The sequence below is a fragment of the Cellulosimicrobium sp. So1_17 genome, from assembly GCF_055181235.1.
The window spans coordinates 4,461,643-4,519,313 of record NZ_CM143702.1; the positions used below are offsets into that span (position 1 = coordinate 4,461,643).

Genomic DNA, 57,671 nt, shown 5'->3' on the forward strand with positions numbered 1-57,671 from the left:
TACCGAGACCCGACGGTGACCTGACGAGTCTTGCACTGGGCCGGGGCAGCCCGTACTCTCCGTTGAAGCGCTTCGACATCACCGAGCATGTCGAGGCTGCCCGGGGGCCCGGGCACCGGAGGGCGGCAGAGCGGCAGCCCTCCCGAGGTCACGAAGGAGTGCGACGTCGATGAGGGCATTCAGGCACGGAAACGGCCGGCGCTGGAGCGCCGTCCTCGCGGCTGTGGGAGCGGTCTCACTCACGGCGGCGTGCAGCGGCGGGGGCGGCGGCAACGTCGCCGACCCGGACCAGCAGGTGGGCAACGACGCCGTGCTCCCGAACCACGTCCCGGTCGAGTACGTCGAGCCGGACTTCCCGAGCGTCGAGGGCTCGACGGCCGGCTTCGAGACGGTGCCCGAGGAGTTCGTGCAGGTCTTCGACGCCCCGCCCGGCTCCGGTGGCTCGTACACCGTCATGACGCCGCTGTGGGGGACCATCCCGCCGACCGAGGGCAACCAGTACTTCGACGCGGTGAACGAGGCGATCGGCACCGACCTCACGTTCCAGATCTCCGACGGCAACACCTACGGGGACAAGCTCGCCGCCGTGCTGGCCTCGCCGAAGGACGTCGCGGACTGGGTCACCATCCCGTCCTGGAACGTCCCGCCGCGCTTCGGCCAGGCCGTCGACACGATCTTCACCGACCTCACCCCGTACCTCGAGGGCGACAAGGTCGAGGACTACCCCAACCTCGCGAACATCCCGACGGACGCGTGGCGCGCGTGCATGTGGAACGGCAAGCTCTACGGGCTGCCTCTCCCCGGCGAGCTGGTCAACGACGCGACGTTCTACCGCGCGGACCTCCTGCCCGAGGGCACGGAGCTGCCGACGGACGCGGACGAGGCGCTCGAGTTCGTCTCGTCGCTCAGCGACGCCGACGCTCGCCAGTGGGGGAGCAACGACCTGTGGATCCTCGCGACGCAGATGTTCTCCGTCGTGCCGAAGTGGACGCAGGACGAGGAGGGCAACCTCGTCCACCGCGTCGAGACGCAGGAGTACCGCGACGCGCTCGAGTGGATCGCGGCGCTCTACGCGTCCGGCGCCGTGCACCCCGACGCGGTCGCCGAGTCCGGTGACGGCAAGGAGCGGTTCGAGTCCGGCCAGGTCCTCGTGACCTCGGACGGCGTCGGGGCGTGGCACGAGGCGCTCGGCCGCAACCTGCCGTCGAACCCCGAGTTCTCGCAGCAGCCCCTCCCGCTCATCGCGGACGACGGCGGCGAGCCGAAGATCTTCAAGGGCGGCGCCGCGAGCATGTGCTCGTACCTCAAGAAGACCGACACCGAGGGCGCGATCGAGGAGCTCCTCTCCGCGGCCGACTTCCTCGCCTCGCCGTTCGGCACCGCCGAGTACCAGCTCGTCAACTACGGCGTCGAGGACGTGCACTACACGCTCGACGACAACCGCCTCCCCGTGGCCACCGAGCTCGCCGCGACCGAGGTGCAGCCGTCGTACATCTTCCTCGTCGGCCCGCCCATGGTGAACGCCAAGGTCCAGTACCCGGGCTTCGTCGAGGACTTCACGACGTGGATGGCCGACGCCGCGCCCTACGTCGAGGAGCCGCTCTTCTACGGTCTGCAGATCACCGAGCCGGCGCAGTACGCGTCGCTCGGCCAGCCGTTCGAGGACCTGGAGAAGGACATCGCCCGCGGGCGCAAGTCCCTCGACGACCTCGACGCGGCGGTCGAGACCTGGCGGACGTCGGGCGGTGAGGAGCTGCGCGCGTACTACCAGGAGATCCTCGACGGCGGGTCGGCAGAGACCGACGGCGAGTGAGCTCGTCGTGAGCACCGAGATCTCCGACGTCACGGACGCGCCGAGCGCGGACGCGGCGACGAAGGACCCCTCCGGCCCGGCGGGCACGCCGGGCCGGAGGGCCCGCACGGCGCGGCCGGACGCGGCTGGGCAGCGCCGTCTGTCGTGGCGGGCGCGGTTGCGCCGCGACCGGTCGCTGCTCCTCATGACGCTGCCGGGCGTGCTGCTGCTCGTCGTGTTCGCCTACGTCCCGATGCTCGGGAACGTCATCGCGTGGCAGGACTACTCGCCCTACGTCGGCATCCTCGACTCGCCGTTCGTCGGCTGGTGGAACTTCGAGCGGGTTTTCACGAACCCGCTGTTCCTCGAGGCGGTGGGCAACACGCTCGCCATCACGGCGTTCCAGCTCGTCTTCTACTTCCCGATCCCCATCGCGCTCGCGCTCCTGCTGAACAGCGTCATCACGCCCGCGATCCGGACGACGATCCAGTCGATCGTCTACCTGCCCCACTTCTTCTCGTGGGTGCTCGTCGTGACGATCTTCCAGCAGCTCTTCGGCGGCGCCGGGCTCGTGAACCGGGTCCTCGCCGAGCACGGGTACGCCGGGTTCGACCTCATGACGAACCCCGACACGTTCCTCGTCCTCATCACCATGCAGTCGGTGTGGAAGGACGCGGGCTGGGGGATCATCATCTTCCTCGCCGCCCTGAGCACGGTCGACCCGGCGCTTCACGAGGCGGCGGCGATGGACGGGGCGGGCCGGATGCGCCGCACGTGGCACATCACGCTGCCCGCGCTGCGGCCCACGATCGTCCTGCTCCTCATCCTGCGCCTGGGTGACGCGCTCACGGTCGGGTTCGAGCAGCTCATCCTGCAGCGCGCCGCAGTGGGTTCCGAGGTGTCGGAGGTCATCGACACCTTCGTCTACTACCAGGGCGTCGTCAACGGCGACTGGGCATTCGCCGCGGCGGCCGGGCTCGTCAAGGGTCTCGTCTCGCTCGCGCTCGTCCTCGGCGCGAACAAGCTCGCGCACGTCTTCGGTGAGGCAGGGGTGTACAAGAAATCATGAGCATCACCAACGACACGGGGCAGGGGCCCCTGAGCCACCCCGACGCGGTGCCGTTCCCGGCTCCGCCGACGGCGGCTCGTCGCCGGCGGCGGCGCTCGCCGCACCGCGCCGCGTGGGAGGGCACGCCGAGCCCGTTCGGCCAGGCCGGGAAGGGGCTGGCGCTCCTCCTCATCGTGCTGGTCGTCCTCTTCCCGCTCTACACGGTCGTCCTCACGTCGTTCTCGACGCAGGCCGACATCAACCGCTCGGGCGGGATGGTCGTCGTCCCCGGCGACTTCACGACCGCGGCCTACCAGCAGATCCTCTCCGGCGGCATCGTCACGCGGGCCGCGATGGTCTCGATCGTCGTCACGACGATCGGCACCGTGCTCTCGACGGTGGTCTCGGTCCTCGCGGCCTACGGGCTCTCGCGGCCGTCGAGCCTGGGGCACCGGACGATCCTGTTCGTCTTCCTCATCACGATGTTCTTCGGCGCCGGCATGATCCCGACGTACCTGCTCGTGAGCAACCTCGGCCTCATCGACAGCCTGTGGGCGCTCATCCTCCCCGGGGCGGTCTCGGCGTTCAACGTCCTCATCCTGCGCAACTTCTTCATGAACATCGACGCGTCCATCACGGACGCGGCCCGGATCGACGGGGCAGGGGACTGGCGGATCATGGGGCAGATCGTCGCCCCGATGTCGAAGGCGGCGATCGCCGTCGTCGCGCTGTTCTACGGCGTCGGCTACTTCAACGCCTTCTTCAACGCGATGCTCTACATCAACGACAACGCGAAGTGGCCCCTGCAGCTCGTGCTGCGCTCGTACGTCCTGCAGGGCGTCACGCTCCCGGGCAGCGGCACGGGCCAGGTCGACGTCGCGACGGGTGCGGTCACGGGCCTGCCGGTGAAGATGGCGATCATGGTGCTCGCCGTCGTGCCGATCCTTCTCGTCTACCCGTTCGTGCAGCGCCACTTCACGAAGGGCGTGATCTTCGGGGCCATCAAGGGCTGAGCACGGCCCGGCAGCCCGACGGACCGGCCGACCGGACGACGCACGCCCGTGCGCCGGCCGGTCGGCCGCTCGCCGTGGTGCGGAGCTACGGTCGTGGCGCGTGGCCGCGTCAGCGGGCAGCCGCGCGCGTCGACCCGCGCTCGGTGAGGACCGGGGTGAGCAGCCGGGTCTCGGCGGGCTCGTCGTCCTCGATGCGGGCCATGACCATGTCCACCGCGACGTGGCCGATGCGCTCCGCGGGGATGTCGATGCCCGTGACGGGGACCACCTGGGCCGCCGCGACGTCCGCCGGGCTGATCGTCACGACCGAGAGGTCGTCGGGCACGCGGCGGCCCCGCTCCGCGAGGCGTGCCAGGACGTGGGGCAGCGCGGCCTCGTTGTGCACGAGGAGGGCCGTCAGGTGCGGTTCCTGCTCGAGCAGCGCGTCGACGGACGCGACGACCCCGTCGCGGGCCGTCGGGGTCTCGACGGTGCGGGCGTGCACGTCCTCGTCGCGCGCGGCGACCGTGAAGCCGCGCAGCACGCGGTCGGCGTACGAGGTGTGGCGCGCGACGACCTCGGGCGGCGGCCCGAGGAACGCGACCCGGCGGTGGCCGAGGCGGGCGAGGTGCTCGAGTCCGAGCCGTCCTGCGGCCTCGAAGTCGAGGTCGACGCAGCTGAGCGTCCCGGGGTCGGCGGGCAGCCCGATGAGGACCGCGGGCTGGCGCAGGCGCGCGAGGCTCGGCAGCCGCTCGTCGTGTGCCTCGACGTCCATGACGACGATCCCGTCGACCATCGACCCGGAGCCGACGCGCTCGGCGCCGGACACGTCGTCCTGGGTCAGCAGGAGGACGTCGTGCGAGTGCTCGCGAGCGCGCAGGAGCACGCCCGAGACGAACTGCATGATGACGTTGACGTCGACGCCGGCGCGCAGCGGCGCCATGAGGGCGAGGACGTTGGTCCGGGACGAGGCGAGGGCGCGCGCCCCGGCGTGGGGGCGGTACCCGAGCTGCTGGATCGCCTTCTCGACGCGGCGGCGCGTGGGGGCGGAGATGCTGCGCTTGCCCGACAGCACGTAGGAGACGGTCGACGCGGAGACCCCGGCCGTCCGTGCGACGTCCTCGATGGTGGCCACTGCTTCTCCTCAGCTGACGGGATCGCGGCGGTCGAGACCGGCTCGACCGCGCGATCGCTCGGGGGACACGGTAGCGCCTGGCGCGGCGCTCGGGGCGTCGGACCTCGGTCGACGGCGCTCGCGGACGGTGCACCGTCCGGTGCCCGGACCGCCGGGGCCGTCGACGACCGAGGGAAGCGCTTCGATCCTCCGGACGTCGGAGCCTGCCTGTGCGGGCTCGCGGTCCGGGCCCGACGGCGCGTCGCCCGGGCTCGGCGGGAGGTGGTCGGCGACGGCGCCGGTCATGGGGCAGATCCTCTGCTCGTCGGGACGATCGCACTGTTCCGAGGGTGGGTCGGGACGACGACGTCGCGGCCTGCGGGTGATCCTCGGGGATCGCCCGGCGGTGTCCTGGACAAGGGCGTAGGTCACAGGCTAGCGTGTTGAAACGCTTCGACGATGGCATCCCTGCCGCGTCGTCGTGAGACACGACGGAGGTAGGCGACGGTGCCGACGAACGCGATCGACGCGTCCCCGCGCGGCCGGGGGCTCGCGGCCCTCACGCCGGACGGGATCCGCTTCGGGGGCGACTACAACCCGGAGCAGTGGCCCGCGCACGTCTGGCGCGAGGACGCGCGCCTCATGCGCGAGGCGCACGTGAACCTCGTGACCGTGGGCGTCTTCTCCTGGGCGCGCTACGAGCCGTCGCCGGGGGCCCGTGACTTCGCGTGGCTCGACGAGGTCCTCGACGTGCTCGGCGAGCACGGTGTCGGCGTGGACCTCGCGACGCCCACGGCCTCGCCGCCGCCGTGGCTCGGCGTCCTGCACCCCGACACGCTGCCGGTCGACCCGGACGGCGTGCGGCTCGTGGCGGGCTCGCGCAACCAGTTCAGCCCCGCGTCACGCGTGTACCGCGAGCACGCGCTCGCGATCACCGACGCGCTCGTCGCGCGGTACGCCGCGCACCCCGCGGTGCGCATGTGGCACGTCGGGAACGAGTTCGGCCAGGTCTGCTACGGCGACGAGTCGGCCGCCGCGTTCCGCGCCTGGCTCGAGCGTCGCTACGGGACCGTCGAGGCGCTGAACGCGGCGTGGGGCACGACGGTGTGGTCGCAGCACTACGCCGACTGGTCCGAGATCGTGCCCCCGCGCCGCACGGTCTACCACGTCAACCCGTCGCAGGCGCTGGACTGGCGCCGGTACTGCTCCGACCAGCTCCTCGCCCTCTATCGCGAGCAGCGGGACCTGATCCGCACCTACGACGCCGAGCGTCCGGTCACGACCAACTTCATGGGCTTCTTCCCGGGCATCGACCCGTGGACGTGGGCCGAGGACGTCGACGTGGTCGCGGACGACGCCTACCCCGACCCCGGCGACCCGCGCGCACCGGCCGACGCCGCGCTCACGCAGGACCTGATGCGCTCGCTGGGCGACGGCGCGCCCTGGCTGCTCATGGAGTCCGCGACGAGCGCGGTGAGCTGGCGCCCCCACAACCTCCCGAAGTCCCCCGAGCGCTCGCGGCTCGAGTCGCTCCAGGCGGTCGCTCGCGGCGCGGACGGCGTGTGCTTCTTCCAGTGGCGCGCGTCGCGCAGCGGCGCGGAGCGCTTCCACTCGGCGATGCTCCCGCACGCCGGACCCGAGACCCGTGTGCACCGTGGCGTGCGACGCCTCGGCGCGGACCTCGCCCGCCTCGCCCCGGTCGTCGGGGGACGGGTCGCGGCGGACGTCGCCGTCGTCGTCGACTGGCCGTCGTGGTGGGCGAGCGGCGAGGTCGCCCGCCCCACGGACCGCCTCGACGCGCTCGAGCAGCTGCGCGCCTGGTACCGCGTGCTGTGGGCGCGCGGCGTCGCGTGCGACCTCGTCCCGGCCGGGCGCGACGTCTCCGGCTACCGGGCCGTGCTCGTCCCGCAGCTCTACCTCCTCGACGAGGCCGCGGCGGACGCGCTGCGTACGGCGACGCACGCGGGGATGACGCTCGTCGTCGGGCCGTTCACCGGCGTCGCGGACGAGAACGCGCACGTCCGCACCGGGCGTTTCCCGGCGCTCCTGCGCGACGTCCTCGGCGTCAGCGGCGAGGAGTGGGTCCCGCTCCCGGACGACGGCGTGGGTCTCGACGTCGCGGCAGACCTCTCCGCGGGCCCCGCCCCGCGGGCCGGCGTGCTGGGCGAGCTCCTGGAGGCCGAGGGTGCCGCGGTCCTCGCGACCTTCGCCGACGGTCATCTCGCCGGCGGGCCCGCCGTGACCCGGCACGCGTACGGGGCCGGCGACGCCTGGTACGTCGCGACCGTCCCCGACGAGGACCTCCTCGGCGACGTCCTCGGTGCCGCGCTCGACCGCGCCGGCGTCGCACCCGTCCTCCCCGGGGCGGGCGACGCCCCCGGTGTCGAGCTCGTGCGCCGCGGCGACGTGCTCTTCGTGCTCAACCACACCGCCGGGCCGGTCACCGTGCCCGTCGACGGCCACCACCTCGACCTCCTCACCGGACGACCGGTCGACGACGCCGTGCACCTCGCCGCGCACGACGTCGCCGCGCTGGTCGACCACCCCACCGAAAGGACGCCATGAAGTTCACCGACGGGTACTGGCAGCTGCGACCCGGGGTCGGCATGCTGCGCCCGCGCTCGATCGACGAGGTCGTCGACGAGGGCGAGCGCCTCGTCGTGCACGCGCCCACGGCGGTCGTCGCGACGCGCGGCGACACCCTCAACCAGCCGGTCGTCACCGTGACCTTCGACGCGCCCGCGGAGGGCGTGATCGGCGTCCGGATCGAGCACCACCGCGGGCGCCGCGACCGTGGGCCGCACTTCGGTCTCGAGCGCTCGACGGCCGGTGCGAAGGTGGCGCTGCCCGAGCTCATCGGCGCTCCCGAGGCCACGATCACCTCGGGCGGGCTCACCGCGCGCGTGCGGACCGACGGCCCGTGGCACGTGGACTTCGAGGCCGAGGGCACGGTGCTCACCTCGTCGACCGACCGCAGCATCGGGATCGCGACGACGTCCGACGGGCGCTCGTACGTGCACGAGCAGCTCGCCCTCGGCGTGGGGGAGCACCTCTACGGGCTCGGGGAGCGGTTCGGGGCGTTCGTCAAGAACGGGCAGAGCGTCGACGTGTGGAACGAGGACGGCGGGACGGCGAGCGATCTCGCGTACAAGAACGTGCCGTTCTACCTCAGCGACAAGGGCTACGGCGTCCTCGTGGCACACCCCGAGCGGGTGTCGTTCGAGCTCGGGACGGAGGTCGTCTCGCGCGCGCAGTTCTCCGTCGAGGGCCAGGCCCTGCAGTACTACGTCATCCAGGGGCCGACGCCCAAGGACGTGCTGCGCCGCTACACGGCTCTCACGGGCCGGCCCGCGCGCGTCCCGGCGTGGTCGTACGGGCTGTGGCTCTCGACGTCGTTCACGACCGACTACGACGAGGCCACGGTCACGAGCTTCGTCGAGGGCATGGCCGAGCGTGAGATCCCCCTGAGCGTCTTCCACTTCGACTGCTTCTGGATGCGGCAGTTCCACTGGTGCGACTTCGTCTGGGACCCGAAGACCTTCCCGGACCCCGAGGGGATGCTCGCGCGCCTGCGGGGGCGCGGCCTGCGCGTCAGCGCGTGGATCAACCCCTACATCGCGCAGCGCTCCCACCTGTTCGACGAGGGGCGCGAGCGCGGCTACCTCGTGACGACGCCGGCGGGCGACGTCTGGCAGTGGGACCTGTGGCAGGCCGGCATGGCGCTCGTCGACTTCACCAACCCCGAGGCCCGGGCCTGGTACCAGGAGAAGCTGCGCGGCCTGCTGCGGCAGGGCGTGGACTGCTTCAAGACCGACTTCGGGGAGCGCATCCCGACCGACGTCGTGTGGCACGACGGGTCGGACCCGCAGCGCATGCACAACTACTACACGCACCTGTACAACGAGGCCGTGTTCGAGGTGCTCGAGCAGGAGCGGGGGAGCGGCGAGGCCGTGCTCTTCGCCCGGTCGGCCACCGCCGGCGGGCAGCAGTTCCCGGTGCACTGGGGCGGTGACTGCGAGTCGACGTTCGTCGCGATGGCGGAGTCGCTGCGCGGCGGCCTGTCGCTCGCGCTGTCCGGGTTCGGGTACTGGAGCCACGACATCGGCGGCTTCGAGGGCACGCCCGACCCGGCGGTGTTCAAGCGCTGGGTCGCGTTCGGCATGCTCTCGTCGCACTCGCGCCTCCACGGCTCGGACTCCTACCGGGTCCCGTGGGCGTTCGACGACGAGGCCGTCGACGTCACGCGACGGTTCACCCGCCTCAAGATGTCGCTCATGCCGTACCTCGCCCGGCTCGGCGAGGAGGCGCACACCGACGGCGTGCCCGTCATGCGCCCGATGGTGCTCGAGCACCCCGCGGACCGCACCGCGGCGCTCGTCGACACGCAGTACATGCTCGGGGACGCGCTCCTCGTCGCCCCGGTGTTCCGCGCCGACGGCCAGGTCGAGTACTACGTCCCGGAGGGCACGTGGACGCGGCTCGTCGACGGCGCGCCGGACGGTCCCGCCGGGACCCTCCCGGCGACCGTGACGGGGCCGCGCTGGGTCACCGAGACGCACGGCTTCGACTCCCTGCCGGTGCTCGTGCGGGCAGGGTCGGTGCTCCCCGTCGGTGCGCGCGACGACGCCCCCGAGTACGACTGGGCCGACGGCGTCACGCTCCGGGCGTTCGCGCTGCCCGACGGCTACGAGGGCGACGTCGTCGTCCCGCGGCCGGGCGGCGCATCGGCCACGTTCCACGTCCGGCGCGACGGCCAGGTGCTCACGGTCGCGTCCGACGACGCTCCCGGCAGCTGGTCGGTCGAGGCCGACGGCGCGACGGCGGCTGCCGCCGGCCCCGGGTCGGTGACGCTCGTGCTGCCCTGACCGAGGTACCCTGGGAAGACCGGCATGGAAGCGCTACCACGCCGGTCTTCCACCGCCCCCCGCACCGGGGCCGCCCAGGCCCCGGCACCCGATCAGCGAGGATCTCGTGACGACCGACACCCCCACCCGTCCCGCCGGGGCCACGCCCGGCACCAGCCCCGAGCCCGCGCCGTCGGGCCGCGCCTTCCCCCCGGACTTCGTCTGGGGCTCGGCCACCGCCTCGTACCAGATCGAGGGCGCCGCCGCCGAGGGCGGACGCACGCCGTCGATCTGGGACACCTACTCCCACACGCCGGGACGCGTCCTCAACGGCGACACCGGCGACGTGGCCGACGACCACTACCACCGGTGGGCGGAGGACGTGCAGCACATCGCCGACCTCGGCCTCGGCGCGTACCGCTTCTCCATCTCCTGGTCGCGCGTGCAGCCCGGCGGGACCGGACCGCTCAACCCCGAGGGCGTCGCGTTCTACTCGCGCCTCGTCGACGCGCTCCTCGAGAAGGGCGTCAAGCCCGTCGTCACGCTCTACCACTGGGACCTCCCGCAGGAGCTCGAGGACGCCGGCGGCTGGGCCAACCGCGACACGGCCTACGCCTTCGCGGAGTACGCCCGGCACATGGCGTGCGAGCTCGGCGACCGCATCGACACGTGGACCACGCTCAACGAGCCCTGGTGCTCCGCCTACCTCGGCTACGGCTCCGGCGTCCACGCGCCCGGTCGCACCGAGCCCGCGGCGGCGCTCGCGGCCGTGCACCACCTCAACCTCGCCCACGGCCTCGCCGTCGCGGCGATCCGCGACGAGCTCGGCGAGGACGTCAAGACGTCCGTCACGCTGAACCTCCACGTGATCCGCCCGGACGACCCCGCGAACGCGAACGACCTCGACGCCGTCCGGAAGATCGACGCGCTCGCCAACCGCGCGTTCCTCGGGCCGATCCTCGACGGCGCCTACCCGGCCGACCTGCTCACCGACACCGCTCACGTGAGCGACTGGTCGTTCGTGCACGACGGCGACCTCGAGCTCGTGCGCCAGCCCGTGTCGATCCTGGGCGTCAACTACTACTCGACCGTGCGCGTGCGCCACTACGACGGCACCGGCGAGCGGGCCGAGAACGACGGCCACGGCGCATCGACCCACAGCCCGTGGATCGGGGTCACCGACGTCGAGTTCGTCCAGCAGCCCGGCCCCTACACGGCGATGGGCTGGAACATCGAGCCCGCCGGCATGACCGAGCTCCTCGTGTCCGTCGCGACGACCTACCCCGACCAGCCGCTCATGGTCACCGAGAACGGCGCCGCGTTCGACGACGAGGTGACGACCGCGGCCGACGGCACCCAGCGCGTGCACGACGACCGCCGCGTCGCCTACCTGCACGACCACGTGGACGCCGTCGGTGCCGCCGTCGACGCCGGCGCGGACGTGCGCGGGTACTTCGCGTGGTCGCTGCTCGACAACTTCGAGTGGGGCTACGGGTACGACCGCCGCTTCGGCATCATCCGCGTCGACTACGAGACGCTCGAGCGCACGTGGAAGGACTCGGCGCACTGGTACCGCCGGCTCGCGACGTCGAACGTGCTTCCGGGCGTCGACGAGACCGCCTGACCCGTGTCGCAGGGCCCGTCTCCGGTGTGCACCGGGGGCGGGCCCTTCGCGTGCGTGGTCCGGGTGCTGCGTGGGTGTGCTGGGTCCGCGGGCGGGCCTCGCGGGCGGGCGTCCGCGGTGTGGGCCTCCGCGGTGTGGTCCGCGGACGGGCCTCCACGGGCGGGGTCGCGGGTCTACCATCCGGCCGCTCGTGCCTCGCGGCCTCCCGCCAGACCCGCCACGACCCGCGGCCCCGCCCGCTCCGGTCCGCCCGCTCGTCCGTCGGCTCACCGTCGCCGCGAGGTAGTACCCCGGTAGCGCGGGGTAGTACCCCGGTAGGCGAGGTAGTACCCCGGTAGCGCGAGGTAGTGCTTCGGTAGCGGGAGGTAGTACCCGGTAAGGCGGGGTAGGCCCGCGGTCGCGTGGTCCCGCGGGACGTTCTCATCTGCCGCAGGAGGGGCGGTTCGGGGTGACGTATCTCGCAGATCGGTCGGCTGGTCGCTCGACGGCGCGACACGCCGACGGATCGCGACACGCCGACGAGTTCTGCGGTTCGGGTGTCCGGATTGGGGCGTTCTGGTGGGCCGTCCGGGGTGGCCGCGTGCCGGCCTGCGGGGGCGTCCGCGGGCCTGCACAGGGTGTGGACCGACGTCGTCCCCACCCTGTGGACGACGGCGCGCGGGCCGCGTCACGACGCGGTTCTCGACCCCGCGGAGCGGTGGACGACGGGGTGTGGAAGGGCGTGTCAGAGGGGCCTGGGACCATGGATCCATGGCTGCTACCACACTCCGCGGGGTGAAGTTCAGACACGACATGTAGTGGGGTGGCAGTGTCCGAACCCCTAGGTATAGTGGTTGCACACCCAGGGGGCGCAGGCTCTCCGGGGAATCACACAGACGTAGTTCCAGCGGTGTCCTTCGAGGTCAGAGACTCTTCTCCCTCCCCGAGGACCGGGCCCAGGACGAGAAGCGAGGAGTCACCACCATGAGCGTCACGGTCTACAGCAAGCCGGCTTGCGTTCAGTGCGACGCGACGTACCGCGCTCTCGACAAGAAGGGCGTCGAGTACACCGTCGTGGACATCAGCCAGGACGCCGAGGCGCTCGAGCTGGTGCGCGGGCTCGGCTACCTGCAGGCGCCCGTGGTCGTGGCCGGCGACGAGCACTGGTCGGGCTTCCGCCCCGACCAGATCAACGCCCTCGCGCAGAAGGTCTCCCCGGTCGTCGCCTGACGACGATCGGCCGGGCGGGCCGGAGACGGCGCCCGCCCGCACCGCCGGGGCGGCGAGAGCCGCCTGGCAGCACGACAGCAGGTCGCGAGCACAGCAGGACGGAGGTGCGGTCCCCGTGGGGTCGCTCGTCTACTTCTCCAGCGTCAGCGAGAACACGCACCGGTTCGTCCAGCGGCTCGACCTGCCGGGCCTGGGCATCGACGTGCGACGCATCCCGACGCGACCCACCGAGGGGTTCCTGCGGGTCGACGAGCCGTACGTGCTCATGGTCCCGACCTACGGGGGCGGCAACGAGGGTGGGGCCGTCCCGCGTCAGGTCGTGAAGTTCTTGAACGACGTCCACAACCGGTCGTTGATCCGCGGCGTCATCGCCGCGGGCAACACCAACTTCGGCGAGGCGTACTGCATCGCCGGCGACATCATCTCCGCGAAGTGCCAGGTGCCCTACCTGTACGCCTTCGAACTCCTGGGAACAGCCGAGGACGCCGCGCGCGTCCGCGACGGATTGGGACGATTTTGGCAACGACAGTCACAGATTCCGGCGTGATCTCCGAGAGCGCAGGGACGGGCGACGTCGCGCTGGCGGCGCAGAAGGTGTCGCTGTCGAGCGCGCAGCTCGACTACCACGCGCTCAACGCGATGCTCAACCTCTACGGCCCGGACGGCGAGATCCAGTTCGACAAGGACCGCGAGGCCGCTCGCGCCTACTTCCTGCAGCACGTCAACCAGAACACGGTCTTCTTCCACGACCTGCAGGAGAAGCTCGACTACCTGGTCGAGAACAAGTACTACGACCCGGCCGTCCTCGCGAAGTACGACCGCGCGTTCGTGAAGTCGCTGTTCGAGTTCGCGTACTCCAAGAAGTTCCGGTTCGAGACGTTCCTCGGCGCGTTCAAGTACTACACGTCGTACACGCTCAAGACGTTCGACGGCAAGCGTTACCTCGAGCGCTTCGAGGACCGCGTGTGCATGGTCGCGCTCGGTCTCGCCGACGGCAACGAGCAGCAGGCCCTCGACATCGTCGAGGAGGTCATCTCGGGCCGCTTCCAGCCCGCGACCCCGACGTTCCTCAACGTCGGCAAGGCGCAGCGCGGCGAGCCCGTGTCCTGCTTCCTGCTGCGCATCGAGGACAACATGGAGTCCATCGCGCGCGGCATCAACTCCGCGCTGCAGCTCTCCAAGCGCGGCGGCGGCGTCGCCCTGCTCCTCAGCAACATCCGCGAGCACGGCGCGCCGATCAAGCACATCGAGAACCAGTCGTCCGGCGTCATCCCCGTGATGAAGCTGCTCGAGGACTCCTTCTCCTACGCGAACCAGCTCGGCGCGCGCCAGGGCGCCGGCGCGGTGTACCTCCACGCGCACCACCCGGACATCCTGCGGTTCCTCGACACCAAGCGCGAGAACGCGGACGAGAAGATCCGCATCAAGACGCTGTCGCTCGGCGTCGTGATCCCGGACATCACGTTCGAGCTCGCGAAGAAGAACGAGGACATGTACCTCTTCTCGCCGTACGACGTCGAGCGCGTGTACGGCGTGCCGTTCGCCGACATCTCCGTCACGGAGAAGTACGACGAGATGGTCGACGACTCGCGCATCCGCAAGACGAAGATCAAGGCCCGCGACTTCTTCCAGACCATCGCGGAGCTCCAGTTCGAGTCCGGGTACCCGTACATCATGTTCGAGGACACGGTGAACAGGGCGAACCCGATCAAGGGCCGCATCACCCACTCGAACCTGTGCTCCGAGATCCTCCAGGTGTCGACGCCGTCGACGTTCAACGAGGACCTCTCGTACGAGCACGTCGGCCGCGACATCTCCTGCAACCTCGGCTCGCTGAACATCGCGAAGACGATGGACTCGCCCGACTTCGCGAAGTCGATCGACACCGCGATCCGGGCGCTCACCGCCGTCTCGGACCAGACGAGCATCGAGTCGGTCCCCTCGATCAAGCGCGCCAACGAGGGGGGTCACGCCATCGGCCTCGGGCAGATGAACCTCCACGGCTACCTCGCGCGCGAGCGGATCCACTACGGCTCCACCGAGGGCGTGGACTTCACGAACATCTACTTCTACACGGTCGCCTACCACGCGATCGCGGCCTCCAACCGGCTCGCGATCGAGCGCGGGCGCGCGTTCGCCGGCTTCGAGGACTCGAAGTACGCGACCGGCGAGTACTTCGACAAGTACACCGACGGGGTGTGGGAGCCGGAGACCGAGCGCGTCCGTGCGCTGTTCGCCGACGCCGGTGTGCACATCCCGACGCAGGACGACTGGAAGGCTCTCAAGGCCTCCGTCATGGAGCACGGGATCTACAACCAGAACCTCCAGGCCGTCCCGCCGACCGGCTCGATCTCGTACATCAACAACTCGACGTCGTCGATCCACCCGGTGCCGTCGAAGATCGAGATCCGCAAGGAAGGCAAGATCGGCCGCGTCTACTACCCGGCGCCGTACCTGACGAACGACAACCTCGAGTACTACGAGGACGCGTACGAGATCGGGTACGAGAAGATCATCGACACCTACGCCGCGGCGACGCAGCACGTCGACCAGGGCCTGAGCCTCACGCTGTTCTTCAAGGACACCGTGACGACCCGCGACGTCAACCGCGCGCAGATCTACGCGTGGCGCAAGGGCATCAAGACGCTCTACTACATCCGCCTCCGCCAGATGGCCCTTGAGGGGACCGAGGTGGAGGGCTGCGTCAGCTGCATGCTGTAGTCGCCTGAAGCAACTACTTGCGTCGTGCAGCAGTGCCCGACGACGCAGCTCCCGTCCCACAGTCATCGTCCCGGTCGGTCCGGGGTCAGCAGGAGAGAAGAAGGCAGATGTCGCCCACCGGGAAGCTCAAGCTCATCGATCGCGTGAGCGCGATCAACTGGAACCGTCTGGAGGACGAGAAGGACCTCGAGGTGTGGGACCGCCTCGTCGGGAACTTCTGGCTCCCCGAGAAGGTGCCGGTGTCGAACGACATCCAGTCGTGGCACACGCTCACCGCGCAGGAGCAGGAGCTCACGATGCGCGTGTTCACGGGCCTGACGCTGCTCGACACGATCCAGGGCACCGTCGGCGCCGTGTCGCTCATCCCGGACGCGGTCACGCCGCACGAGGAGGCGGTGTACACGAACATCGCCTTCATGGAGTCGGTGCACGCCAAGAGCTACTCGTCGATCTTCTCGACGCTGTGCTCGACGCGCGAGATCGACGACGCGTTCCGCTGGTCGGAGGAGAACCCGAACCTGCAGCGCAAGGCCGAGATCGTCATGGAGTACTACAAGGGCGACTCGCCGCTCAAGCGCAAGGTCGCGAGCACGCTCCTCGAGTCGTTCCTCTTCTACTCGGGCTTCTACCTGCCGATGTACTGGTCGTCGCGCGCCAAGCTGACGAACACGGCCGACCTCATCCGCCTCATCATCCGTGACGAGGCCGTGCACGGGTACTACATCGGCTACAAGTACCAGAAGGGTCTGGAGAAGCTCTCTCCGACCGAGCGCGACGAGCTCAAGGGCTACACGTTCGAGCTCCTCTTCGAGCTCTACGACAACGAGGTGCAGTACACGGAGGACCTCTACGACGGTGTCGGTCTCACCGAGGACGTCAAGAAGTTCCTGCGGTACAACGCCAACAAGGCGCTCATGAACCTCGGGTACGAGGCGCTGTTCCCCAAGGACGAGACCGACGTCAACCCGGCGATCCTCTCGGCCCTGTCGCCGAACGCCGACGAGAACCACGACTTCTTCTCGGGGTCCGGCTCGTCGTACGTCATCGGCAAGGCCGTGAACACCGAGGACGACGACTGGGACTTCTGACCCGTCCTCGCTCCGTAGCGACGACGACGGCCGCCACCCCGCGAGGGGCGGCGGCCGTCGTCGTCGGTGTCTGTCGGTCGCCAGCCGGACCGGTCGGCTGCCAGGATCGGTCGGCTGCCGCGACCGGTCGACGGCCTCAGTCCGCGGGGCGGGGCTGTGCTCCCTCGACCGGCGGGTCCGCCGACCACGGGAACGTGATCCAGAGGTCGGTGTCCTTCCACGAGAAGTCCGGCTGGATGATCGTGCGCGGCTTCGTGTAGAGCACAGCGGACCGGGCCTCCGCGCCGTGGTGCGAGAGCATCTCCATGACCAGGGCGAGAGTGCGGCCCGAGTCTGCGACGTCGTCGACCACGAGGACGTGCGCGCCCGGGAGGTCAGACGTGTCCATGAGCGGCGGCAGCACGCGCGGGTCGGCGAGGGTCTGGCCGATGTCCGTGTAGAACTCGACGTTGAGCGTGCCCACGCCCTTCGTGCCGAGCGCGTACGCGACCGCGCCGCCGGGCAGCAGGCCGCCTCGTGCGACCGCGACGACGACGTCGGGCCGGAACCCGCTCGCCACGACCTGCTCCGCGAGCTCCCGCGCGGCCACGCCGAACGTCTCCCACGTGAGGACCTCCCGCTCGGGCGGCACGCCGGCCACCGGTTGCGTCGAGACGTCGGCGGGCGCAGCGGGCGCAGGATGCTCAGCAGGAGCGAGGGGTGTCGAAGGTTCGGTCATGCGTCGAGCCTACGGCGATCGCTGCATCCCGACGTCGCTCGGGACGTCGGGCACAGGGGGCGGCCCCGTCTCCGCGCGACCGGTCGCCGTCTCGACGCGCCGGTCTCCCCGAGGCCACGGACGACGAGGGCCGCCTCCCGTGATCGGGAGGCGGCCCTGTGCGTCAGCTCGCGTGCGACGCTCGCTCTGCGGCCGTCACTCCGCCGCGAGGATGTCGACGACGAACACCAGCGGCGAGTCCGGCGGGATGGTGTCGCCGCTGCCCTGCTCGCCGTAGCCCAGCTCGGACGGGATGACGAGCAGCACCTGGCTGCCGACCGTCTGGCCCGCGAGACCCTGCGTCCAGCCGGGGATGACGCCCTGCAGGGAGAAGCTCGTGGGCGTGCCACGGTCCCAGGACGAGTCGAAGACCGTGCCGTCGAGCAGCATGCCCGTGTAGTGCGCGGTGACCGTCTGGTCCTCGGTGACGACGGGGCCGTCGCCCTTGATGAGCGTCTGCGCGACGAGCTCGGTCGGGGCCTCGTAGCCCTCGGGGATCTCGATCGTCGGCTTGCCGGTGTCGTCGAGCGTCACGGTGGGCAGGCCCTCGGCCGGCGTCACTGCCTCGCCCTCGGCGCGCGAGGGGATCTCCTTGGCGTCGACGACCTCGATGAGGTTGACGACGGTGCCGCCCGACTGGTCCGGCCCGGCGAAGAGGAGGCGCGCGCCGACCTTCTGGCCGAGGAGCGGCTCCGTGAGGAGGTCGAACTGCGGGTCGCCGAGCGTGAAGGACTGCGGCGCGTCGTCCTCCCACGTGGAGCCGGCGCGCGTCGCGTCCGCCCCGTTGTAGGCGACGTACTGCATCGTCACCTGCATGCCCTCCTCGAGCTCCGCGCCCGTGCCCTCGTCGTGCAGGCTCGTGACCGCGGCGGAGACCTCGAGAGGCGCCTCGAACTCGAGCGTCGGCTCGGCACCGGGGTCGCCCGTGACGGTGATGGCCTCGAGCGCGGCGAGGTCCTCCGGCGACGCCGAGGGCGCGTCGCTCGCCGAGGGGCTCGGCGACGTCTCGGTGTCCGACCCGCCGTCGCCCGAACCGCAGCCGGCGAGGAGGAGGGAGGCGCCGAGGGTGAGCGCGGCGACGCCGCGCAGGGTGCGGTGCTTCACGTGGGGGAGTCCTTCGGTCGAGGGGACGACGCGCGCGCCGTCGGGGTCTGTGCCGCAACCGGACGAGCCACGTCACGACGACGCGGTCGACCCTCGGGTGCAGCACCGGCCCGGACACTGTAGCGGTCCGGTCTGGACGCTCGCTGGGAGCCCGGGTTCGATGACGACCCGGCCGTCGGGGGATCATGGAGGGGTGCCGTCCCGTCGACCGTCCCGCAAGCGACCCTGGAGCGCCGAGCCCGCCCCGCTCGACCTCGACCGCGCCCTCGGGGGAGCGCGCCGCGAGTCCGGGTCCGACGGCGAGTGGTCGGTCCGCACGGTCCGCGGCGCCGACAAGTCGTACCTGTGCCCGGGCTGCAACCAGACGATCCCGCCCGGCACGGGCCACGTCGTCGCGTGGCAGGAGGACTCGTTCTTCGGTGCGCAGACCGCCCTGGAGCACCGCCGGCACTGGCACACGGCGTGCTGGCAGGCCCGCGGGCGCCGTCGTCCCCGCTGACGACCGACCGCACGGCAACCGTCGGCCAGGAACCGGGGCCGAGCAACTACGCTCGAACCGATGAGCACCGCACCCGATCCCGCGCCCGCCCGGCCCGCCGGCACGGACAGCACCGCCGGCACCGCCGACGATCCCACCCCGATCCGTTCGCTGACGGTCCTCCCGGCGCGCAGGGAGGACATCGAGCTCCACACCGCCGACGGGCTGACGCTCGTCGGCGAGCTCGCCCTCCCCGAGGAGCGCGACCCGGCGGCGACCCTGCTCACGCTGCACCCGCTGCCGACCCACGGCGGCTACATGGACTCGCACGTCTACCGCAAGGCGGCGTGGCGACTCCCGGCGCTCGCGGACCTCGCGGTCCTGCGGTTCAACACGCGCGGCACGTCCTCACCCCGGGGCACGAGCGAGGGCGCTTTCGACGGCGGCGAGTCCGAGCGCTTCGACGTCGCCGCCGCGATCGAGTACGCCGAGTTCCACGACCTGCCGCGCCCCTGGCTCGTCGGGTGGTCGTTCGGCACGGAGCTCGCCCTCAAGCACGGCGCGGACCCGGCCGTCGAGGGCGCGATCCTGCTCTCGCCGCCCCTGCACCGCGCCACGGACGAGGACCTCGACCGCTGGGACGCGTTCGGCAAGCCGCTCGTCGTGCTCGTCCCCGAGCTCGACGACTACCTCCGTCCGGACGAGGCGCGCCGCCGCTTCGCGCGCGTACGGCAGGCGGAGGTCATCGGCGTCGAGGACGCGAAGCACCTGTGGGTGGGGGAGTCGTCGGTGCGGCGCGTGCTCGACGAGATCGTCGGGCACGTCCTGCCCGGCCACCCGCTGCCGCTGCCGACGACGTGGTCCGGCTCCGGAGGGGCGTCGCGTGCCGCCGAGCAGGACACGGAGAGCACCGACCAGGCGAGCTACGACGCGAGCCGCAGGGACGGCGTCGCGGACTGATCGGCGCCCGCCACGGCAGGGAGGCCCGGTCCGTGGCAGCGTGGAGGGTGGCGCGCCCGGCATGACGGAGCCGGACGGATGCACCGACGACACGAGGAGGACGACGTGACGACTGCACGGCCCCAGGGACGACTCGAGACGTTCACCCTCCGCGACGGGTCCGGCCTGCCGCTCGTCCTCCTGCACGGCTTCCCGGTCGACCACCGCATGTGGTCCGACGTCGCCGCCGCGCTCCCCGGCGAGCCGACCGTCGTCGCGGTGGACCTGCCCGGTCTCGGGCAGAGCCCGCTCGGGTCGGAGGTGCCGTCGATCGAGGCTGCGGCGGACGCGACGGCCGAGTCCTTGCGCGCGACGGGCGTCTCGCGGGCGGTCGTCGCCGGGCTGTCCATGGGCGGCTACGTCGCCCTCGCGCTCGCCGAGCGGCACCCGGACCTCGTCGCCGGCCTCGGTCTCGTCGACACGAAGTCCACCGCCGACTCCGACGAGGCGCGGGCGAACAGGCTGCGCATCGCCGACCGCGTGACGTCCGAGCAGACCGTCGACGCCGTGCTGGGCATGCCGGGGGTGCTCCTCGGGGAGACGAGCAAGGCGGCGCGCAAGCACCTGACGTCTCGCCTCGAGGAGTGGATCCGGAGCCAGCGGGCCACCGGCGTCGCGTGGTCGCAGCGGGCCATGGCCTCGCGTCCCGACCGGACGCACGTGCTCGAGGGGTTCGGCGGGCCGGTCGCGATCGTCGTCGGCGAGGAGGACCAGGTCACGCCGGTCGCCGAGGCGGAGCACATGGCCTCCGCGGCACCGCACGCGCAGCTCGTCCAGGTCCAGGGCGCCGGGCACATGAGCGCGGTCGAGGACCCTGCTGCAGTCGCGGACGCGCTGGCCGACCTCCTGGCGCGCGCGGTGTCCTGACGTGCGGCGTCGTGACGGGCGGTGTCCTGATTGGCGACCTCTTGACGGGCGGAGGAGACGCCGGGTTCAGGACCCGTCGAGGACCAGCGCGAGCGCGTCGGCGAGGTCGATCGACTCGCCGTCCCGGCCGCCCTTGCCGAGCACGAGCGGCGGGTCAGACGGCGTGAGCGTCGCGCCGCGCACGCGCGCGGCGAGGCTGGCCGGGACCCCGAGCACGTAGAACTCGCCGTCCGTCCCGACGGCCACCGACCGGTTCTTGCGCAGGTACCACCCGAGCACCGGGGTGCGGTACGTCGCGCGGCCGTCGAACGACCGCGCACGCAGCGACTCGGGCTCGAGGCCGCGCTCACGGGCGCGCTCGACGAAGCCGGCGAGGAGGGCGCGGGCTGCCGCCGACTCCTGGGCCCGGCGGCGGTCCAGCTCGCGCTGCTGGTGCTCCGCCGCCTCCGTCCGCTGCCGGCGCCAGGCGTCGGCGTCGGCAGCGGCGGGGTCCGTCATCGGTCAGGCCTTGGCGGGCGCGTCGGTCCCACGGTCGGAGGGTGCCGGGACCTTCGGAGCTCCGCGCCGGGGCGCCTCGACCGTGGCGACGGGCTTCGCCGGCTCCTCGGCGACCTCGGGGACCTCAGGGACCTCGGCCGTCACGAGCTGCGCGGCCCGCGCCTGCTGCGCGGGCGTGCCCGCCGGGACGGCGTCGGTCCGGGGCGCGGTCTTCGAGCCGCCCTCCGTGTCGCTGGCGAGCAGACCGCGGAGCTCGTCGAGGTAGGTGTTGATCGAGTCGTGCTGACGCGTGAGGTCCTCGAGCTGGCGCTGCGCGACGGCGCGCTGCTGCTCGGCCTCCGCCTTCGCGTCGCCCACCGTCTGCTCCGCGAACTCGCGCGCCTCGGCGACCACGCGGTCCGCGTTGCGCCGGGCGTTCTGCATGAGGTCCTTGACGTACGCGTCCGACTCGGCGCGCACCTTCTCGGCCTGCTCGAGGGCGAGAGCCACACGCTTCTCGGCCTCGGACGCGTGCTCCTCCGCGGTCGCGACGAGCTTCTCGGTCTCGGTCTTGGCGGCGAGGTGACGCGCGGCGTTCTCCTGCTCGGCCTCCTCGCGGCGACGGACCACCTCGAGCTCGGCGTCCGCCAGCGCGGTCCGAGCCCGGTCGCGGAGCTCCTCCATCTCGGACGTCACGGCGTTCGCGGCCTCCGACGCCTTGCGCTGGGCCTCGTCGACCTGGCGCTGTGCCTCTCGACGCGCGTTCTCGAGCAGCTCGGACGTCTCGCGGTCCGCCGCCTCGCGCTGTGCCGCGGTCTCGGCCGCGACCCGCGCGCGCAGCTCCGCGGCCTCGCGCTCCGTGCCGACGCGCAGCTCCGTGGTCTCGCGCTCGACGGACGCGCGCAGCGTCCCCAGCTCGCGCTCGAGCGACGCACGCCGCTCGCTCTCCTCCGTGGCGATCGCGCTCTGGATGCGTGCGGCCTCGCGCTCCGCGGAGCCCACGAGCTCTTCGGCGCGGCGCTGCGCCCCGACGAGCGTGCTCTCGACCTCCGAGGCGCTCGTGGTGCGGATCTCCTCCGCCTCGAGCCGCGCGCTGTTGAGCAGCTCCGCGACCTCGTTCTCCGCGCGCGAGCGCACCTGGCCCGCGGACAGCTTGGCCCGCGCCATGATGTCGGCGGCCTGGGCGTTCGCCTGGGAGAGGATGTCCGCGGACTGCTCCTCCGCGGAGCGCATGAGCTGCTCGATCCGCGACCCGAGCCCCGCGTACGACGGGCGGTCCGCCTCGCGCAGCTGGCGCTGCGCGTCCCCGAGCTCGGTCGTCAGCTGCATGATCCGGCCGTCGGACGACTCCAGCCGCGAGCGCGCGTCCTCGAGCGCCTTCTCCAGCCTCGCCAGCTGGGCCTCGACCTGGACGCGGTCGTAGCCGCGCATGGTGATGGGGAAGAGCGTGCGCTCGTCGGACACGTCGATGACCTCCGGTGTGGTGCGTCGTGGACTCCACCGCTGGGCGAGGTGCCCTCCAGCGCTGGTCGGAGGGCGGCGGTCCGCGCCGCGGCCCCACGTGGTACGTCCAGGATACGGGGAGGGCCGCTGTCCTGAATACCCGGAATGGCTCACACCGTGAAGGGTGCGGGGACTCTTCGCGGGGCGGCGCCCGGCCTCCCGCGCGGGGCCCGGACTACCCCTCGCCGGGCTCGTGCCGCGCCGCCGTGACAGCCTGGGGACCGGCTCGCGGCCGTGTCGTGAACGGTTGGTGAGAGATCCACCGCGAGCGCCCGCAGGTCGATCCACGAGGGCGTTCGCACCTATCCTTGAACGTCGGTCGACGAAGGGAACACTCGGTGCTGCAACGAATCATCGCCGCCGTCCTGATCGTGGGAGGGCTCGTCGCGGTGGGTCTCGGCGTCGCGTCCGCCACGGTCTGGCGGGACAGCGACACGGTCGCCGCGACCACGGCGTTCGACGGCGAGGGCACGCTGCTCGTCACCGAACCCGGGGTCCTCGACCTCGTGGACGACGGCGTGACGATCCGCGCGACGGTGCCCGACGAGCAGCAGGTGACCCTGGCGATCGGTCGCGAGGTCGACGTCACCGGCTGGGTCGGCGAGGACCCGCACGGGGCCGTCACCGGTCTCGCGGACTGGGACCGTCTCGCCACGAGCGCCGTCGTCCCGGAGGACCCGGAGTCCGAGGCCCCCGCGGACGGCGAGGCGTCGACCGAGACTCCCGCCGAGGGCGAGGCGGCAGAGACCGAGACGCCCGCGGAGACCGAGGAGCCTGCCGAGGGTGAGACGCCTGCCGAGGGCGAGGCGCCCGCGGACGGTGAGACCTCGGCGGAGGAGGAGCCCGTCGTCGGCGTGGACCCCGCCGGCTCCGACATGTGGGTCGCCGAGGCCACCGGGACCGGCGCGGTGACCCTGCGCTGGGACGACCAGCCGGGGCGCTGGCAGCTCCTCGCCGCCGGCGTGGGAGAGGGCGCGGTCGCGCCGACGATCGAGCTCTCCTGGCCGCGCGAGGTCGAGACGCCCTTCCTGTGGCCCGGCGTGATCGGCGGGATCGTCCTGATCCTGCTCGGCCTGGGGATCGGCGCCGCCGGGATGCGCCCGCAGCGCAAGACCGCCGGCAACCGGTCGGCGACCGCGGCGGCACCGGGCGCAGGGGCGGCCGGCGGCACCGCGACGTCGGGCCAGGGGTCGGACGACGCGCCCGGCGAGGCGCCGACCGACACCGCGCAGGTCCGGATGCTCACGCGTCGCGAGCTGCGCGAGCGCGAGGAGGCGGACCGGCTCGCCGAGCAGCAGGCCAAGGCGCAGAAGCCCCGGCGCGCCTGGCTGACCGGACAGATCCCCGTGGTGCCGCGCGACCGCCGCCCCAAGACCGCGGCCCAGCCCGTCGTGGACCCGGGTGCCGCCCACCCGACGGAGCAGGACAGCGCGGTGACCCGCGCGGACGCGTGGCGGCGGACCTGGGGCTTCAGCGCCGCCCCGGCGCCCGAGGCCACGCGCGACGAGGACGAGACGAAGGACGCCACACGATGAGGACGCCGCACCGCACCACCGCCCGCCCCCGCCGTGCCCGCCTCGCGGCGGTCGCGGCGGCCGCCGGCATGGTCCTGCTCGCGGGCTGTGCCGCACCGGTCCCCACGCCGCAGCCCGAGGAGACCCCCGCGACCCCGCCGCCCGTCCTCGACGAGACCCAGCAGGACGACGTCCTCGCCGCGGTCGGGACGACGCTGGAGGAGGCCGGGGCGGCCACCGACCCGGAGCTGCTCGAGGGCCGCGTCACCGGGCCGGCGCTCGCCATCCGCACGAGCCAGCTCGACGTCGCCAAGGCGCGTGGCAACGCGGACCTGGTCACCGAGCTCCCGACCGACGTGCAGCAGGTGGTCATCCCCACGACGCAGACGTGGCCCCGCACGTCGTACGGCGTGAGCGTGCAGCCGGAGAGCCTCCAGCCGCCGCGCCTCAGCGTCTACGAGCAGGACGGGGCGCGCGACCAGTACGAGCTGTGGGGATGGGTGCGGCTCTTCCCGAGCACGACCCTGCCGAGCTTCGCGGCACCGACCATCGGGAGCGAGGCCGTCGCGCCCGACGACGACTCGCTCCTCGTCACGCCGACCGATGCCGTCGCGCAGTACGCCGACGTGCTCAACGTAGGGTCGTCGTCGAGCTTCGCCGCGTCGTTCCCGGACGACTCGTTCCGCGCGCAGCTCGCGGAGCGGGCCAAGGTGTGGAACGACGCGCTCGCCCCGGCGGCCGGGAAGTACACCCTGACCTTCACGCCCGACCCGGACCAGCCCGTACGGTCGGTGCGCACGGCGGACGGCGGCGCGCTCGTCGTCGGCACGATGACCTCCGCCGAGTCCATGACGGCCGAGGACGGGGCGCAGGTCCCGCCCGACACGGAGTCCGTGAAGGCGCTCTTCGGCTCGGCGGGGACGACCAACGTCCTCAAGGTCGGCTACCGCGACGTCGTGGCGATCTACGTGCCGCCGGCGGACTCGGAGGAGCAGATGCAGGTGCTCGGGACGGAGCACGTCGCGACGTCGGCGGCCAACGCCTGACGCTCCGTAGGATGCATCCATGAGCGAACCCACCCAGCCCACCTTCGACGTGCGCGGCGCGGTCGACCTGTCCGCGCTCACCCGCCCGCAGGCCCCTCCGCCGGGTGCGGAGGGCGGTGCGCCGGCCGCGGGAGGCTACGTCGTCGACGTCACCGACGAGACGTTCCCGCAGCTCGTCCAGGACTCCGCGCAGTACCCGGTCGTCGTCCTGCTCTGGATCCCGACCGACCAGGCGAACGCCCAGATCGGCACGGACCTCGGCGCGCTCGCCGACGAGTACGCGGGCCGTTTCCTGCTCGCGCGCGTCGACGCCCAGGCGTACCCGCAGGTCGCCGCCGCGTTCCAGGTCCAGGGCGTCCCGACCGTCGTGGCCGTGCTGCAGGGCCAGCCGCTGCCGTTGTTCCAGGGCGCCGCGCCCGTCGAGCAGATCCGCGAGGTGCTCGACCAGGTCCTCCAGGCCGCCGAGGCCAACGGCGTCACGGGTCGCGTCCCGTCCCCGGACGGCGCGCCCGCCGACGACGCCGCGGAGCCGGTCGCGGAGCCCGAGCCGGAGCTGCCGCCGCTGCACCAGGAGGCGTACGACGCGATCGAGCGCGACGACCTCGACACCGCGGTCGCAGCCTACGAGAAGGCCATCAAGCAGGACCCGAAGGACGCCCTCGCCGTCGCCGGGCTCGCGCAGGTCCACCTCCTGCGGCGCACGCGCGACGCGGACCTGGGCGCCGTGCGCTCGGCCGCGGCCGACGCGCCGTCGGACGTCGACGTCCAGCTCGCCGTCGCCGACCTGGACCTCCTCGGCGGCAAGGTCGACGACGCGCTGGGTCGTCTCCTCGACCTCCTGCCGGGTGCCGACGCCGACGCGAAGGAGAAGATCCGCGTCCGCCTCCTCGACTACTTCGAGGTCGTCGGCCCCGCCGACCCGCGCGTCGGCAAGGCGCGCCAGCGCCTCGCGATCAGCCTGTACTGACACTCAGCAGCCCGACGGCGGCCCGGTCACCTCCTCAGGTGACCGGGCCGCTGTCGTCCACGGACCACGGCGCGACCGCCCGCACCCACGGTGCTGCCTCGCGCTACCGGCGTACTACCTCGCGCAACCACGGTGCTACGTCGCGCGACCGCGGTGCTACCTCGCCGGACCACGGTCCTCCCTCGCGGAACCACGGACCGAGGTGACGCGGCACAGGTGGGTGGGGTGGGGGCGCCGGGTCGTGGTGGGTCTGGCGGGAGCCGCGAGGGACGAGCGGCGGATGGTAGACCCGGCGCCCCCACCCCACCCACCGCCCAGGGCGAGCATCAGAAGCGCCCACCACCCAGGGCGACCGACCGACGGGGACCTACGCCGGCACGAGGTACAGCGCCCCGAGCGGCGGCACGCGCAGCGTCACGGAGTGCGCGCGGCCCTTCCACGGCACGGCCTCCGCCTCCACGACGCCGAGATTCCCCACGCCCGAGCCGCCGTACACCTCGGCGTCGGTGTTGAGCACCTCGCGCCACGCCCCGCCGGACGGGAGGGCGACCCGGTAGCCCTCGTGCGGCGTCCCGGCGAAGTTCACGACGACGGCCACCTGGCCGCCGTCGCGCCCGCGCCGCACGTACGCGAGCACGTTGTGCCCGGCGTCGTCCGCGTCGAGCCACTCGAACCCCGACGGGTCGTGGTCGAGCTCCCACAGCGCGGGCGTCGCGCGGTAGAGGGCGTTGAGGTCGCGCACGGCACGCTGGACCCCGGCCCGGCCCGGGTCGGCGGCGAGGCCGTCCCAGTCGAGCGAGCGTCCCTCGTTCCACTCGGTGTGCTGGCCGATCTCGCTGCCCATGAAGAGGAGCTGCTTGCCGGGGTGGGACCACTGGTAGGCGAGGAACGCGCGCACGCCGGCGCGCTTCTGCCAGTCGTCGCCGGGCATCTTGCCGTAGAGCGAGCCCTTGCCGTGCACCACCTCGTCGTGGCTGATCGGCAGGACGAACTGCTCGGAGTACGCGTAGACCATGGAGAACGTGATCTCGTGGTGGTGGTAGCGCCGGTTGATCGGCTCCTCGGCGATGTAGCGCAGGGAGTCGTTCATCCAGCCCATGTTCCACTTGAGCCCGAACCCGAGGCCCCCCGACGACGTGGGTCGCGTGACGCCGGGCCACGCGGTGGACTCCTCGGCGATCATCATGACGCCGGGCGTGCGCCGGTAGGCGGTCGCGTTGGTCTCCTGGAGGAACGCGATCGCCTCGAGGTTCTCGCGGCCGCCGTGCACGTTGGGGTGCCACTGCCCGGGGCCGCGCGAGTAGTCGAGGTAGAGCATCGAGGCGACGGCGTCGACGCGCAGCGCGTCGACGTGGAACTCCTCGAACCAGTAGGTCGCGTTGGCGACGAGGAAGTTGCGCACCTCGTTGCGCCCGAAGTCGAAGACGAACGTGCCCCAGTCGGGCTGCTCGCCGCGCAGGGGGTCGGCGTGCTCGTACAGCGGCGTGCCGTCGAAGCGGGCGAGGGCCCACTCGTCGCGCGGGAAGTGGGCGGGGACCCAGTCGACGATCACGCCGACGCCCGCGGCGTGCAGCCGGTCGACGAGGTACCGGAAGTCGTCGGGGTGCCCGAAGCGGGACGTGGGCGCGTAGTAGCCGGTGACCTGGTAGCCCCACGAGCCGCCGAACGGGTGCTCGGCGACGGGCAGGAGCTCGACGTGGGTGAAGCCCTGCTCGACGACGTAGCCGGTGAGCTGGTCCGCGAGGTCCCGGTACGACAGCCCTTGCCGCCACGAGCCGAGGTGGACCTCGTAGACGCTGAGGGGCCCGGCGTGCGGGTCGCGGGAGGCACGCTCGGCGAGCCACGCGTCGTCGGACCACGCGAAGGAGGACTCGACGACGACGCTCGCGGTGGCGGGAGGGACCTCGGCGCTCTTCGCGAGGGGGTCGGCCTTCTGCCGCCACGAGCCGTCGGGGCCGAGGATCTCGTACTTGTAGCGGGCGCCGCCGACCACGCCGGGGACGAACAGCTCCCAGACGCCGGTCGACCCGAGGGAGCGCATCGGGTGCGTGCCGCCCCAGCCGTTGAAGTCCCCGATCACGCGCACCGCGCGGGCGTTCGGCGCCCAGACGGCGAACGCGGTGCCGGTCGACGCGCCGAGGACGCTGGGGAACGACCGCACGTTCGCGCCGAGCGCCGTCCAGAGCTGTTCGTGACGGCCCTCGCGGATCAGGTGCTGGTCCACCTCGCCGACGGTCGGGAGGAAGCGGTACGGGTCGTCCCCGGTCGCGGTCGCGTCGCCGTAGCGTGCGCGGACCCGGTAGTCCGGTGCGTGGCGCGCACCGTCGTCGCCCACGGGAACCGGCACGACGGCGGCCCACACCCCGTCCTGCTCGTGCACGGCCGGGTGCTCGCCCTCGAGCGTCACGACGACGACCTCGTCCGCGAGGGGGCGCAGCACGCGCACGACGGCGCGGGCGTCGTCGGCGTCGGGCGCGAGGTGGGGGCCGAGCACCGCGTGCGGGTCGAACGTCCGTCCGGACGCGGTCGCGGCGAGCGCCTCCGGCGGTGCGACGACGGGAGGCGGGGTGGGCGATGTGGCAGGGCCGGTCATGACCCAACCTTTCCACGTCCCCGTTTCCCCCACATGACGGGCTCGCCGGGCGGGCCTCCCGACGTCGTGCCCGGCGTCAGCCGTCCCCGGCGACCAGGCGGTCGACGGCGGCCAGCGGGATGGGTTCCCAGTCGGGCCGGTTGCGCGACTCGTACACGACCTCGTAGAGCGCCTTGTCGAGCGTGAGCGCCCGCACGAGCGCCTCGGACGTGTCGTGGTCCACCCCTGCGGTGTCGGCCCGCGCGTACGCGTCGAGGAACGCGCTGCGTGCCTGCACGGCCCAGCCGGGGTTCGTCGCCCGCCCCACCGCCGCGGCGTAGTCGAACGAGCGGACGATGCCGGCGACGTCGCGCAGCGCGAGGTCGGGTCGCGTGCGCTCCGCGACGGGGCGCAGCGGCTCGCCCTCGAAGTCGAGCACCTTCCAGCCGAAGCGGCGCGCGTGGAGCACCTGACCGAGGTGCAGGTCGCCGTGGACCGTCTGGAGCCGGGGGAGGGCGTCGGGGACGCGCGTGACGCCCTCGAGGCGCGCGGCCGTCCGGTCCCAGAACGCTGCGACGGCCTCGGCACGGCGGGCGAGGGCGCGCGACGACGCGACGGCCTCGTCGGACCGTCGGCGCAGGTCGGCGACGAGCCACCGGGCGTCCACCGGAGACCCGGTGCCGAACGCCTCGCGCAGCGCCGCGTGCAGGTCGGCGAGGACGCGGCCGAGGTCGACCGCGAGGTCGGCGAACGACGCGTCCTGGCCCGCGTAGGCGCACGCGAGGTCGAAGCCGTCGCGCGCGCCGTCGACGAACTCGCTGAGGATCGCGAGGTGCGCCGAGCGCTCGGGCGCCGACCCGGGGCCGCCGTCCGCCTCCGGGTCGGGGCCCGGCAGCGCCCGCTCCGGACGTGCTGCGGCGTCGTCCTCCGGACCCCAGGTCACCTCGAGCCACGCGAGCGGGCGGGGCACGCCCGCCCACCCCTGCGCGGCGAGCGCGCGCGGGATCGTCAGGTCGGGGTTCGGCCCGATCGCGATGGCGCGCAGGACCTTGAGCATCGTGCCGCCCGCCGTCCCCGGCAGGAGCACCGAGCTGTTCGACTGCTCGACCGCGAGGGCGCGGCCGCCCTCGAGGTCCACGGCGGCGGGCGCGGCGTCGTCCCACGCGGACGCTGCGAGGAGGGCCGCCCAGCCCGCGGGGTGTGCGGCGCCGTCGTGCACGACCCAGGTGACCCCGTCCTCGACGACCTCGCCGATGCGGGACGGGCCGACGGTCGACGCCGCGTCGTCGGGCTCGAGGACCACGGGGACCTGGACCACGAGGTCCACGCCGTCGCCCACGAGCCGGAGCAGGTGGAGCACGACGCGCGGTGTGGCTCCGGTGGGACCAGGCGCCCCGTCGGGCTCGTCGAGGGTGAACGAGATCCACGGGACGTGTCGCACCTCGACGCCCTTGACCGGGTACCAGCGCCGCCCGGGGAGCCAGTCGTCGAGGAGCGCGAGGAGCGCCGGGGAGGGGAGGTCGGTCCGTCGTGGGGCCACGCGTCTCCTTCGGTCGGTCGGGTCGCCTCCCATGGCACCACGGGTCCGCGCGGCGCGCCGCCCCGGGGCCGTGACCCGCGCCCGCCGGGGCGGCGCGAGGAGGAGGGGCGGGTGCCCGTGTCGGTGGCTCGTGGGACGGTTCGCAGGTGGCGACGGGCGCCGCGAAGGAGCACCGACCGAAGGACAGGGCCATGGACTGCGAGCACCACGACGTACGGCTGACGAGCGAGTCGGTGCCCCTGCGGCACGTCGTCTCGATCGTGAACTGGTTCACGTGCGAGGCGTGCGGCGAGCGGGCCGCCGTGGTCGAGAAGGCGGCGATGTTCGAGCTCGGTCAGTCGTCCTCGTCCCGCTGGCCCACGACGAGCCAGTAGAAGTCGCGCGAGCCCCAGGTCATGGCGACCCCGCCGTCCTCGCCGACGTCGGGGAAGCGGGCGCCGCCGAACACGTCGGTCAGCGTCGCCCCCGCATGGTCGGGCAGCCGCACGGTCGCGGAGCGCGCCGTCGCCGACAGGTTCGCCACGCACAGCAGGGTCTCCTGGGGCGAGCGGCGCAGGAACGCGAGGATCGACTCGTTGTCGCACTCGAGCGCGACGAAGTCTCCCGTGCCGAAGGCGGGGTGACGACGACGGACCTTGAGCATGCCGTGCACCCAGTGCAGCAGGGACGTCGACTGCTCGAGCTGCGCCTCGACGTTGGTGTACCCGTAGTGGTGCACGAGCGACTGGACGAGCGGGAGGTACAGCTTGCCGGGGTCGGCCGTCGAGAAGCCGGCGTTGCGGTCGGGCGTCCACTGCATGGGCGTGCGGACGGCGTCGCGGTCGGGGAGCCAGATGTTGTCGCCCATGCCGATCTCGTCGCCGTAGTACAGGCACGGGCTGCCCGGCAGCGAGAGGAGCAGCGCGTGGGCGAGCTCGACCTCCTTGCGCGAGTTGTCGAGCAGCGTCGCGAGCCGGCGCCGGATCCCGACGTTCGCGCGCATGCGCGGGTCCTGCGCGTACCAGCCGTACATCGACGCGCGCTCCTCGGTGGAGACCATCTCCAGCGTGAGCTCGTCGTGGTTGCGCAGGAACGTGCTCCACTGGGCGCCGGGCGGGATGTCGGGCGTGTCCGCGAGGATCTCGAGGACCTGGTTCGCCCGCTGGTCCCGGATCGCGTAGAAGATGCGCGGCATCACCGGGAAGTGGAAGCACATGTGGCACTCCGGCTCCTCCTCGGTGCCGAAGTAGTCCACGACCTCGCGCGGCCACTGGTTCGCCTCGGCGAGGAGGATGCGGCCGGGGAACTCGGTGTCGACCATCTTCCGCACCCGGCGCAGGAAGTCGTGCGTACGGGGGAGGTTCTCGCAGTTCGTGCCCTCCTCCTCGTAGAGGTACGGCACCGCGTCGAGCCGGAACCCGTCGACGCCCATCTGCAGCCAGAAGCGCGCGACGTCGAGCATCGAGTCGGCGACGCGCGGGTTCTCGAAGTTGAGGTCCGGCTGGTGGGAGAAGAACCGGTGCCAGAAGAACTGGCGGCGCACGGGGTCGAACGTCCAGTTCGACGTCTCGGTGTCCACGAAGATGATGCGCGCGTCGGGGTAGCGCGAGTCGTCGTCGCTCCACACGTAGAAGTCCCCGTACGGGCCCTCGGGGTCGGCGCGCGACGCCTGGAACCACGGGTGCTGGTCGCTCGTGTGGTTCATGACGAGGTCGATGACGACGCGGATGCCGCGCGCGTGCGCCTCACGGACCAGCTCGGCGAAGTCGGACGTCGACCCGTACTGCGGCGCGATGGCGGTGTAGTCCGACACGTCGTACCCGCCGTCGCGCAGCGGCGACGGGAAGAACGGCGGCAGCCAGAGCGCGTCGATGCCGAGCCACTGCAGGTAGTCCAGGCGGTCGACGAGGCCGCGCAGGTCGCCCGTGCCCGAGCCGTCCGAGTCGGAGAACGCGCGCACGATGACCTCGTAGAACACGGCCGTGCGGTACCAGTCCGGGTCGTCGGAGAGGCCGGGACGGGTCTCGGTCGTCGCCACCGGCTGACGGCGCGGCGGCAGCGCCGCCATCGGGACCGGTGCGGTGATCGGCGGCACGGGTGCCGGGCCCGCGGCGACCCCGCGGGCCGTCGCGGGCATGCCCGCGACCCAGGACGTGCCGTCTCCTGCGCGCGGCGTCATGACGGCACGACGTGCACGACGTGCGCGACCTGGCGCAGGGGCTCGAGCCGCACGTACACGTTCTCACCCCAGCCGTAGCTCTCGCCCGACAGCTCGTCGTGCGCGACGAACGACGGCGCCCACGGATCGTGACCCTCCGCGGGCGCGGGCAGGCCGAGCGTGACGGGGTCGAGGTGGACGTCGGACTCCTGCGGCGAGTGCGGGTCGAGGTTCACCACGACGACCACCGTGTCCGCCTCGCCCGTCGGGGAGTGCTCGGCGGGCAGGTGCCGCGAGAACGCGAGCACCTGGTCGTTCGTCGTCGGGTGGACCGTGAGGTTGCGGAGCTGGCGCAGCGCCGGGTGGTCGCGACGGATCTCGTTGAGCCGGGTGAGCAGGGTCGAGATGCCGATCTCCTCGGCCGCCGCCCAGTCGCGCGGCTTGTACTCGTACTTCTCGTTGTCGATCTGCTCCTCGACGCCCGGTCGCGGGACGTTCTCGACGAGCTCGTAGCCGGAGTAGACGCCCCACGTCGGCGCGCCGAGCGCCGCGAGCACCGCGCGGACCGCGAACCCGGCCACCCCGCCGTGCTGGAGGTACGGCGGCAGGATGTCGTGCGTCGTCGGCCAGAACGACGGGCGCATGTACGCGCCCGCGGGCCCCGACACCTCCTCGAGGTACTCCGCGAGCTCGGTGCGCGTGTTGCGCCAGGTGAAGTACGTGTACGACTGGTGGAAGCCGATGCGCGCGAGCGTGTGCATCATCGCGGGCTTGGTGAAGGCCTCCGACAGGAAGATCACCTCGGGGTTCGTGCGCCGCACCTCGGCGAGCAGCCACTCCCAGAAGTCGAGCGGCTTGGTGTGCGGGTTGTCGACGCGGAACGCCGTGACGCCCCGCGCGATCCACACGCGCACGACGCGCAGCACCTCGGCGTAGATGCCTTCGGGGTCGTTGTCGAAGTTCAGCGGGTAGATGTCCTGGTACTTCTTCGGCGGGTTCTCCGCGTACGCGATCGAGCCGTCGACGCGCGTCGTGAACCACTCAGGGTGCTCGGTGACCCAGGGATGGTCGGGCGAGCACTGCAGCGCGAGGTCGATCGCGACCTCGAGCCCGTTGCGCCGGGCCTCCTTGACGAAGGCCTTGAACGTGCGCTCGCTGCCCAGCTCGGGATGGATCGCGTCGTGGCCGCCGTCCTTCGAGCCGATCGCGTACGGGCTGCCCGGGTCGCCCGGGAGCGCCGTGAGGGAGTTGTTGCGGCCCTTGCGGTGCGTGGTGCCGATCGGGTGGACCGGCGTGAGGTAGACGACGTCGAAGCCCATCGCCGCGATCGCCGGCAGGCGCCGGGCAGCGCTCGTGAACGTGCCCGAGCGCCAGCGCCCGTCCTTGAGCCGGCGCGCCCCCTCGGAGCGCGGGAACATCTCGTACCACGCGCCCGCGAGCGCCAGCGGGCGCTCCACGCGCAGGGCGTACGTGGCCGACGCCGTCACGTGGTCGCGCAGCGGGGCGCGGTCCAGCGCCTCGCGCACCTCGGGGGCCGTCGCCGCGGCGAGGCGGGCGAGGGCGGGGCGGCCCGCGTCGGCGAGAGCGGCCGCGGCGTCGGCGAGCGTGCGGGCGTCGTCGGGGTCGCGGACGCCGTCGGCCAGGACGCGCTCGAAGAGCCGCACGCCCTCGGCGAGCATGAGGTCGACGTCGACCCCCGCCTCGATCTTGATCGTCGCGTCGTGCGCCCAGGTCCCGTAGGGGTCGCTCCACGCCTCGACGCGCAGGGACCACGGTCCCTCCACGTCCGGGTGCAGCGTGGCGCGGAACCGGTCGAGGCCGGGCGCGACGTCGACCATGCGCGCGGTGCGCTCGGTCCCGTCGGGAGCGACGAGGACCGCGGTCGCCGCGACGGCGTCGTGCCCCTCGCGGAACACGGTGGCCTCGATCGGGACCATCTCGCCCACGACGGCCTTGGCGGGCCACCGGCCGCCCTCGACGACGGGCGAGACCTCGAGCACGGGGATGCGGCCGATCGGCGTCGCGGGGGCAGGAGAGGGGACGGGCGAGCGGAGGGGGGCGCTGGCCGGCGGGGTCGACGTCACACGGACAACGTAGCGAGGCCTGCGGGGGCCCGGCACCTGGGGAGCACTCTCGGCGCGCCGGGACGGGTGGCCGAGATTTCATGCAAGCGTTACGCCGAGGTGACACGGACGGGGTGTGCCGGGTCGTCGGGCTGCGTAGTCTCGTCCCCGTGAGAGCGATCCGACGGTTCACCGTCCGCACCCTGCTGCCCGCCGCGCTGCGCGACCTCGACGAGCTGGCCCACAACCTGCGCTGGTCGTGGCACGCGCCGACGCACGACCTGTTCGCCGGGATCGACCCCGAGTGCTGGTCGACCGTGCACGGGGACCCCGTCGCGCTGCTGGGCGTGCTCGGCCCCGAGCGGCTCGCCGAGCTCGCCGGCGACGCGGCCTTCGTCGAGCGCGTGCGCGCCGCCGCCGACGACCTGCGCCACTACCTGCAGGACGACCTGTGGTACCAGCAGCAGGCGGCCTCCCGCGCGGTCGGTGGCGTGGACACCGGCGACGCGGCGGCAGGGGGTGCGGACGCGCTGCCCGCGGCGATCGCCTACTTCTCGCCCGAGTTCGGCATCACGTCGGTGCTCCCGCAGTACTCGGGAGGCCTCGGCATCCTCGCGGGCGACCACCTCAAGAGCGCGAGCGACCTCGGCGTGCCGATCGTCGGCGTCGGGCTCCTGTACGGCGCCGGGTACTTCAAGCAGTCGCTCACGCGCGACGGCTGGCAGGTCGAGACCTACCCGCTGCTCGACCCGGACGGCTTGCCGCTCACGCTCCTGCGCGAGGACGACGGGACGCCGGCCCGCGTGTCGCTCGCGCTGCCGGGCGGGCGCGCGCTCCACGCCCACGTGTGGGTCGCGGCCGTCGGTCGCGTGCCGCTGCTGCTCCTCGACTCCAACGTGCCGGGCAACGACGAGGCGGCGCGCAAGGTGACCGACCGCCTGTACGGCGGCGGCGGCGAGCACCGCCTCCAGCAGGAGCTGCTCCTCGGGGTGGGCGGTGTCCGCGCGCTGCGGCTGTGGTCGCGGCTCACCGGCGCCCCGACGCCGGAGGTCTACCACACCAACGAGGGCCACGCGGGCTTCCTCGGCGTCGAGCGGATCCTCGAGCTCGTCGAGCAGGGCCTGACGTTCGAGGAGGCGCTCGAGGCCGTGCGCGCCGCGACGGTGTTCACGACGCACACCCCCGTCCCGGCAGGCATCGACCGCTTCGGGCGGGACCTCGTCACGCAGTACTTCGGCGGGGACATGGCCGTCGACGGCCTGCCCGTCGACCGGATCCTCGCGCTGGGCGCCGAGGACTACGACGGCGGCGACCCCACGGTGTTCAACATGGCCGTCATGGGACTGCGGCTCGGCGGCCGGGCCAACGGCGTCTCGCTCCTGCACGGGCAGGTGTCGCGCGGGATGTTCGAGGGCCTGTGGCCGGGCTTCGACGCGCGCGAGGTGCCCATCACCTCCGTGACCAACGGCGTCCACTCGCCGACCTGGGTCGACCCGGCGCTCGCGGCCCTGGAGGCCGAGCGGCTCGGGCTCGACGAGCTCACGGCCGACGACGCGTCGTCGGGCTGGCTGCGGACCGGTCGCGAGGGTGTGGGCGACGGACCTGCCGGCGACGGCCCCGCCGTGAGCGACGCGGAGCTGTGGGCGATCCGGCGCGAGATGCGCGGACGCCTCGTCGACGAGGCGCGTCGCCGGGTGCGCAAGTCCTGGCGCGAGCGCGGCGCGAGCCCGGCCGAGCTCGGCTGGATCGACGACGTGCTCTCGCCCGACGTGCTGACCATCGGCTTCGCGCGCCGCGTGCCCACGTACAAGCGGCTCACCCTCATGCTGCGCGACCCCGCGCGGCTCAAGGCGCTCCTGCTGCACCCGGAGCGCCCGGTGCAGCTCGTCGTCGCGGGCAAGTCGCACCCCGCGGACGACCAGGGCAAGCGGCTCATCCAGCAGCTCGTCCGGTTCACGGACGACCCCGAGGTGCGCCACCGCATCGTCTTCCTGCCGAACTACGACATCGCCATGGCGCAGTCGCTCTACCCGGGCTGCGACGTGTGGCTCAACAACCCGTTGCGCCCCCTCGAGGCGTCGGGCACGTCGGGCATGAAGTCGGCCCTCAACGGCGGCCTCAACCTGTCGATCCTCGACGGGTGGTGGGACGAGTGGTTCGACGGCGAGAACGGCTGGGCCATCCCGACCGCCGACGGCGTCGACGACCCGGACCGCCGCGACGACCTCGAGGCGGCGGCGCTCTACGACCTCGTCGAGCAGCAGGTCGCGACGCGGTTCTACGACCGCTCCGCCGACGGGGTGCCCGAGCGGTGGCTCGAGATGGTGCGGCACACGCTCGCGACGCTCGGGCCGAAGGTGCAGGCCACGCGCATGGTCGGCGAGTACGTGACCAGGCTCTACGCCCCCGCCGCCGTCGCGGGCCGGGCGCTCGCCGCCGACGGCCTCGAGCGCGCGCGCGAGCTCGCGCACTGGAAGCGGTCGGTGCGCGACGGCTGGTCGCGCGTGCGCGTCGACCACGTCGACTCGAGCGGCATCAGCGAGGTGCCGCAGGTCGGCGACAGGCTCACCGTGCGCGCGTACGTCTCGCTCGGGGACCTGCGCCCGGAGGACGTCGAGGTGCAGGTCGTGCACGGACGCGTCACCGAAGCCGACGTCATCGAGGAGTTCACCGCGGAGCCGCTGGCGCTCGCGGAGACGTACGAGGCGGGCCGCCACGCCTTCGCGGGCGAGGTCGTGCTCGAGTCGTCGGGCCCGTTCGGCTACACGGTGCGCGTCGTGCCGAAGCACACCGGCCTGCCGAGCGTCGCCGAGCTCGGCCTGGTCGCCAACGCCTGACACCGAGGCGTGATCGCGAGATAGAAGCCGCGGTCGTGAGGTAGAACCCGCCGCGTTCTACCTCACGACCGCGGGCTCTACGTCGCGGGCAGCGCGCCAGGGCGAGGTGACGGCGACGGGTCGTCCGCTCGTCCACAGGCCCGCCGCTCGGTCTGGCGACGGCGGTCCGGCTCGGCCACGCTGTGCCGCATGGACACGGACGGGCACGATGTCGAGGCGGCGCGGCGGGCGGCGGGTCGACTGCCGAGAGGAACACGTCGTCCGCCGGGACGTGCCGACGACGCGTGGAACGCGCCCCTGCCATCCGTGGTGCGCTTCTCCGCGGAGCGGCGCGCGGAGATCGCCGGTGACCTCCGTCGCGGCACGCTCGTGCGGGCGCGCCGGGGGATCTACGTGACCAGCCCCCTCTTCTCGGACGCCTCCGGCGCAGCGCAGGAGGGAGTCGGTCGTGGTGCAGGCCGTCGCGCTCGCCGAGCGGCTGACGACGGACTTCTGGTTCAGCCACTCGACGGCAGCCGTCCTGCACGGGCTCTGGACGTGGCGCCTCGCCGAGGAGGTCCACGTGACGCAGCTCGGGAACCCCTCCGTGCGGCGCCGTGCAGATCCAGGTGTCCGGCGGCACTGGACGCCACTCCCCGTGACGGACCGAGGTGAGGTCGACGGGTTGCCGGTCACGTCGCTCGAGCGGACCATCGTCGACTGCGCACGCCACCTCGCGCCCACGGCCGGGATCGTCGTCGCGGACTCCGGCCTCCGTGCCGGCGCGGACATCGGGCGGGTCGCGGCGGTGCTCGAGGCTGCCGCCGGTGGGCGAGGCGTGCGGCGAGCACGGCGGGTGCTGGCCGAGGCCGACGGCCGGTCGGAGTCCCCGGGTGAGAGCGCGGTCCGGTGGATCGCGGTCGACGGAGGACTCTCGCGTCCGGAGCCGAACCACGTGGTGTCGACCTGGCGTGGCGAGTACCGGCTCGACCTCGCCTGGACGGAGCAGCGGGTCGCCGTCGAGTTCGACGGCGCGGTCAAGTACTCCGGCGGCGAGTTCGGCGACCCGCAAGGACGGCTGCTTGCGGAGAAGGCACGTCACGACGCGCTCGTGGAGGCGGGGTGGTTCGTCCTGCGGGTCACCTGGGGCGACCTCGCGGACCCGGATCTGCTCGTCCGCAGAATCCGGTCGGCGCTCGTTCGACGCGCCGCGAGATAGAGCGCGCGGTCGCGAGAAAGGGCTCCGGGAGCTCTATCTCGCGGCTGGGGCGTCTATCTCGCGAGGGACGAGGGCGAGGTAGCGGGCTCGGGTGCGCAGGACGTCGCGCAGCTGGGTGCCGATGCCCTCGACGAACTCCTCGCGGTACACCGCGTCGACCTGCACGGAGATGGCGTAGTACAGCCCGGTGAACGTCGCGATCGCGACGGACACCCGCAGCAGCGTCTGCGTGACGACGAGCTGCGCGCCCTCGACGCCCGGGCCGCCCGCGAGCTCGACGGTGCGCTGCCACGTGCCGCCGTCGACGTCCCACAGCGCCATGACCTCCGGCGTGACGGTGAGCGTGCCGAGCGCCATGAAGAACACGCCCATGCCGAGGCTCACGACGAGCACCTGCAGCAGCTGGCTCGTCGCGATCATCGCGGCGAGGTTCGCCATCTGGCGCCGGCTGAAGCGGGCGGCGAGCTCGCCGTCGGGCACGTCTGCCGCAGCGTCGGCGAGCGACTCACGCGCCTCGCCGGGCACGCGCAGCGCCACGAAGAGCACGACCAGCAGGAGGAAGAACCCGCCGAGCACGAGGTCGGCGACGCCGTGCGTCCGGTCGAACACCTGCCAGACCTCGGCGTTGTAGAACAGCACCAGCGAGAACACGAGCAGCAGCGGCAGGAGGCGCACGAGCCGGAGCAACGACGCCCCCAGCTCGTCGACGACGCGCGCCAGTCCCCACCACAGCGACGACAGCACCCCGTAGCCCACGACGACGCGCACGACTCCCAGCAGCACGAGGTTCCCGACGACGGTGACCAGCGAGTCGACCCACTGTCCGCCGAACACGAGGGGGAGCAGGGCCGGCACGAGGACGAAGAACGCGAGCTCGGGAAGACCGACGGACTGCGGCAGGGTCGACCACCGCCGGCCACGCAGCACGTTGAGCCCGGCGTAGGCCGCCCCCACGAGCGCGGCGCCCCCGAGCAGCGCGAGCACGTTCGCCCAGGCCGGCCAGCCCATCCGGACGGCACCGGACAGCTCCGCGAGCAGCACGACGAGGAGGAACGGTGCCGACCGGCCGAACACGTCACGGTCGAGCGAGTGGCCCTCGACGAGGAGCGGGAGGCCGTTCCGTCGGAAGAACCGCTCGCACGCGGCGGCGTCCACGGGGACGTCGGGCGTCCGGCCGGTCTCCGGGTGCGCGACGTCGTCCGGCTCGCTCGCGTCGTCGTGCACGGTCATGGTCGGTGACCCTACCGGCCGCGTGCCGAGGGACCGAGGCGGCGAGACCGCCGATCCGGGGTGATCGTGGTCCCGTCCCGTGGCGACCGGGCCCGCTCGCTGGGAGTCAGGCGAGCTTGGCCGCGAGCGCCCGGCCGGCGACCCGCCCCGAGAAGAGGCAGCCGCCGAGGAACGTGCCCTCGAGCGCGCGGTGCCCGTGCACCCCGCCGCCGCCGAACCCGGCCGCCTCGCCGGCGGCCCAGAGGCCGGGCAGCACGGAGCCGTCCGCGCGCAGGACGCGCGCCGACGTGTCGGTCCACAGCCCGCCGAGCGTCTTGCGCGTGAGCACCGAGAGCCGCACGGCGAGCAGGGGCCCGTCCTTCGGCGTCGTGAGCGGGCGCGGCGGGGAGACGCGGATGAGCCGGTCGACGCGGTAGCGGCGGGCCATCGCGGTCGCGACGACCTGCGGGTCCTTGCCGAGCCCGGTGCGGACCTGCTCGTCGCGGAGGTGGACGAGCCGGGCGAGAGCCGCGGCGTCGACGTGACCGCGCGAGCCGGGCGTCGCGTCGACGAGCGCGTTCATGCGGCCCGCGAGCTCCTCGGGGGTGTCGGCCCACACGAACTCGGGCGACTGCTCGGCGAACCGCGCGACCGGCCCGACGGCGCCCGGCAGCACGCGCTGCGCGAGCAGGCGCACGTCCTTGCCCGTGAGGTCGGGGTTCTGCTCGGAGCCCGAGAGCGCGAACTCGCTCTCCATGATCGCCTTGTTGAGCACGAACCAGGAGTGGTCGTCGCCGCGCTCCGTGACGTGCTGTAGCGCGCCGAGCGCGTCGAAGCCCGGGAACAGCGGCGCGGGGAGCCGGTTGCCGTCGGCGTCGAGCCACAGAGAGCTCGGCCCGGGCAGGATGCGGATGCCGTGATCGGTCCACACGGGGGAGTGGTTGGCGATGCCCTCGGGGTAGTGCCACATGCGGTCCTCGTGCACGAGCGCGGCACCCGCGCCGGCCGCGACGCCGATCATCAGCCCGTCCGTGGAGTCCGGGACGCCCGAGAGCATCCGCGCCGGCAACGTCCCCGCCGCCCTCGGCCACCGGGAGCGCACGAGCTCGTGGTTCGCGCCGATCCCGCCCGACGTCACGACGACGGCGCTCGCCGCGATCTCGACCTCGCCGACCACGTCCCGCGAGGAGGGTGCACCGCGCTCCACGTCCGACGGCGCGAGGACCTCCGCGCGCACGCCCGTCACCGCGCCGTCGGTCACGACGAGCGACGTCACGCGGTGCCGGAACCGGAGGTCGAGCAGACCGGCGGCCCGCGCGTCGAGCGCGGCGCGGACGAACGGCTCGAGGACGGCGGGACCGGTGCCCCACGTGACGTGGAAGCGCGGGACCGAGTTGCCGTGCGCCCCCGAGGCGCCGCCGTCGGCGCCCGCGAGCACGGGGTACCCGCCGCGCTCGGCCCACTGCACGAGCGGGAACCACCGCACGCCCTTGGCGTGCAGCCAGGACCTCATGTCGCCCGCGGCGAAGTCCACGAACGCCCGGGCCCACGCGTACCCGTGCCGGTCCGGTCCCTCGCCACGGTCGGCGCCGGCGGCGAACTGCGCGGACCCGAGCCAGTCGTCGAACGCGAGCTCGGCCGAGTCCGTGACGCCCATGCGGCGCTGCTCGGGCGACCCGACGAGGAACAGGCCGCCGAACGACCACCACGCCTGACCCCCGAGGCTCGCTGCGGGTTCCTGGTCGAGCAGCACGACGCGACGACCGGCGGCGGTGAGCTCCGTCGCGGCGACGAGCCCGGCGAGGCCTGCCCCCACGACGACGACATCGGGGTTCTCGACGGTGTGCGAGCTGACGGAGGAGTCGACCACGGTGTCACCCATGCGCGAACACTAGAGCACACCGTGCACGGGCGGGAGCCTCGACCTCGCGGGACCGGGGTACTACCTCGGCGGGGTGGGCGAGACGTACACCCGCACGCTGAGCGGCTCGAGCACGACGACGTCGCCCGCCCGGGCGTCCTCGTCGCCCTGGTCGTCGGGGTGCTCCCAGTCGGAGTCCCACACGAGGGACCACCGCTCGAGGGCCTCACCGGCCGCGGCGCGCACGCTCGGCAGCGTCACGTCGACGGCGTCGAGGGAGCCCGCCAGGACGACGAGGACGTCGCTCGCGCCGGGCTCGGGCGCGGTGCGCAGCATCTGGAGCGTGCGCACCTGCGGGTCGTGCCACGTCGCGTGGTCGAGCAGCTCGCCGTCGGCGTCGAACCAGACGAGGTCGGGCACCCCGGGCACGTGCGACCCGGGTACGGGACGCCCGGTGTAGAACGTGTCGGGTCTCAGCGCCGGGTGCTCGCGACGCAGCGCGAGCAGGTACCGGGCGGTGGCGAGGAGGTCCTTGCGCCACGGCGACAGGTCCCACGAGACCCACGACGTCTCGCCGTCCTGCACGTACGCGTTGTTGTTGCCCCGCTGGGTACGGCCCATCTCGTCGCCGGCCGTGATCATGGGCGTGCCGGCCGCGAGCACGAGCGTCGCGAAGAGGTTGCGGATCGAGCGTCGCCGCAGCGGTGCGATCTCGACACCGGGACCGAGCGCGCTGCCGTCCGCGCCGTGGGGGTCCTCGGGGACCGCTCCCGTGCCGCCTCCCGCCGCTCCCGACACGGTCGTCGTCGCGTCCGGCGTCGAGACCGGACCCTCGAGCCCGTGGTTCCACGACCGGTTGTCGTTCGTGCCGTCCCGGTTGCCCTCGCCGTTGGCGAGGTTGTGCTTGTGGTCGTAGGCGACCAGGTCGGCGAGCGTGAACCCGTCGTGCGCCGTCACGTAGCTCACCGACGCGACCGGGCCGCGCAGGAGCGGCGGGTCGCTGCGGCCGAACAGGTCCGCGGACCCCGCGAGCCGCGTCGCGAGGTCGCGCACGCCGTGCCCCGGCCGTCCGTGCGACGCCTCGCGTGCGTCGGCGAGCCAGAACTGGCGCACGGCGTCGCGGAAGCGGTCGTTCCACTCGGCCATCGGCGGCGGGAACTGGCCCGTGCGCCATCCGCCCGGTCCGACGTCCCACGGCTCGGCGACGAGCTTGAGCCCGCTGAGCACCGGGTCGGTCTGGAGCGCGACGAGGAACGGGTGGTCGGGGTCGAAGCCGCTCTCGCCGCGCCCGAGCGTGACGGCGAGGTCGAACCGGAACCCGTCCACGCCCACGGTCTCGGCCCAGTACCGCAGCGAGTCGAGCGCCGCGCGCACGACGGCGGGCCGGCGGAAGTCGAGCGAGTTGCCCGTCCCGGTGACGTCGGCGAGCCGGGCGGGCGTCGCGCCGTCGTGCAGGTAGTGCACCGCGTTGTCGAGGCCGCGCCACGACAGGTGGTAGCCGTCGGCGCCGCCCTCGCACGTGTGGTTGTGGACGACGTCGAGCAGCACCTCGAGGCCCGCCTCGTGCAGGAGGTGGACCATGCCCCGCACCTCGTCGAGGACGGCGCCCGGCCCGGCAGCCTGGGCGGCGTGCGTGGCGTACGCGGCGTGCGGGGCGAAGAAGCCGAGCGTCGAGTACCCCCAGTAGTTGGTGCGGCCGCTCGCCAGCAGGTGGGGCTCCGGGACGTTCGCGTGCACGGGCAGCAGCTCGATCGTCGTGACGCCGAGCGACCGCAGGTGCTCGATCGTCACCGGGTGCGCGAGCCCCGCGTACGTGCCGCGCAGGTGCTCGGGGAGCGCTTCCAGCCGCTGCGTGAGCCCGCGCACGTGCGCCTCGTACACCACCGTCTCCGACCAGGGCACGTGCGGCCGCGGCGCGACCGGGCCCGTCGGCTCCGCGACGACCACGGAGTGCGGCACGAACGCCAGGGAGTCCCGGTCGTCGGCAGGACCGTACGGGTCGGCGCCCGCGTGGCCGCGGATCGCCGGGTCGTCGACCAGCTCGCCCACGAGGCCGCGCGCGTAGGGGTCGACGAGGAGCTTCGCGGGGTTGTGCCGCAGGCCGGCCGCGGGGTCCCACGGGCCGTGGACGCGGAAGCCGTAGCGCTGACCGGCGCGGACGCCGGGCACGTGCGCGCGCCAGACGCCGAACGCCGGCCCCTCGAGCGCCACCCGGCGCTCGCGGAACCGCGACGCGACCGCGCCGCCGCCGACGTCACCGCGATCCGCGCCGTCGTCCTCGTCGACGGCGTCGACGAGGCACAGCTCCACGGCGGTCGCGTGGGAGGCCTGCACGGCGACGTCGACCCCGTCGCCGGCGAGGTGGACGCCGAGCCGGGGGACGGGCGCGTGGCGGTCGACGCGGGAAGGCGCCGGGACGTCGGACGGAGCATGCACCCGTCCATTGTGGCGGGTGTCACCGGCCCCGTCGTACAGCCGCCGGTACGCTTCCGTTGCAGGGCGGGCACGCTGCCCGCCCACCGCCCAGCACAGGGAGTGAGCACTCGATGCGGATCGTCGTCGCCGTGAAGTACGTCCCGGACATCCATGCCGACCGGGGCTTCGAGGGCGGGCGGGTCGTCCGCCGCTCCGACGAGGGGACGCTCAACGAGCTCGACGAGAACGCGCTCGAGGCAGCGCTGCGCGTCGTCGAGGGCCTGCCGGAGGACGAGCGGGCCACGAGCGAGGTCGTCGTCGTGACGGTCGCCGGACCCGACGCGGACGCCGCCGTGAAGAAGGCGTTCCAGCTCGGCGTCGACCGTGGCGTGCGCGTGAGCGACGACGCGATCGCCGGCTCGGACTACTTCGGCACCGCGCGGGTGCTCGCCGCGGCCGTGCGCCGTCTGGCCGCCGAGTCCCCGGTCGACCTCGTGGTGACCGGCATGGCGGCGCTCGACGGGCTCGGGTCCGTGGTCCCGGCCCTCCTGTCCGCGGAGCTGGGCCTGCCGCAGCTCACGCTCGCCGGCGCGCTGGAGCTCGACGGCGAGGCGGGTGCCCGCACCGCGCGCGTCACGCGCGAGCTCGACGGCGTCGACGAGGTGCTGGAGGCCTCCCTGCCCGCCGTCGTGAGCGTCACGGACCACGCGAACGACCCGCGCCTCCCGAACTTCAAGCTCATCATGGCGGCCCGCGCGAAGCAGGTGGAGGCGTGGAGCCTCGCGGACCTCGACGTCGAGCCCGCGGAGGTCGGCGACCCCGGGGCGCGCACGCGCGTGCTCGCCGCGTCGCCGCGTCCGCCGCGGCCCGAGGTCGAGATCGTCGTCGACAAGGGTGAGGGCGGCCGCGCGCTCGCCGAGTACCTCATCCGCAACGAGCTGGTCTGAGAGGACGCCACCATGACCGCCACCACCTCCGCGACCGTCCCCACGGGCAACCGCACCGTCCTCGTCCTGCTCGACAGCCCCGGCACCGAGCTGCGCTCGCCCGGGCTCGAGCTCCTCACGCACGCGCGCGGCGTCGGCCGCGTCGAGGCCGTCGCGCTCGAGGCGCCGAGCCTCGACGTGCTCGCCCAGCTCGGCGCGTACGGCGTCGAGACCGTCCGTCAGGCCGAGCTCTCGGCCGACGGGCACGGGGTGGGCGGCGACGTCGCGCACCTCACGCCCGTCGTCGCCGAGGCGCTCGCCGCGGCGGTCCGGGCGACCGACGCCGACGTCGTGCTGCTCACCTCCTCGTTCCCGAACAAGGAGGCGGCGGCGCGCCTGGCGTTCCTGACCGGCGCCGGCCTCGTCGTCGACGCGACCGCCCTGGACGTGGCCGCCGACGGCGCGGACGCCGGGCACGTCGTCGCGGACAAGAGCGTCTTCGCCGGGTCGTGGGACGTGCGCAGCACCGTGACCACGGACCTCGCCGTCCTCACGGTCCGCGCGAACTCCGTCGCGCCGGAGCCGGCGCCCGAGGCGGTCGCCACCGAGGTCGTCGGGTTCTCCGTCGACCTCTCCGCCGCCGCGACGTCGGCGCGCGTCGTCTCGCGGACCGTCCACCCGACGTCCGCGGCGGGACGCCCCGCGCTCGGCGAGGCGGCGGTCGTCGTCACCGGCGGGCGCGGGACGAACGGCGACTTCGAGCCCGTCCTCGAGCTTGCCGACGCCCTCGGTGCGGCGGTCGGCGCGACGCGTGACGCCGTCTACGAGGGCTGGCACGACCAGTTCGTCGGCCAGACCGGCGTCACCGTCGCACCCCGCCTGTACATCGGCGCGGGCGTCTCGGGCGCCCCGCACCACCGGGGCGGCATGCAGGCGTCGCAGGTCGTCGTCGCGGTGAACAACGACCCGGAGTGCCCGCTCTTCGAGATCTCCGACTTCGCCGTCGTCGGCGACCTGGCCGACGTGCTGCCGCAGGCGGCGCAGGTCATCCGGGAGCACCGGGCGAACCAGGGCTGACGGGACGCCCGGTCCCGCACGGCGGGCACCGGGGTCCCACCCGGTGGGCATCCAGAGTTCACCCGCTCGCCACCCGCCGGCACACCGGTCGTCATGGACCGTTCCTAGCGTCGGGCCGACTCCTCGCCACGAGGAGGCCCCCGACCCGTGGAGACCCCGATGACGATCACTCCCGCCCCCGAGCAACGCACGATGCTGCCCCTCGCTCCCTACGTGCGCGGCAAGCGCAGCCCGGTGACCTGCCGGCTGAAGTGCGCCGACGCGTGCTCGCACGCCGCACCCAACGCGAGCGACAACGAGTACTTCCGCGACGTCGCCGGGCAGGCGCTCTCGCGTCGCGCGCTGCTCGGCGGGCTCGCGGTCGGTGCCGCGGTCGTCGTGGTCGGCGCGCAGACGGCGACCGCGCCCTCCGCGCAGGCCGCGGTGCCCGCGCACGGCGGGTGGGGCGGGGGAGGCCACGGCGCGGGCAAGGGGCTGTCGTTCGGCCCGATCGCCCCCCAGGCGGCCGCGACCGACGCGCTCGTCGTGCCCGACGGCTACGCGTGGCGACCGATCATCCGCTGGGGCGACCCGATCCTGCGCGGTGGCCGCGCGTTCGACCCGGCGAACCAGTCGCCCGAGCAGCAGGCGCTGCAGTTCGGCTACAACAACGACTACCTCGACATCCTGCCCTACGAGCGCGAGCGCGGGCTGTGGTGGTGGGGCCGGCACAAGGACGACGGCCGCGGGACGCGCGGTCTGCTCGTGACGAACCACGAGTACACGAACCCCGGCATCATGTTCGACGCGTCGTACGACGCCGCGACCCGGCGCGCGATCGAGCGGGCCGCGCACGGCATCTCGGTCGTGGAGGTCCGGCGTCGTCGCACGGGACAGCCGTGGGAGTACGTGCCCGACAGCCGTTCGAACCGCCGTGTCCACATCGGCACGGAGTTCCGTGTCGACGGGCCGGCCGCGGGCTCCGACCTGCTCACGACGGTGGCCGACCCGTCGGGCACGCGCGTCCTCGGCACGCTGAACAACTGCGCCGGCGGCACGACGCCCTGGGGCACGGTGCTGTCCGGGGAGGAGAACTTCCACGGCTACTTCCGCACCGCGGGCTCCGGGCACGACGCCCGCTACGGCCTGCGCGACGCGGCGACCGGCTACGGCTGGGAGCTCGACGACCCGCGCTTCGACGCGCGCAACGCCGGCTACGAGAACGAGCCGAACCGGTTCGGCTGGATCGTCGAGATCGACCCGTACTCGCCGGGCGAGGCACCCGTGAAGCACACCGCGCTCGGGCGCTTCAAGCACGAGGGCGCGAACGTCATCCTGTCCCGGCGCGGCCACGCGGTGGCGTACATGGGGGACGACGAGCGCTTCGACTACGTGTACAAGTTCGTCTCCTCGCGCACGATGCGCCCGGGGAACAGCGACTGGGCCCGCCGCCACAACAAGACGCTCCTCAGCGAGGGGTCGCTGTACGTCGCGCGGTTCACCGGGGACTCGCCGGCTGCCGAGATCGACGGCTCGGGCGCCCTGCCGTCCGACGGCGCGTTCGACGGCCGCGGCGAGTGGCTGCCGCTCGTGGTCGACGGGCGCAGCGCCGTCGAGGGCATGTCGGTCGAGGAGGTGCTGGTCTACACGCGCGTCGCGGCCGACAAGGTCGGCGCGACGAAGATGGACCGTCCCGAGGACGTCGAGCCGAACCCGGTGACGGGTCGCGTGTACGTGGCGTGCACGAACAACACCTCCCGCGGCCCGTCGGGCACCGAGGCGGCGACCGAGTCGAACCCGCGCAGCACCAACCGCGACGGGCACGTCGTGGAGATCGTCGAGGACCGGGACGACGCCGCGGCGCGCTCGTTCCGCTGGAACCTCCTCCTCGTCGCCGGCGACCCCGCGACGAACGCCTCGACGTACTTCGCGGGGTACCCGAAGGACAAGGTGTCGCCGATCTCGTGCCCCGACAACCTCGCGTTCGACGCCGAGGGCAACCTCTGGATCTCGACGGACGGTCAGCCGAGCACGATCCAGAAGTGCGACGGTCTGTTCAAGGTGCCGCTCAGCGGTCGCGAGCGCGGCCGGGTCCAGCAGTTCCTCTCGGTCCCGCGCGAGGCGGAGACGTGCGGTCCGGTCATCGACTCGAAGGACCGCATGGTGTACGTCGCCGTGCAGCACCCGGGCGAGAACGGCTCGTACGACGCGCAGACGTCGGCGTTCCCCGACTACGTGACGCCCGGTGCGCCCGTCCCGGTCGGTGCGTTCGCCGGCCCGCGGCCCGCGGTCGTGCAGGTCTGGAAGGACTGAGGCGCGGCTCCTCGCGCCCGACGGCGCCGGTCACCCCCGCGGGGACCGGCGCCGTCCGGCGCTCGAGGAGGTCAGTGGTCGCAGAGGCCGACGTGCTCGAGCCACGCGACCGCCGCGACGCCCTGTGCGCGCTGGAACGGGCGCAGGTTCGGGATGCTCGGCACGTCCGGCTTGCGCGCCGAGTGGAGGAAGTACCCGGCGATGCCGGCGACGACCGCGCGCAGGTCGGCGGGGTGCACGTCGCGGGTGAGCGGGTGCGCCGCGAACGTGGCCGCCGCCCACGCACCGCCGCGCGCCCGTCGCGCGGTCCCCGCCTGCGGCGTCACGGGCTCGACCACGCCCGCGACGCCCTGCATGACGACGCTCGGCAGGAACATCGCGAGGTCCAGCCACCCCGCGCCGCGCGAGGCGTGCGGCCAGTCGACGAGGTAGACGGTCGACGGCGTGAGGAGCAGGTTGTCGGCGCGCAGGTCGCCGTGCACGAAGGACTCGCCCTCGCACGCGACGAGCGCGCTGCGCTCCGCCTCGGCGAGCGCGTCGAGGTGCTCGGCCGCCCACGGCACGAGGCTCGTGAGCCCGGGGTCGGGGTCGTCGCGCAGGGCGCGCCACCCGGTGGACAGGCGAGCGAAGTCGGGGCCCGTGGGGGGCAGGCGCATGTCCCGCGCGCCCGGGACGGCTGCCAGCGTCTCGAGCGCCGCGAGCACGCGGTCCAGCTCGTCGGGCACCCACGGGGTGGCGGGGACGTGCCCGTCGACCACCTCGAACGCGAGGACGATCCAGTCGCCGTCGCCGTGCCCCCAGGCGAACCGGGGCGTCGGGATCTGGCGCGGCAGCCGGGTGGCGATCCTCGCCTCCGCACGGTGCAGGTCGGCCGCGACGGGCTCGTCCGCCGAGCGCGCCGCCTTGACGAAGAGGCGCTGGCCGTCGTCGAGCTCGAGCACGGACGCCAGGCCGGGGCTGAACCCCGACACGACGGAGGTCTCCGCGACCACGCGTCCCCCGGCGACCGCCTCGAGCTCGTCGCGCAGCGCGACGGGCAGGTCGAACCAGCGCAGGCGGCGTCCGCCGGCGGCGACCGGGACGAGGGAGGTCTCGTCCACGGCGGGTGCGACGTCGTCGGGCATCGTGGTGCCATTTCCCCTGGTCGGCTCACGGGACTGCGGCAGGCGCTGCCTGTGCTGCTCGCGCTGCACGGGGCTGTCCTGCCGGGGTGTCGGGCCCGCGACGGAACGGTTGGCGCGCGGCTCGGCTCGAAGGTCGGGGACCGGCGGACGGCCGGGCACAGACCTCAGACAAAATAGCGCGTCCAGGACGTTTGTCCAGCGACGGACCGCAGGGTGAACGGTGCGGGGCGGCGCTTCGTCGACTGGTTCGTAGACTGGGTGACCGTGACCCAGCCATCCGGCGCCCCGTCCGGGACCTCCTCAGCCGCCGTCCGAGGCGTCGCGTACCTCGACCACGCCGCCACGACGCACCTCTCCGCGGCGGCCCGGGACGCCCTCGTCGACGAGCTGTCGCGCACGGGCAACCCGTCCTCCCTGCACGCCGCCGGGCGCGCCGCGCGGCGCACGGTCGAGGAGGCGCGCGAGGCGGTCGCGGCGGCGCTCGGCGCACGGCCCAGCGAGGTCGTGCTCACGGCGGGCGGTACCGAGGCCGACAACCTCGCGATCAAGGGACTGTTCTGGGGTCGGCGCACCACCGACCCGCGCCGCCGCCGCATCGTCGTCTCCGCGGTCGAGCACCACGCGGTCCTCGACCCGGCGTTCTGGATGGCGGAGCACGCGGGCGCGGAGATCGTGCTGCTGCCGGTCGACGCGCAGGGCCGCGTCGAGCTCGACGCGCTGCGGGCCGAGCTCGCGCAGCACGCCGAAGAGATCGCGCTCATCTCGGTCATGTGGGCGAACAACGAGGTCGGCACGCTGCAGCCCGTGCACGAGGTCGTCCAGCTCGCGCGCCCCCACGGCATCCCCGTGCACTCGGACGCGGTGCAGGCCGTCGGCCAGGTCCCGGTCGACTTCGCGGCGAGCGGGCTCGACGCGATGACGGTCTCGGGGCACAAGCTCGGAGGGCCCGTGGGCGTGGGTGCGCTCGTCGCGCGCCGCGACGCACCGCTGACGCCCGTGCTGCACGGCGGCGGCCAGGAGCGCGGCGTGCGCTCCGGCACGCTCGACGCTCCCGCGATCCGCGCTTTCGGCGTCGCGGTCGCCGAGGCGGTCGGGCGCCGCGCGGAGCGGGCGCAGCACCTGGGGTCGCTGCGCGACGAGCTCGTCGCCGGCGTGCGACGGGTCGTCCCGGACGCCGTCCTGAGCGGTCCCGAGCCCGACCGCGGCGCGGGCGACGAGGAGAGCGCGAGGCTTCCCGGGAACGCCCACTTCACGTTCCCCGGCGCCGAGGGCGACTCGCTGCTCTACCTGCTGGACTCCGCCGGTGTGCAGGCGTCGACCGGTTCGGCCTGCCAGGCGGGGGTCCCGCAGCCGTCCCACGTCCTCCTCGCGATGGGCGTCCCGGAGGACGACGCGCGCGGCGCCCTGCGCTTCTCGCTCGGTGCGACGTCCACCCCCGACGACGTCGCGCACCTCCTCGACGCGCTGCCCGCCGCGGTGGACCGTGCCCGGGCGGCCGGGCTCGCGTCGTCGCCCGCCCGGACCCGTCCTGCTCCCGCGCCGGCCACGGCGTCCGTGCCGGCCTCGTCGGGAGGTGCGGCATGAGGGTGCTCGCCGCGATGTCCGGGGGCGTCGACTCCGCGGTCGCCGCGGCCCTCGCCGTCGAGGCGGGCCACGACGTCGTGGGCGTGCACATGGCCCTGTCGCGCAACCGCGACCAGTTCCGCACCGGCTCGCGCGGCTGCTGCTCGATCGAGGACGCGGGCGACGCGCGGCGCGCGGCCGACGTGCTCGGCATCCCGTACTACGTGTGGGACCTCTCGGAGCGGTTCGAGGACACGGTCGTCGCCGACTTCCTCGCCGAGTACGAGGCGGGCCGCACGCCCAACCCGTGCGTGCGCTGCAACGAGCACATCAAGTTCGAGGCGTTGCTCGACAAGGCGACCGCGCTCGGCTTCGACGCCGTCGCGACGGGCCACTACGCGCGCGTCGTGACGCGCGGGGCGGCCCCGGACGGGACCGGCGGGTCCCGCGAGCTGCACCGCTCGCCGAACCAGGCCAAGGACCAGTCCTACGTGCTCGCGGTCATGGGCCCCGAGCGGCTCGCGCGCGCGATGTTCCCGCTCGGCGACTTCGCGTCGAAGGACGAGGTCCGCGCCGAGGCCGCGCGCCGCGGCCTGTCGGTCTCGGCCAAGCCCGACTCGTACGACATCTGCTTCGTCGCCGACGGCGACACCCAGGGCTTCCTGCGCGACCGCCTCGGTTCGCGCCCCGGCGAGGTCGTCGACACCGAGGGACGGGTGCTGGGCGAGCACGACGGCGCCTACTCGTACACGGTCGGCCAGCGCAAGGGGCTCGGCATCGACCGCCCCGCGCCCGACGGGCGACCCCGCTACGTGCTCGACGTGCAGCCCGCCACGAACCGGGTGGTCGTGGGACCCGCCGAGCTGCTGAGCGTCGATCGGATCGAGGCCGGCGGAGCCGTGTGGTTCGACGGCGTCCTCGACGGACCGGCGCCGCTCGCCCGACCGGGTGCGGCGTTCGACGCCGAGGTGCAGGTCCGCGCGCACGGGACTCCCGTGGCGGCGCGCGTACGAGCCACGGACGGTTCGACGGGCGCGGCGATGAGCGTCGAGCTCACGGGCACACCGCTGCGCGGCGTGGCGGCGGGGCAGTCGCTGGTCGTCTACGCGGGCACGCGCGTGCTCGGCCAGGCCACCGTGGACAGCGCCTCCCGTGGCTCCCGTGGCAGTGCCGCCCCCGTGTCCGCTCAGCCCGCCCGTACGGGGGTGTCGTCCTGAGCGAGCGCCCGCGCGAGCGCCGGCTCGTCGCGCACGCACCAGTGCTCGACCTCGCGGCCCTCGGCGAAGCGCAGGACGTGCATCTCGCGCACGTGGAAGCGACGTCCCGTCGGTGCGAGCCCGCGGTAGAAGCCCGTGTGGCGGGCGCTCACCTCGACGTGCAGGGCGACGAGGTCGCCCTCCGCGACGGCGTGCAGCACCTCGACGCGCTGGTCGTCGAACGCGTCGGCGTGCCAGCGCATCGTCGCGACGAGCGAGTCGAGCCCGCCGTCCCCGCCGGCGTCGTGGTCGCGGAACCCTGGTGCGAGCAGCGCGGCGAGGACGTCGGCGTGGTTGCCCGGGATGGCCTGCGTGTGCACGGTGATCGCGGCGGCCTTGTTGGCCGCCGTGGCACGAGGAGCCGTCGTGCGACGGCCGTCGTCGTGAACCCTCATGTCGGTCGTGTCCTCCGGTCGGTACCGTCCTGGCCGGAGGTGCGCCCCCGGGCCTCGGTGAGGCCTCGGCACGGCTCCGTCCTTCGAGTACTCCTGGAGAGAGGTGACGGACGCATGATCCGTGACGTACGTGGTGGCCCGACGGTCCGGGGACAGGTCCCATGACCGCCGTGACGGGTCTCGGGCCGTGGCCCGGGGGAGAGGCCGACGTGCTCGAGGCGCAGCTCACGGTGCTCGGCGACCTCGCGGAGGTGCCGACGGGCGTGCAGGGGATCCCCTTCCTCGTGCAGCTGCTCGGCCGCGGTCCCGGCGCCGACCCGACGGGGCGGACCGCCGCGCTCCTGCCCGGCCTGCCGGTCGAGCTGGGCCCGCACGGCTGGAAGCTCGCCGACCATCCGGGCGCCGACGAGCGCCGCGCCGAGGCCCTGGTCCGTGAGGACGTCGAGGCGCTCGCGATCGCGGCGTCGGGGTTCGCCGGCCCGCTCGCCGTGACGGTCCAGGGCCCGTGGACGCTCGCGGCGGAGCTCTACCTCGCGCGCGGCGACCGGGTGCTGTCCGACCGCGGCGCCGTGCACGACCTCGTCGAGGCGCTCGCGTCGGGCGTCGGCGAGCACGTCGCCGAGGTGCGTCGCCAGGTCCCGGGGGCGGACGTCGTCGTGCAGGTCGACGAGCCCCTCCTCGCCGCGGTGGGGGCGGGGGCGCTGCCCAGCTTCTCGGGGTTCTCGCGGCTGCGGGCGGTCGCCGGGCCGGACCTCGTCGACGGGCTGCGTCCCGTGCTCGACGCCGCGCGCGCGGCCGGTGCGTCGACGGTCGTGCACGTGGGGTCGGCCCGCGTCGGGATCGCGCCGGTCGTGCTGGCGGGAGCGGACGCGGTCGGGCTGGCCCTGGGCGCGTGGGACGAGCGCCTGTGGGAGACGGTCGCACGGGCCGTCGAGCGGGGTGTGGGCCTGTGGGCCGCGCTGCCGCCCGCGAAGGCCTCGCAGTGCGCCGGCCCGGCGCTCGGCGAGCTCGCGGACCTCGTCGCGACGCCCTGGCGCCGCATCGGTCTCCCGCCCGCCGCGCTCGACGACGTGACGCTCCTCGGCGCGTCGCGCACGCACGCCGCGGGGCTCGGGCGGACCGTCGGGGGGACGCCGGACGACCATCGTGCGCTCCTCGCGAACCTCGGCCGCGTCGCGGAGGTGCTCGCGGAGCGCGCCCAGGGGTGAGCCGCTTCTCGCGAGCGCCCTCGGGTGCGTAGGCTGGTCCCGGCCGCGGGCGCCACCCGCCCGGGTGTGCTCGTGCGTCGTGACCTGTCGTGACCTGTCGTGACCCCCACGCCCGGACCGGTCCGGGCTCACCCCGTTCCCCACCCCGCCCCACCGCGAAGGACCTCCATGCCCGTCCTGCGAGCCGTGCTCTTCGACCTCGACGGCGTCCTCACCCCGACCGCCGAGCTGCACATGCGCGCCTGGGAGCGCCTGTTCGCGCCGTTCACCGCGGCGCACGGCCTGGCGCCCTACACGTCCGCCGACTACTTCGCCCACATCGACGGCAAGCCGCGCTACGACGGCGTCGCGACGTTCCTCGCGTCGCGGGGCGTCGAGCTGCCGCGCGGCGCGGCGGACGACGCGCCGGGGGAGAGCACCGTGTGCGCGCTGGGCAACCGCAAGGACGAGATCGTCAACCGGATGTTCACCGAGGAGGGCATCGCGCCGTACCCGGGCTCGGTCCGGTTCCTCGACGCCGTGACGTCGGCGGGCGCGGCGGTCGCGGTCGTGTCGTCGTCGCGCAACACGCCGACCGTGCTGGCCGCGTCCGGCCTCGCGGACCGCTTCCAGGTGGTCGTGGACGGCAACGTCGCGGCGCGCGAGGGCATCCCCGGCAAGCCGGCCCCCGACACCTACCTGCGGGCGGCGGAGCTCCTCGGCGTGCCCGCCGCCGCGGCGGTCGTCGTCGAGGACGCGCTCTCGGGGGTCCAGGCCGGTGCGGCCGGCGACTTCGGCCTGGTGCTCGGCGTCGACCGCGGTGTGGGCCCCGACGCGCTGCGCGAGCACGGCGCGGACCTCGTCGTGAGCGATCTCGGCGAGCTCGACGCCGCCGTCCTCGACGCGCCCGCCCGCCAGGGGGGCGCCGCGTGATCCGCAAGACCTCCGACGAGCAGCACACCGTCGACCGCCTGCGCTTCCCCGCCGACCCGTGGCGCCTCGTCGAGGCGCGGTTCTCCGCCGAGGACCTCGGGGTCACCGAGACGCTGTTCGCCACGGCCAACGGCTACCTCGGCATGCGGGGCAACGTCGAGGAGGGACGCGAGTCCCACGCGCACGGCACCTTCATCAACGGCTTCCACGAGACCTGGTCGATCCACCACGCCGAGGAGGCGTACGGCTTCGCGAAGGTCGGACAGACCATCGTCAACGTGCCCGACGCCAAGGTGATCCGCCTGTACGTCGACGACGAGCCGCTCCTGCTGCCCGTCGCGGACCTCGTCGACTACGAGCGCTCGCTCGACCTGCACGACGGCGTGCTGCGTCGCGAGCTGCTGTGGCGCACGCCGTCCGGCAAGCGCGTGCGGATCCGGTCGGAGCGCATGGTCTCGTTCGTCGAGCGGCACCTCGCCGTCATGACGTTCGAGGTGACGATGCTCGACGCCGCGGCCCCCGTCGCCATCTCCTCGCAGGTGCTCAACCGGCAGGACGGCCAGGACGAGTACCACGTGCGGTCGGCGTCCCTCGGGGAGGGGTTCGACCCGCGCAAGGCCGAGCAGTTCGCCGGACGGGTGCTCCAGCCGCAGACGCAGTGGGGCGACGACGAGCGCCTGGTGCTGTCCTACCGGTGCACGAACTCGGGCATGACGCTCGCCGTCGCGGCGGACGACCACCTCGAGACCGAGAACGAGTGGGACGTGCGCACCCAGGTCGACGAGGACCTCGCCAAGCACGTGTTCCGCGTGCACGCCGAGCCGGGCCGACCGATCCGGCTCACGAAGACCGTCGCCTATCACACGTCGCGCGGGGTCCCGTCGCGCGAGCTCGTCGACCGCTGCCGGCGCACGCTCGACCGGGTGCGCGACCGCGGCGTCGCGGCGGAGATGGCGGACCAGCGGTCATGGCTCGACGACTTCTGGGCGCGCTCCGACGTCGAGGTCGGGGGGCGTCCCGAGGTCCAGCAGGCCGTGCGCTGGAACCTCTTCCAGCTCGCCCAGGCGACGGCGCGCGCGGAGGGCAACGGCGTCCCGGCGAAGGGTCTGACCGGCTCCGGCTACAGCGGGCACTACTTCTGGGACACCGAGATCTACGTCCTGCCGTTCCTCACCTACACGAGCCCTCGGTACGCGCGGAACGCGCTGCGGTTCCGCTACCAGATGCTCGACGCCGCGCGGCGCCGGGCGCAGGAGCTCTCGCAGAAGGGCGCTCTCTTCCCGTGGCGCACGATCAACGGCGAGGAGGCGTCGGCGTACTACGCCGCCGGCACCGCGCAGTACCACATCGACGCCGACGTCAGCTACGCCCTCGTGCAGTACGTGCGCGCGACCGGGGACGCCGACTTCCTGCGGCGCGAGGCGGTCGACATCCTCGTGGAGACCGCGCGCATGTGGGAGGACCTGGGCTTCTGGCGCGCCAACGGCGACGACAACTTCCACATCCACGGCGTCACCGGACCCGACGAGTACACGACGGTCGTCAACGACAACCTCTTCACGAACGTCATGGCGCGATTCAACCTGCGTGCCGCCGCGTTCGTCGTCGAGCGCATGCGCGAGGACTTCCCCGACGACTACGCGCAGATGGTCGACCGGCTGGGCCTCGGCATGACCGAGCCCGCCGAGTGGGTACGCGCCGCCGATCACATGTCGATCCCGTACGCCGAGAGCATCGGCATCCACCCGCAGGACTCGCACTTCCTCGAGCGCGAGATCTGGGACCTCGCGCACACCCCGGCGGACAAGCGGCCCCTCCTGCTCCACTACCACCCGCTCGTCATCTACCGCTACCAGGTGCTCAAGCAGGCCGACGTCGTGCTCGCGCTGTTCCTCCAGGGCCAGCACTTCACGGCGGAGGAGAAGCTCGCCGACTTCGAGTACTACGACCCGTTGACGACCGGCGACTCGACGCTCTCGGGCGTCGTGCAGTCGATCATCGCGGCCGAGGTCGGGTACCACGAGCTCGCGATCGAGTACTTCCTCTCGTCGCTGTTCGTCGACCTCGCGAACCTCCACGCGAACGCGGCAGACGGCGTGCACGTCGCGTCGGCCGGCGGCACCTGGACGGCGCTCGCGTGCGGGTTCGGCGGCATGCGGGACCACAACGGCGAGCTGACGTTCGACCCGCGCCTGCCGCAGGGCTGGGAGTCGCTCGCGTACCGCCTCGCGTGGCAGGGGTCGCGGCTCAAGGTCACCGTGCTGCCCGACGCGATCGAGCTCGTCGTGGAGACGGGCGACGCCGTGCAGGTCGGCGTGCGGGGCAAGCAGGTCGAGGTCGGGGCCGACGTCGTGCGGGTCCCGCTCGACGGCCAGGGTCCGGTCCGGCCCGGCCGCCCGAGCCTGCGCGCGCTCTCCGGCAACCGGCGCGAGGACGGCACGCTCATCACCGCGACGGTCCCGCACTCCTGACCCGCGCGCCTCTCGCCGAGGTGGTACCGCGGTCGTGCGCCCGACGACGAGTGGTCGCCCTGGGCGTCGGGGTGGGTGGGGGCGCCGCGTCTACCATCCGCCGCTCGTTCCTCGCGGCTCCCGCCAGGCCCGCCACGACGCGGCGCCCCCACCCACCCCTCCTGGCATCGCCTCGCCCTGGTCCTCGCTCGCCCCGTCACCGACCTTCTCGAGGGCGGGCTCGTCGTCTCGCTCGGCCGCGGGAGCTCAGGCCAGGCGTTCGGCGAGGAAGCGGTAGTGCACCGCCGCCATGTGGGCGGCCTGGGCGTTGTTCGCGGCGCCGCCGTGGCCGCCCTCGATGTTCTCGTAGTACGTGACGTCCTTGCCCGCGGAGAGCATGAGCGCCGCGAGCTTGCGGGCGTGTCCGGGGTGGACGCGGTCGTCCTTGGTCGACGTCGTGAAGAGCACCGGCGGGTACTCGCGGTCGCCCTC

42 protein-coding genes (1 of these 42 running past the window's edge) are annotated in these 57,671 nt (G+C 73.3%); 27 read left to right on the forward strand and 15 right to left on the reverse strand.

Annotated features, from left to right (window positions below; genetic code table 11):
* Positions 1-169 precede the first annotated feature (169 nt).
* Genes ACZCLJ_RS19675 through ACZCLJ_RS19685 form a run of 3 tightly spaced genes read left to right on the forward strand, consistent with a single transcriptional unit; the run spans position 170 to position 3,853 of the window.
* The gene (locus tag ACZCLJ_RS19675; protein ID WP_463104981.1) at positions 170-1,813 is read left to right on the forward strand and encodes an extracellular solute-binding protein; all 1,644 of its coding nucleotides are present in this window, start codon (positions 170-172) and stop codon (positions 1,811-1,813) included.
* Between the two features lie 7 nt (positions 1,814-1,820).
* Positions 1,821-2,861 carry an ABC transporter permease gene (locus tag ACZCLJ_RS19680; RefSeq protein ID WP_463104982.1) on the forward strand — a complete coding sequence of 347 codons (1,041 nt, stop codon included), beginning with the start codon at positions 1,821-1,823 and terminating at the stop codon, positions 2,859-2,861.
* Positions 2,858-3,853 carry a carbohydrate ABC transporter permease gene (locus ACZCLJ_RS19685; RefSeq protein WP_463104983.1) on the forward strand — a complete coding sequence of 332 codons (996 nt, stop codon included), beginning with the start codon at positions 2,858-2,860 and terminating at the stop codon, positions 3,851-3,853. The genes ACZCLJ_RS19680 and ACZCLJ_RS19685 overlap by 4 nt, the downstream gene beginning before the upstream one ends.
* Before the next feature lie 109 nt (positions 3,854-3,962).
* On the opposite strand, the gene ACZCLJ_RS19690 is transcribed toward ACZCLJ_RS19685, so the two are convergent.
* A complete protein-coding gene (locus ACZCLJ_RS19690; RefSeq protein ID WP_251150256.1) occupies positions 3,963-4,967 on the reverse strand; it encodes a LacI family DNA-binding transcriptional regulator in 1,005 nt (334 codons plus the stop codon).
* A 486-nt stretch (positions 4,968-5,453) separates the two neighbouring features.
* On the opposite strand from ACZCLJ_RS19690, the gene ACZCLJ_RS19695 reads away from it, so the two are divergent.
* From ACZCLJ_RS19695 to nrdF, 7 genes are all read left to right on the forward strand, one after another.
* Complete coding sequence (locus tag ACZCLJ_RS19695) at positions 5,454-7,511, forward strand: beta-galactosidase (RefSeq protein WP_463104984.1); 2,058 nt, start codon at positions 5,454-5,456, stop codon at positions 7,509-7,511.
* Positions 7,508-9,811: an alpha-xylosidase gene (yicI, locus tag ACZCLJ_RS19700; protein WP_463104985.1), complete on the forward strand. Its 2,304-nt coding sequence runs from the start codon at positions 7,508-7,510 to the stop codon at positions 9,809-9,811. Before ACZCLJ_RS19695 ends, yicI begins: the two co-directional genes overlap by 4 nt.
* Before the next feature lie 106 nt (positions 9,812-9,917).
* A complete protein-coding gene (locus ACZCLJ_RS19705; protein ID WP_463104986.1) occupies positions 9,918-11,414 on the forward strand; it encodes a GH1 family beta-glucosidase in 1,497 nt (498 codons plus the stop codon).
* A gap of 963 nt (positions 11,415-12,377) precedes the next feature.
* On the forward strand, positions 12,378-12,623 hold the full coding sequence (nrdH, locus tag ACZCLJ_RS19710; protein ID WP_154798230.1) for a glutaredoxin-like protein NrdH: 246 nt from the start codon (positions 12,378-12,380) through the stop codon (positions 12,621-12,623).
* Positions 12,624-12,738: 115 nt separating this feature from the next.
* Positions 12,739-13,170 (forward strand): class Ib ribonucleoside-diphosphate reductase assembly flavoprotein NrdI, encoded by a 432-nt coding sequence (nrdI, locus tag ACZCLJ_RS19715; protein ID WP_463104987.1) that lies wholly within the window; start codon positions 12,739-12,741, stop codon positions 13,168-13,170.
* 32 nt (positions 13,171-13,202) lie between these two features.
* Positions 13,203-15,344 carry a class 1b ribonucleoside-diphosphate reductase subunit alpha gene (gene nrdE / locus ACZCLJ_RS19720; protein WP_463106432.1) on the forward strand — a complete coding sequence of 714 codons (2,142 nt, stop codon included), beginning with the start codon at positions 13,203-13,205 and terminating at the stop codon, positions 15,342-15,344.
* 107 nt (positions 15,345-15,451) lie between these two features.
* Positions 15,452-16,432 carry a class 1b ribonucleoside-diphosphate reductase subunit beta gene (gene nrdF / locus ACZCLJ_RS19725; RefSeq protein WP_463104988.1) on the forward strand — a complete coding sequence of 327 codons (981 nt, stop codon included), beginning with the start codon at positions 15,452-15,454 and terminating at the stop codon, positions 16,430-16,432.
* Positions 16,433-16,568: 136 nt separating this feature from the next.
* Here nrdF and ACZCLJ_RS19730 read toward each other — a convergent pair whose 3' ends face one another.
* The gene (locus tag ACZCLJ_RS19730) at positions 16,569-17,150 is read right to left on the reverse strand and encodes a phosphoribosyltransferase (RefSeq protein ID WP_251150251.1); all 582 of its coding nucleotides are present in this window, start codon (positions 17,148-17,150) and stop codon (positions 16,569-16,571) included.
* A gap of 195 nt (positions 17,151-17,345) precedes the next feature.
* Positions 17,346-18,293: an FKBP-type peptidyl-prolyl cis-trans isomerase gene (locus ACZCLJ_RS19735; protein WP_463104989.1), complete on the reverse strand. Its 948-nt coding sequence runs from the start codon at positions 18,291-18,293 to the stop codon at positions 17,346-17,348.
* Positions 18,294-18,486: 193 nt separating this feature from the next.
* Between ACZCLJ_RS19735 and ACZCLJ_RS19740 the strand changes: the two genes are divergently transcribed.
* From ACZCLJ_RS19740 to ACZCLJ_RS19750, 3 genes are all read left to right on the forward strand, one after another.
* Positions 18,487-18,792 (forward strand): hypothetical protein, encoded by a 306-nt coding sequence (locus tag ACZCLJ_RS19740; RefSeq protein WP_251150249.1) that lies wholly within the window; start codon positions 18,487-18,489, stop codon positions 18,790-18,792.
* Positions 18,793-18,852: 60 nt separating this feature from the next.
* The gene (locus ACZCLJ_RS19745; protein ID WP_463104990.1) at positions 18,853-19,731 is read left to right on the forward strand and encodes an alpha/beta hydrolase; all 879 of its coding nucleotides are present in this window, start codon (positions 18,853-18,855) and stop codon (positions 19,729-19,731) included.
* A 105-nt stretch (positions 19,732-19,836) separates the two neighbouring features.
* The gene (locus ACZCLJ_RS19750; RefSeq protein ID WP_463104991.1) at positions 19,837-20,637 is read left to right on the forward strand and encodes an alpha/beta fold hydrolase; all 801 of its coding nucleotides are present in this window, start codon (positions 19,837-19,839) and stop codon (positions 20,635-20,637) included.
* Between the two features lie 66 nt (positions 20,638-20,703).
* Here ACZCLJ_RS19750 and ACZCLJ_RS19755 read toward each other — a convergent pair whose 3' ends face one another.
* Together ACZCLJ_RS19755 and ACZCLJ_RS19760 are read right to left on the reverse strand one after the other, a co-directional pair.
* A complete protein-coding gene (locus ACZCLJ_RS19755) occupies positions 20,704-21,135 on the reverse strand; it encodes a hypothetical protein (RefSeq protein ID WP_463104992.1) in 432 nt (143 codons plus the stop codon).
* Between the two features lie 3 nt (positions 21,136-21,138).
* On the reverse strand, positions 21,139-22,578 hold the full coding sequence (locus ACZCLJ_RS19760) for a hypothetical protein (RefSeq protein ID WP_463104993.1): 1,440 nt from the start codon (positions 22,576-22,578) through the stop codon (positions 21,139-21,141).
* 377 nt (positions 22,579-22,955) lie between these two features.
* Between ACZCLJ_RS19760 and ACZCLJ_RS19765 the strand changes: the two genes are divergently transcribed.
* From ACZCLJ_RS19765 to ACZCLJ_RS19775, 3 genes are read left to right on the forward strand one after another with little or no spacing between them, the layout of a single operon-like run.
* On the forward strand, positions 22,956-24,152 hold the full coding sequence (locus ACZCLJ_RS19765) for a hypothetical protein (RefSeq protein WP_463104994.1): 1,197 nt from the start codon (positions 22,956-22,958) through the stop codon (positions 24,150-24,152).
* Complete coding sequence (locus ACZCLJ_RS19770; protein WP_463104995.1) at positions 24,149-25,177, forward strand: hypothetical protein; 1,029 nt, start codon at positions 24,149-24,151, stop codon at positions 25,175-25,177. Before ACZCLJ_RS19765 ends, ACZCLJ_RS19770 begins: the two co-directional genes overlap by 4 nt.
* Before the next feature lie 19 nt (positions 25,178-25,196).
* Complete coding sequence (locus ACZCLJ_RS19775) at positions 25,197-26,144, forward strand: tetratricopeptide repeat protein (RefSeq protein ID WP_463104996.1); 948 nt, start codon at positions 25,197-25,199, stop codon at positions 26,142-26,144.
* Positions 26,145-26,511: 367 nt separating this feature from the next.
* Here ACZCLJ_RS19775 and glgB read toward each other — a convergent pair whose 3' ends face one another.
* Both glgB and ACZCLJ_RS19785 read right to left on the reverse strand, forming a co-directional pair.
* Positions 26,512-28,737, reverse strand: coding sequence for a 1,4-alpha-glucan branching protein GlgB (gene glgB / locus ACZCLJ_RS19780; protein ID WP_463104997.1), 2,226 nt, complete (start codon positions 28,735-28,737; stop codon positions 26,512-26,514).
* 76 nt (positions 28,738-28,813) lie between these two features.
* Positions 28,814-30,256 carry a maltokinase N-terminal cap-like domain-containing protein gene (locus ACZCLJ_RS19785; protein ID WP_463104998.1) on the reverse strand — a complete coding sequence of 481 codons (1,443 nt, stop codon included), beginning with the start codon at positions 30,254-30,256 and terminating at the stop codon, positions 28,814-28,816.
* A gap of 191 nt (positions 30,257-30,447) precedes the next feature.
* Between ACZCLJ_RS19785 and ACZCLJ_RS19790 the strand changes: the two genes are divergently transcribed.
* Positions 30,448-30,630 carry a hypothetical protein gene (locus tag ACZCLJ_RS19790; RefSeq protein ID WP_251151858.1) on the forward strand — a complete coding sequence of 61 codons (183 nt, stop codon included), beginning with the start codon at positions 30,448-30,450 and terminating at the stop codon, positions 30,628-30,630.
* Here the strand turns inward: ACZCLJ_RS19790 and treS are convergent.
* Positions 30,591-32,303: a maltose alpha-D-glucosyltransferase gene (gene treS / locus ACZCLJ_RS19795; RefSeq protein ID WP_463106433.1), complete on the reverse strand. Its 1,713-nt coding sequence runs from the start codon at positions 32,301-32,303 to the stop codon at positions 30,591-30,593. The genes ACZCLJ_RS19790 and treS overlap by 40 nt on opposite strands.
* Positions 32,304-32,410: 107 nt before the next feature.
* Positions 32,411-34,477, reverse strand: a complete 2,067-nt coding sequence (locus ACZCLJ_RS19800; protein WP_463104999.1) for an alpha-1,4-glucan--maltose-1-phosphate maltosyltransferase — start codon at positions 34,475-34,477, stop codon at positions 32,411-32,413.
* Positions 34,478-34,626: 149 nt separating this feature from the next.
* Between ACZCLJ_RS19800 and glgP the strand changes: the two genes are divergently transcribed.
* Positions 34,627-37,293 (forward strand): alpha-glucan family phosphorylase, encoded by a 2,667-nt coding sequence (gene glgP / locus ACZCLJ_RS19805; protein ID WP_463105000.1) that lies wholly within the window; start codon positions 34,627-34,629, stop codon positions 37,291-37,293.
* Positions 37,294-37,741: 448 nt separating this feature from the next.
* Positions 37,742-38,491: a type IV toxin-antitoxin system AbiEi family antitoxin domain-containing protein gene (locus ACZCLJ_RS19810; RefSeq protein WP_463105001.1), complete on the forward strand. Its 750-nt coding sequence runs from the start codon at positions 37,742-37,744 to the stop codon at positions 38,489-38,491.
* 33 nt (positions 38,492-38,524) lie between these two features.
* Here the strand turns inward: ACZCLJ_RS19810 and ACZCLJ_RS19815 are convergent, their stop codons facing one another.
* The 3 genes from ACZCLJ_RS19815 to ACZCLJ_RS19825 all read right to left on the reverse strand — a co-directional run bounded on the left by ACZCLJ_RS19815 (position 38,525) and on the right by ACZCLJ_RS19825 (position 43,997).
* The gene (locus ACZCLJ_RS19815; protein ID WP_463105002.1) at positions 38,525-39,721 is read right to left on the reverse strand and encodes a hypothetical protein; all 1,197 of its coding nucleotides are present in this window, start codon (positions 39,719-39,721) and stop codon (positions 38,525-38,527) included.
* A 106-nt stretch (positions 39,722-39,827) separates the two neighbouring features.
* Positions 39,828-41,582, reverse strand: coding sequence for an FAD-binding dehydrogenase (locus tag ACZCLJ_RS19820; protein ID WP_463105003.1), 1,755 nt, complete (start codon positions 41,580-41,582; stop codon positions 39,828-39,830).
* A gap of 60 nt (positions 41,583-41,642) precedes the next feature.
* Positions 41,643-43,997 (reverse strand): glycogen debranching protein, encoded by a 2,355-nt coding sequence (locus ACZCLJ_RS19825; RefSeq protein ID WP_463105004.1) that lies wholly within the window; start codon positions 43,995-43,997, stop codon positions 41,643-41,645.
* A 110-nt stretch (positions 43,998-44,107) separates the two neighbouring features.
* Between ACZCLJ_RS19825 and ACZCLJ_RS19830 the strand changes: the two genes are divergently transcribed.
* The 3 genes from ACZCLJ_RS19830 (at position 44,108) to ACZCLJ_RS19840 (ending at position 48,271) form a co-directional block, all read left to right on the forward strand.
* Positions 44,108-44,923, forward strand: a complete 816-nt coding sequence (locus ACZCLJ_RS19830; protein ID WP_463105005.1) for an electron transfer flavoprotein subunit beta/FixA family protein — start codon at positions 44,108-44,110, stop codon at positions 44,921-44,923.
* A 12-nt stretch (positions 44,924-44,935) separates the two neighbouring features.
* On the forward strand, positions 44,936-45,979 hold the full coding sequence (locus ACZCLJ_RS19835; protein ID WP_463105006.1) for an electron transfer flavoprotein subunit alpha/FixB family protein: 1,044 nt from the start codon (positions 44,936-44,938) through the stop codon (positions 45,977-45,979).
* A 159-nt stretch (positions 45,980-46,138) separates the two neighbouring features.
* On the forward strand, positions 46,139-48,271 hold the full coding sequence (locus tag ACZCLJ_RS19840; RefSeq protein WP_463105007.1) for a PhoX family protein: 2,133 nt from the start codon (positions 46,139-46,141) through the stop codon (positions 48,269-48,271).
* Positions 48,272-48,342: 71 nt separating this feature from the next.
* Here ACZCLJ_RS19840 and ACZCLJ_RS19845 read toward each other — a convergent pair whose 3' ends face one another.
* The gene (locus ACZCLJ_RS19845) at positions 48,343-49,395 is read right to left on the reverse strand and encodes an aminoglycoside phosphotransferase family protein (protein ID WP_463105008.1); all 1,053 of its coding nucleotides are present in this window, start codon (positions 49,393-49,395) and stop codon (positions 48,343-48,345) included.
* Between the two features lie 264 nt (positions 49,396-49,659).
* Here ACZCLJ_RS19845 and ACZCLJ_RS19850 point away from each other — a divergent pair, with 264 nt between their 5' ends.
* Both ACZCLJ_RS19850 and mnmA read left to right on the forward strand, forming a co-directional pair.
* Complete coding sequence (locus ACZCLJ_RS19850; protein WP_463105009.1) at positions 49,660-50,979, forward strand: cysteine desulfurase family protein; 1,320 nt, start codon at positions 49,660-49,662, stop codon at positions 50,977-50,979.
* Entirely contained in the window at positions 50,976-52,175 is a 1,200-nt protein-coding gene (mnmA, locus tag ACZCLJ_RS19855) for a tRNA 2-thiouridine(34) synthase MnmA (protein WP_463105010.1), read from the forward strand. Before ACZCLJ_RS19850 ends, mnmA begins: the two co-directional genes overlap by 4 nt.
* Here mnmA and ACZCLJ_RS19860 read toward each other — a convergent pair.
* Positions 52,145-52,609: an ester cyclase gene (locus ACZCLJ_RS19860; protein WP_463105011.1), complete on the reverse strand. Its 465-nt coding sequence runs from the start codon at positions 52,607-52,609 to the stop codon at positions 52,145-52,147. The two genes, mnmA and ACZCLJ_RS19860, sit on opposite strands and share 31 nt — an antisense overlap.
* A gap of 161 nt (positions 52,610-52,770) precedes the next feature.
* Here ACZCLJ_RS19860 and ACZCLJ_RS19865 point away from each other — a divergent pair, with 161 nt between their 5' ends.
* The 3 genes from ACZCLJ_RS19865 to ACZCLJ_RS19875 all read left to right on the forward strand — a co-directional run bounded on the left by ACZCLJ_RS19865 (position 52,771) and on the right by ACZCLJ_RS19875 (position 57,200).
* Complete coding sequence (locus tag ACZCLJ_RS19865) at positions 52,771-53,817, forward strand: uroporphyrinogen decarboxylase/cobalamine-independent methonine synthase family protein (protein WP_251151845.1); 1,047 nt, start codon at positions 52,771-52,773, stop codon at positions 53,815-53,817.
* A gap of 168 nt (positions 53,818-53,985) precedes the next feature.
* The gene (locus ACZCLJ_RS19870) at positions 53,986-54,729 is read left to right on the forward strand and encodes an HAD family hydrolase (protein WP_251151844.1); all 744 of its coding nucleotides are present in this window, start codon (positions 53,986-53,988) and stop codon (positions 54,727-54,729) included.
* On the forward strand, positions 54,726-57,200 hold the full coding sequence (locus tag ACZCLJ_RS19875; protein ID WP_463105012.1) for a glycoside hydrolase family 65 protein: 2,475 nt from the start codon (positions 54,726-54,728) through the stop codon (positions 57,198-57,200). The genes ACZCLJ_RS19870 and ACZCLJ_RS19875 overlap by 4 nt, the downstream gene beginning before the upstream one ends.
* Before the next feature lie 246 nt (positions 57,201-57,446).
* Here ACZCLJ_RS19875 and ACZCLJ_RS19880 read toward each other — a convergent pair whose 3' ends face one another.
* On the reverse strand, positions 57,447-57,671 hold the end of the coding sequence (locus tag ACZCLJ_RS19880; RefSeq protein ID WP_463105013.1) for a prolyl oligopeptidase family serine peptidase. Its footprint extends 1,962 nt past the window's final position; only the last 225 of its 2,187 coding nucleotides appear in the window; the start codon falls outside the window, past its right edge — the gene reads right to left on this strand; its stop codon occupies positions 57,447-57,449.

Coding starts and splice junctions, on each gene's coding strand:
- ACZCLJ_RS19675 (WP_463104981.1), top strand. CDS start 170: ATGAGGGCATTCAGGCACGGAAACGGCCGGCGCTGGAGCGCCGTCCTC.
- ACZCLJ_RS19685 (WP_463104983.1), top strand. CDS start 2,858: ATGAGCATCACCAACGACACGGGGCAGGGGCCCCTGAGCCACCCCGAC.
- yicI (WP_463104985.1), top strand. CDS start 7,508: ATGAAGTTCACCGACGGGTACTGGCAGCTGCGACCCGGGGTCGGCATG.
- nrdH (WP_154798230.1), top strand. CDS start 12,378: ATGAGCGTCACGGTCTACAGCAAGCCGGCTTGCGTTCAGTGCGACGCG.
- nrdF (WP_463104988.1), top strand. CDS start 15,452: ATGTCGCCCACCGGGAAGCTCAAGCTCATCGATCGCGTGAGCGCGATC.
- ACZCLJ_RS19730 (WP_251150251.1), bottom strand. CDS start 17,150: ATGACCGAACCTTCGACACCCCTCGCTCCTGCTGAGCATCCTGCGCCC.
- ACZCLJ_RS19745 (WP_463104990.1), top strand. CDS start 18,853: ATGAGCACCGCACCCGATCCCGCGCCCGCCCGGCCCGCCGGCACGGAC.
- ACZCLJ_RS19755 (WP_463104992.1), bottom strand. CDS start 21,135: ATGACGGACCCCGCCGCTGCCGACGCCGACGCCTGGCGCCGGCAGCGG.
- ACZCLJ_RS19770 (WP_463104995.1), top strand. CDS start 24,149: ATGAGGACGCCGCACCGCACCACCGCCCGCCCCCGCCGTGCCCGCCTC.
- ACZCLJ_RS19775 (WP_463104996.1), top strand. CDS start 25,197: ATGAGCGAACCCACCCAGCCCACCTTCGACGTGCGCGGCGCGGTCGAC.
- glgB (WP_463104997.1), bottom strand. CDS start 28,737: ATGACCGGCCCTGCCACATCGCCCACCCCGCCTCCCGTCGTCGCACCG.
- ACZCLJ_RS19790 (WP_251151858.1), top strand. CDS start 30,448: ATGGACTGCGAGCACCACGACGTACGGCTGACGAGCGAGTCGGTGCCC.
- treS (WP_463106433.1), bottom strand. CDS start 32,303: ATGGCGGCGCTGCCGCCGCGCCGTCAGCCGGTGGCGACGACCGAGACC.
- ACZCLJ_RS19815 (WP_463105002.1), bottom strand. CDS start 39,721: ATGACCGTGCACGACGACGCGAGCGAGCCGGACGACGTCGCGCACCCG.
- ACZCLJ_RS19820 (WP_463105003.1), bottom strand. CDS start 41,582: ATGGGTGACACCGTGGTCGACTCCTCCGTCAGCTCGCACACCGTCGAG.
- ACZCLJ_RS19830 (WP_463105005.1), top strand. CDS start 44,108: ATGCGGATCGTCGTCGCCGTGAAGTACGTCCCGGACATCCATGCCGAC.
- ACZCLJ_RS19835 (WP_463105006.1), top strand. CDS start 44,936: ATGACCGCCACCACCTCCGCGACCGTCCCCACGGGCAACCGCACCGTC.
- ACZCLJ_RS19840 (WP_463105007.1), top strand. CDS start 46,139: ATGACGATCACTCCCGCCCCCGAGCAACGCACGATGCTGCCCCTCGCT.
- ACZCLJ_RS19845 (WP_463105008.1), bottom strand. CDS start 49,395: ATGCCCGACGACGTCGCACCCGCCGTGGACGAGACCTCCCTCGTCCCG.
- mnmA (WP_463105010.1), top strand. CDS start 50,976: ATGAGGGTGCTCGCCGCGATGTCCGGGGGCGTCGACTCCGCGGTCGCC.
- ACZCLJ_RS19860 (WP_463105011.1), bottom strand. CDS start 52,609: ATGAGGGTTCACGACGACGGCCGTCGCACGACGGCTCCTCGTGCCACG.
- ACZCLJ_RS19865 (WP_251151845.1), top strand. CDS start 52,771: ATGACCGCCGTGACGGGTCTCGGGCCGTGGCCCGGGGGAGAGGCCGAC.
- ACZCLJ_RS19870 (WP_251151844.1), top strand. CDS start 53,986: ATGCCCGTCCTGCGAGCCGTGCTCTTCGACCTCGACGGCGTCCTCACC.